This is a genomic window from Mariprofundus sp. NF (genome assembly GCF_013387455.1).
Classification (GTDB): Bacteria; Pseudomonadota; Zetaproteobacteria; order Mariprofundales; family Mariprofundaceae; genus Mariprofundus.
Map to the genome: position 1 here is coordinate 115,344 of NZ_VWNC01000002.1, position 57,671 is coordinate 173,014.

General features: G+C 51.5%; 58 protein-coding genes (1 of these 58 only partly in view). 14 read left to right on the forward strand and 44 right to left on the reverse strand.

What is annotated here, in order from left to right:
- From F3F96_RS03405 to F3F96_RS03415, 3 genes are all read left to right on the forward strand, one after another.
- On the forward strand, positions 1 to 3,198 hold the 3' portion of the coding sequence (locus tag F3F96_RS03405; protein ID WP_176961858.1) for an ABC transporter substrate-binding protein. It extends 297 nt beyond the left edge of the window; only the last 3,198 of its 3,495 coding nucleotides appear in the window; its start codon lies off the left edge, out of view; it ends in the stop codon at positions 3,196 to 3,198.
- Complete coding sequence (locus F3F96_RS03410; RefSeq protein ID WP_176961859.1) at positions 3,195 to 4,232, forward strand: NADP(H)-dependent aldo-keto reductase; 1,038 nt, start codon at positions 3,195 to 3,197, stop codon at positions 4,230 to 4,232. Before F3F96_RS03405 ends, F3F96_RS03410 begins: the two co-directional genes overlap by 4 nt.
- A gap of 73 nt (positions 4,233 to 4,305) precedes the next feature.
- Entirely contained in the window at positions 4,306 to 5,502 is a 1,197-nt protein-coding gene (locus F3F96_RS03415; RefSeq protein WP_176961860.1) for an MlaA family lipoprotein, read from the forward strand.
- A gap of 161 nt (positions 5,503 to 5,663) precedes the next feature.
- On the opposite strand, the gene aroC is transcribed toward F3F96_RS03415, so the two are convergent.
- From aroC to F3F96_RS03445, 6 genes are read right to left on the reverse strand one after another with little or no spacing between them, the layout of a single operon-like run.
- Positions 5,664 to 6,725, reverse strand: a complete 1,062-nt coding sequence (gene aroC / locus F3F96_RS03420; protein WP_176961861.1) for a chorismate synthase — start codon at positions 6,723 to 6,725, stop codon at positions 5,664 to 5,666.
- 3 nt (positions 6,726 to 6,728) lie between these two features.
- Positions 6,729 to 7,511, reverse strand: a complete 783-nt coding sequence (locus tag F3F96_RS03425; protein ID WP_176961862.1) for an SDR family oxidoreductase — start codon at positions 7,509 to 7,511, stop codon at positions 6,729 to 6,731.
- 38 nt (positions 7,512 to 7,549) lie between these two features.
- Complete coding sequence (locus F3F96_RS03430) at positions 7,550 to 9,532, reverse strand: transglutaminaseTgpA domain-containing protein (RefSeq protein WP_370465492.1); 1,983 nt, start codon at positions 9,530 to 9,532, stop codon at positions 7,550 to 7,552.
- Entirely contained in the window at positions 9,462 to 10,478 is a 1,017-nt protein-coding gene (locus tag F3F96_RS03435; protein WP_176961863.1) for a hypothetical protein, read from the reverse strand. The genes F3F96_RS03430 and F3F96_RS03435 overlap by 71 nt, the downstream gene beginning before the upstream one ends.
- A 21-nt stretch (positions 10,479 to 10,499) precedes the next feature.
- Entirely contained in the window at positions 10,500 to 11,414 is a 915-nt protein-coding gene (locus tag F3F96_RS12685; protein WP_176961864.1) for an AAA family ATPase, read from the reverse strand.
- On the reverse strand, positions 11,411 to 11,803 hold the full coding sequence (locus F3F96_RS03445; RefSeq protein WP_176961865.1) for a metallopeptidase family protein: 393 nt from the start codon (positions 11,801 to 11,803) through the stop codon (positions 11,411 to 11,413). The genes F3F96_RS12685 and F3F96_RS03445 overlap by 4 nt, the downstream gene beginning before the upstream one ends.
- Positions 11,804 to 11,922: 119 nt before the next feature.
- On the opposite strand from F3F96_RS03445, the gene F3F96_RS12515 reads away from it, so the two are divergent.
- Positions 11,923 to 12,051, forward strand: coding sequence for a hypothetical protein (locus tag F3F96_RS12515; RefSeq protein ID WP_255461178.1), 129 nt, complete (start codon positions 11,923 to 11,925; stop codon positions 12,049 to 12,051).
- Positions 12,052 to 12,147: 96 nt separating this feature from the next.
- Here F3F96_RS12515 and F3F96_RS03450 read toward each other — a convergent pair whose 3' ends face one another.
- Both F3F96_RS03450 and F3F96_RS03455 read right to left on the reverse strand, forming a co-directional pair.
- Positions 12,148 to 12,537 carry a rhodanese-like domain-containing protein gene (locus F3F96_RS03450; protein ID WP_176961866.1) on the reverse strand — a complete coding sequence of 130 codons (390 nt, stop codon included), beginning with the start codon at positions 12,535 to 12,537 and terminating at the stop codon, positions 12,148 to 12,150.
- 52 nt (positions 12,538 to 12,589) lie between these two features.
- Positions 12,590 to 13,453 carry an SDR family oxidoreductase gene (locus F3F96_RS03455; protein ID WP_370465493.1) on the reverse strand — a complete coding sequence of 288 codons (864 nt, stop codon included), beginning with the start codon at positions 13,451 to 13,453 and terminating at the stop codon, positions 12,590 to 12,592.
- A gap of 168 nt (positions 13,454 to 13,621) precedes the next feature.
- Between F3F96_RS03455 and F3F96_RS03460 the strand changes: the two genes are divergently transcribed.
- The 4 genes from F3F96_RS03460 to F3F96_RS03475 are packed head-to-tail and all read left to right on the forward strand — an operon-like array spanning position 13,622 to position 16,165.
- Positions 13,622 to 14,029: a PA2779 family protein gene (locus F3F96_RS03460; protein WP_176961868.1), complete on the forward strand. Its 408-nt coding sequence runs from the start codon at positions 13,622 to 13,624 to the stop codon at positions 14,027 to 14,029.
- On the forward strand, positions 13,995 to 15,053 hold the full coding sequence (locus tag F3F96_RS03465; RefSeq protein WP_241697638.1) for a PA2778 family cysteine peptidase: 1,059 nt from the start codon (positions 13,995 to 13,997) through the stop codon (positions 15,051 to 15,053). Before F3F96_RS03460 ends, F3F96_RS03465 begins: the two co-directional genes overlap by 35 nt.
- Positions 15,054 to 15,075: 22 nt before the next feature.
- Positions 15,076 to 15,243 carry a YqaE/Pmp3 family membrane protein gene (locus F3F96_RS03470; protein WP_176961869.1) on the forward strand — a complete coding sequence of 56 codons (168 nt, stop codon included), beginning with the start codon at positions 15,076 to 15,078 and terminating at the stop codon, positions 15,241 to 15,243.
- A 34-nt stretch (positions 15,244 to 15,277) separates the two neighbouring features.
- Positions 15,278 to 16,165, forward strand: coding sequence for a hypothetical protein (locus tag F3F96_RS03475; RefSeq protein ID WP_176961870.1), 888 nt, complete (start codon positions 15,278 to 15,280; stop codon positions 16,163 to 16,165).
- 21 nt (positions 16,166 to 16,186) lie between these two features.
- Here the strand turns inward: F3F96_RS03475 and F3F96_RS03480 are convergent, their stop codons facing one another.
- Positions 16,187 to 16,804: a response regulator transcription factor gene (locus F3F96_RS03480; RefSeq protein WP_255461179.1), complete on the reverse strand. Its 618-nt coding sequence runs from the start codon at positions 16,802 to 16,804 to the stop codon at positions 16,187 to 16,189.
- Between the two features lie 140 nt (positions 16,805 to 16,944).
- On the opposite strand from F3F96_RS03480, the gene F3F96_RS03485 reads away from it, so the two are divergent.
- From F3F96_RS03485 to F3F96_RS03500, 4 genes are all read left to right on the forward strand, one after another.
- Positions 16,945 to 17,358 carry a response regulator gene (locus F3F96_RS03485; protein ID WP_176961872.1) on the forward strand — a complete coding sequence of 138 codons (414 nt, stop codon included), beginning with the start codon at positions 16,945 to 16,947 and terminating at the stop codon, positions 17,356 to 17,358.
- Between the two features lie 98 nt (positions 17,359 to 17,456).
- On the forward strand, positions 17,457 to 17,768 hold the full coding sequence (locus tag F3F96_RS03490; protein ID WP_176961873.1) for a DUF6172 family protein: 312 nt from the start codon (positions 17,457 to 17,459) through the stop codon (positions 17,766 to 17,768).
- Positions 17,769 to 17,917: 149 nt separating this feature from the next.
- Positions 17,918 to 19,039 (forward strand): Fic family protein, encoded by a 1,122-nt coding sequence (locus tag F3F96_RS03495; protein WP_176961874.1) that lies wholly within the window; start codon positions 17,918 to 17,920, stop codon positions 19,037 to 19,039.
- 128 nt (positions 19,040 to 19,167) lie between these two features.
- Positions 19,168 to 19,794 carry a pyrimidine 5'-nucleotidase gene (locus tag F3F96_RS03500; RefSeq protein WP_176961875.1) on the forward strand — a complete coding sequence of 209 codons (627 nt, stop codon included), beginning with the start codon at positions 19,168 to 19,170 and terminating at the stop codon, positions 19,792 to 19,794.
- Between the two features lie 129 nt (positions 19,795 to 19,923).
- Here F3F96_RS03500 and rho read toward each other — a convergent pair whose 3' ends face one another.
- From rho to F3F96_RS03545, 9 genes are all read right to left on the reverse strand, one after another.
- Positions 19,924 to 21,195 carry a transcription termination factor Rho gene (rho, locus tag F3F96_RS03505; protein WP_241697661.1) on the reverse strand — a complete coding sequence of 424 codons (1,272 nt, stop codon included), beginning with the start codon at positions 21,193 to 21,195 and terminating at the stop codon, positions 19,924 to 19,926.
- 781 nt (positions 21,196 to 21,976) lie between these two features.
- Positions 21,977 to 22,342, reverse strand: a complete 366-nt coding sequence (locus tag F3F96_RS03510) for a thermonuclease family protein (RefSeq protein ID WP_176961877.1) — start codon at positions 22,340 to 22,342, stop codon at positions 21,977 to 21,979.
- A 23-nt stretch (positions 22,343 to 22,365) separates the two neighbouring features.
- A complete protein-coding gene (gene coaE / locus F3F96_RS03515) occupies positions 22,366 to 22,965 on the reverse strand; it encodes a dephospho-CoA kinase (protein WP_370465494.1) in 600 nt (199 codons plus the stop codon).
- Positions 22,962 to 23,732 carry a prepilin peptidase gene (locus tag F3F96_RS03520; RefSeq protein ID WP_176961878.1) on the reverse strand — a complete coding sequence of 257 codons (771 nt, stop codon included), beginning with the start codon at positions 23,730 to 23,732 and terminating at the stop codon, positions 22,962 to 22,964. The genes coaE and F3F96_RS03520 overlap by 4 nt, the downstream gene beginning before the upstream one ends.
- Complete coding sequence (locus F3F96_RS03525; RefSeq protein ID WP_176961879.1) at positions 23,729 to 25,099, reverse strand: sigma-54 dependent transcriptional regulator; 1,371 nt, start codon at positions 25,097 to 25,099, stop codon at positions 23,729 to 23,731. Before F3F96_RS03525 ends, F3F96_RS03520 begins: the two co-directional genes overlap by 4 nt.
- Positions 25,092 to 26,654: a nitrogen regulation protein NR(II) gene (locus tag F3F96_RS03530; RefSeq protein ID WP_176961880.1), complete on the reverse strand. Its 1,563-nt coding sequence runs from the start codon at positions 26,652 to 26,654 to the stop codon at positions 25,092 to 25,094. Before F3F96_RS03530 ends, F3F96_RS03525 begins: the two co-directional genes overlap by 8 nt.
- A gap of 75 nt (positions 26,655 to 26,729) precedes the next feature.
- Positions 26,730 to 27,923 (reverse strand): type II secretion system F family protein, encoded by a 1,194-nt coding sequence (locus F3F96_RS03535; RefSeq protein ID WP_176961881.1) that lies wholly within the window; start codon positions 27,921 to 27,923, stop codon positions 26,730 to 26,732.
- Complete coding sequence (pilB, locus tag F3F96_RS03540; protein WP_176961882.1) at positions 27,923 to 29,620, reverse strand: type IV-A pilus assembly ATPase PilB; 1,698 nt, start codon at positions 29,618 to 29,620, stop codon at positions 27,923 to 27,925. Before pilB ends, F3F96_RS03535 begins: the two co-directional genes overlap by 1 nt.
- Positions 29,620 to 30,486 (reverse strand): shikimate dehydrogenase, encoded by an 867-nt coding sequence (locus F3F96_RS03545; protein ID WP_176961883.1) that lies wholly within the window; start codon positions 30,484 to 30,486, stop codon positions 29,620 to 29,622. The genes pilB and F3F96_RS03545 overlap by 1 nt, the downstream gene beginning before the upstream one ends.
- Before the next feature lie 131 nt (positions 30,487 to 30,617).
- Here F3F96_RS03545 and F3F96_RS03550 point away from each other — a divergent pair, with 131 nt between their 5' ends.
- Positions 30,618 to 31,520: a pseudouridine synthase gene (locus F3F96_RS03550; protein ID WP_176961884.1), complete on the forward strand. Its 903-nt coding sequence runs from the start codon at positions 30,618 to 30,620 to the stop codon at positions 31,518 to 31,520.
- 44 nt (positions 31,521 to 31,564) lie between these two features.
- Positions 31,565 to 32,224, forward strand: a complete 660-nt coding sequence (locus F3F96_RS03555) for a YceH family protein (protein ID WP_176961885.1) — start codon at positions 31,565 to 31,567, stop codon at positions 32,222 to 32,224.
- A 128-nt stretch (positions 32,225 to 32,352) separates the two neighbouring features.
- Here F3F96_RS03555 and F3F96_RS03560 read toward each other — a convergent pair whose 3' ends face one another.
- From F3F96_RS03560 to ndhC, 26 genes are all read right to left on the reverse strand, one after another.
- The gene (locus F3F96_RS03560) at positions 32,353 to 32,922 is read right to left on the reverse strand and encodes a porin family protein (RefSeq protein ID WP_176961886.1); all 570 of its coding nucleotides are present in this window, start codon (positions 32,920 to 32,922) and stop codon (positions 32,353 to 32,355) included.
- A 76-nt stretch (positions 32,923 to 32,998) separates the two neighbouring features.
- The gene (glmS, locus tag F3F96_RS03565; protein ID WP_176961887.1) at positions 32,999 to 34,825 is read right to left on the reverse strand and encodes a glutamine--fructose-6-phosphate transaminase (isomerizing); all 1,827 of its coding nucleotides are present in this window, start codon (positions 34,823 to 34,825) and stop codon (positions 32,999 to 33,001) included.
- The gene (glmU, locus tag F3F96_RS03570; RefSeq protein WP_176961888.1) at positions 34,825 to 36,222 is read right to left on the reverse strand and encodes a bifunctional UDP-N-acetylglucosamine diphosphorylase/glucosamine-1-phosphate N-acetyltransferase GlmU; all 1,398 of its coding nucleotides are present in this window, start codon (positions 36,220 to 36,222) and stop codon (positions 34,825 to 34,827) included. The genes glmS and glmU overlap by 1 nt, the downstream gene beginning before the upstream one ends.
- A 139-nt stretch (positions 36,223 to 36,361) precedes the next feature.
- Positions 36,362 to 36,772 (reverse strand): F0F1 ATP synthase subunit epsilon, encoded by a 411-nt coding sequence (locus F3F96_RS03575; protein WP_176961889.1) that lies wholly within the window; start codon positions 36,770 to 36,772, stop codon positions 36,362 to 36,364.
- The gene (atpD, locus tag F3F96_RS03580; RefSeq protein WP_176961890.1) at positions 36,772 to 38,163 is read right to left on the reverse strand and encodes a F0F1 ATP synthase subunit beta; all 1,392 of its coding nucleotides are present in this window, start codon (positions 38,161 to 38,163) and stop codon (positions 36,772 to 36,774) included. The genes F3F96_RS03575 and atpD overlap by 1 nt, the downstream gene beginning before the upstream one ends.
- Before the next feature lie 29 nt (positions 38,164 to 38,192).
- Complete coding sequence (atpG, locus tag F3F96_RS03585) at positions 38,193 to 39,050, reverse strand: F0F1 ATP synthase subunit gamma (protein ID WP_176961891.1); 858 nt, start codon at positions 39,048 to 39,050, stop codon at positions 38,193 to 38,195.
- 12 nt (positions 39,051 to 39,062) lie between these two features.
- Positions 39,063 to 40,604: a F0F1 ATP synthase subunit alpha gene (gene atpA, locus F3F96_RS03590; protein WP_176961892.1), complete on the reverse strand. Its 1,542-nt coding sequence runs from the start codon at positions 40,602 to 40,604 to the stop codon at positions 39,063 to 39,065.
- A gap of 32 nt (positions 40,605 to 40,636) precedes the next feature.
- Entirely contained in the window at positions 40,637 to 41,158 is a 522-nt protein-coding gene (gene atpH / locus F3F96_RS03595; RefSeq protein ID WP_176961893.1) for an ATP synthase F1 subunit delta, read from the reverse strand.
- Entirely contained in the window at positions 41,155 to 41,637 is a 483-nt protein-coding gene (locus F3F96_RS03600; protein ID WP_176961894.1) for a F0F1 ATP synthase subunit B, read from the reverse strand. The genes atpH and F3F96_RS03600 overlap by 4 nt, the downstream gene beginning before the upstream one ends.
- Positions 41,638 to 41,671: 34 nt before the next feature.
- Positions 41,672 to 41,926 carry a F0F1 ATP synthase subunit C gene (gene atpE, locus F3F96_RS03605; protein WP_100276849.1) on the reverse strand — a complete coding sequence of 85 codons (255 nt, stop codon included), beginning with the start codon at positions 41,924 to 41,926 and terminating at the stop codon, positions 41,672 to 41,674.
- 28 nt (positions 41,927 to 41,954) lie between these two features.
- Positions 41,955 to 42,779 (reverse strand): F0F1 ATP synthase subunit A, encoded by an 825-nt coding sequence (atpB, locus tag F3F96_RS03610; RefSeq protein ID WP_176961895.1) that lies wholly within the window; start codon positions 42,777 to 42,779, stop codon positions 41,955 to 41,957.
- The gene (locus F3F96_RS03615) at positions 42,772 to 43,161 is read right to left on the reverse strand and encodes an ATP synthase subunit I (protein WP_176961896.1); all 390 of its coding nucleotides are present in this window, start codon (positions 43,159 to 43,161) and stop codon (positions 42,772 to 42,774) included. The genes atpB and F3F96_RS03615 overlap by 8 nt, the downstream gene beginning before the upstream one ends.
- A gap of 187 nt (positions 43,162 to 43,348) precedes the next feature.
- The gene (locus F3F96_RS03620; RefSeq protein ID WP_176961897.1) at positions 43,349 to 44,809 is read right to left on the reverse strand and encodes an NADH-quinone oxidoreductase subunit N; all 1,461 of its coding nucleotides are present in this window, start codon (positions 44,807 to 44,809) and stop codon (positions 43,349 to 43,351) included.
- 12 nt (positions 44,810 to 44,821) lie between these two features.
- Positions 44,822 to 46,390 carry an NADH-quinone oxidoreductase subunit M gene (locus F3F96_RS03625; RefSeq protein ID WP_176961898.1) on the reverse strand — a complete coding sequence of 523 codons (1,569 nt, stop codon included), beginning with the start codon at positions 46,388 to 46,390 and terminating at the stop codon, positions 44,822 to 44,824.
- A gap of 10 nt (positions 46,391 to 46,400) precedes the next feature.
- Positions 46,401 to 48,416, reverse strand: a complete 2,016-nt coding sequence (nuoL, locus tag F3F96_RS03630) for an NADH-quinone oxidoreductase subunit L (protein ID WP_176961899.1) — start codon at positions 48,414 to 48,416, stop codon at positions 46,401 to 46,403.
- Between the two features lie 12 nt (positions 48,417 to 48,428).
- Positions 48,429 to 48,734 carry an NADH-quinone oxidoreductase subunit NuoK gene (gene nuoK / locus F3F96_RS03635; protein ID WP_176961900.1) on the reverse strand — a complete coding sequence of 102 codons (306 nt, stop codon included), beginning with the start codon at positions 48,732 to 48,734 and terminating at the stop codon, positions 48,429 to 48,431.
- Positions 48,734 to 49,318, reverse strand: a complete 585-nt coding sequence (locus tag F3F96_RS03640) for an NADH-quinone oxidoreductase subunit J (RefSeq protein WP_176961901.1) — start codon at positions 49,316 to 49,318, stop codon at positions 48,734 to 48,736. Before F3F96_RS03640 ends, nuoK begins: the two co-directional genes overlap by 1 nt.
- A 21-nt stretch (positions 49,319 to 49,339) precedes the next feature.
- Positions 49,340 to 49,822 carry an NADH-quinone oxidoreductase subunit NuoI gene (gene nuoI / locus F3F96_RS03645; RefSeq protein WP_176961902.1) on the reverse strand — a complete coding sequence of 161 codons (483 nt, stop codon included), beginning with the start codon at positions 49,820 to 49,822 and terminating at the stop codon, positions 49,340 to 49,342.
- 4 nt (positions 49,823 to 49,826) lie between these two features.
- Entirely contained in the window at positions 49,827 to 50,888 is a 1,062-nt protein-coding gene (nuoH, locus tag F3F96_RS03650; RefSeq protein ID WP_176961903.1) for an NADH-quinone oxidoreductase subunit NuoH, read from the reverse strand.
- On the reverse strand, positions 50,885 to 53,239 hold the full coding sequence (nuoG, locus tag F3F96_RS03655; RefSeq protein ID WP_176961904.1) for an NADH-quinone oxidoreductase subunit NuoG: 2,355 nt from the start codon (positions 53,237 to 53,239) through the stop codon (positions 50,885 to 50,887). Before nuoG ends, nuoH begins: the two co-directional genes overlap by 4 nt.
- Entirely contained in the window at positions 53,236 to 54,513 is a 1,278-nt protein-coding gene (gene nuoF / locus F3F96_RS03660; RefSeq protein ID WP_176961905.1) for an NADH-quinone oxidoreductase subunit NuoF, read from the reverse strand. Before nuoF ends, nuoG begins: the two co-directional genes overlap by 4 nt.
- Positions 54,510 to 55,007 (reverse strand): NAD(P)H-dependent oxidoreductase subunit E, encoded by a 498-nt coding sequence (gene nuoE / locus F3F96_RS03665; RefSeq protein WP_176961906.1) that lies wholly within the window; start codon positions 55,005 to 55,007, stop codon positions 54,510 to 54,512. The genes nuoF and nuoE overlap by 4 nt, the downstream gene beginning before the upstream one ends.
- The gene (locus tag F3F96_RS03670) at positions 55,004 to 56,182 is read right to left on the reverse strand and encodes an NADH-quinone oxidoreductase subunit D (protein ID WP_176961907.1); all 1,179 of its coding nucleotides are present in this window, start codon (positions 56,180 to 56,182) and stop codon (positions 55,004 to 55,006) included. Before F3F96_RS03670 ends, nuoE begins: the two co-directional genes overlap by 4 nt.
- Positions 56,175 to 56,792: an NADH-quinone oxidoreductase subunit C gene (locus F3F96_RS03675; RefSeq protein ID WP_176961908.1), complete on the reverse strand. Its 618-nt coding sequence runs from the start codon at positions 56,790 to 56,792 to the stop codon at positions 56,175 to 56,177. The genes F3F96_RS03670 and F3F96_RS03675 overlap by 8 nt, the downstream gene beginning before the upstream one ends.
- Positions 56,793 to 56,798: 6 nt before the next feature.
- Positions 56,799 to 57,275 (reverse strand): NADH-quinone oxidoreductase subunit B family protein, encoded by a 477-nt coding sequence (locus F3F96_RS03680; RefSeq protein WP_176961909.1) that lies wholly within the window; start codon positions 57,273 to 57,275, stop codon positions 56,799 to 56,801.
- On the reverse strand, positions 57,266 to 57,637 hold the full coding sequence (gene ndhC, locus F3F96_RS03685; protein WP_176961910.1) for an NADH-quinone oxidoreductase subunit A: 372 nt from the start codon (positions 57,635 to 57,637) through the stop codon (positions 57,266 to 57,268). The genes F3F96_RS03680 and ndhC overlap by 10 nt, the downstream gene beginning before the upstream one ends.
- Positions 57,638 to 57,671: the final 34 nt, after the last annotated feature.

Genomic DNA, 57,671 nt, shown 5'->3' on the forward strand with positions numbered 1-57,671 from the left:
AAACCGGTGAAAGCTCTGGCCGCAATCTTTCAGCACTCACCACTGGCTCTGGCTGTGCGGGAAGATTCAGGTATCAGGACCTTTGAGGAGCTACGCGGCAAACGGATCATGATGCAGTCAGGCCATATGGATGCCGTGATTCTGGCTGCCCTGAACAAGGCAAAACTGTCAGGGAACGATTTCACCAGACAGGATAGCAGCTTTAACATCCATGACCTCATTGATGGCAATACCGATGCGTTCAGCATCTATATCACCGATCAACCCCATCAACTGCAAGAGCTTGGCGTATCCTTTCGCACCCTGCATCCGATTGAATACGGCATCGATTTTTACGGTGATGTGCTTTTCACCTCGGAAGAGGAGATTAAGAAACATCCGGAACGAACGGCTGCATTTGTTCAGGCCAGCCTGAAGGGCTGGAGTTATGCACTGGAACATATTGATGAGACCATTGAACTGATTCAGGCCAGATACAACACGCAGAAGCTCTCTCCCGGCCAGCTCTATTTTGAAGCCGAAAAAACCAGTGAGATGGTCTTGAAGGATGTCGTACAGATCGGTTATATGAGCCCTTCCCGCTGGCAGAGAATTATCGACACCTATGCCATGTTAGGGCTCATCTCTCAACGCAGCTCCGCCAGTGAACTCATCTATACCCGAGAGCCGACATTCTCAGACTTCCTCAAGCAGTATCAGTGGCATCTGCTTGTCGGCAGCCTGATTGTTCTGCTGCTGATCTTCGCACTGCAATCAACACTGCTGCGACGCATGGTGCACAACCGAACCGAAAAGCTGGAGGCCAGTGAATCACGATTCAGATCACTGGTGGGCAACATCCCCGGCGCCGTGTTCCGCTGTATGCCGGACAGTGAGTGCAGCATGGACTTTATTAGTGATGAGGTCGAAGCCATCACCGGTTACCCGGCATCCGACTTTATTCATAACCGCAACCGCTCTTACCGCGCGCTTATCCATAGCGATGAGAAAGAGCTGGTAGCCACAACCATCCGAAAAGCGCTGAAAAATGGAACACCCTATACCCTAGAATACCGCATCATCGATGCTGATGGCGTGGAGCGATGGGTCGTTGAATCAGGGCAACCTGGCCATGATAAGGGTGATCATGCGGCATGGATTGACGGCTGTATTTTTGACATCTCAAACCGCAAGCGCTCAGAAGCGCTGCAGCTATCTACTGCAGCTATTCTTGAGATGGTCGCAGGCAACCGGAGTCTGGAGACAATCTTTACCCGCATCATCAACATCTATGAGTCCCGCTATCCCGGCATGCGAGCCTCCATTCTTCTAATCAAGGAGAATCGCCTGAGAGCCGGATCTGTTGCCAGCCTTCCCGATGCCTACAATGCCGCCATTGATGGCCTTGAGATCGGCCCTTCAGTCGGTTCTTGCGGCACCGCAGCCTTCCATAAAAAACGGGTGATTGTTGAAGATATTGAACACGACCCGCTCTGGGCCGATTATGCCGAATTCACGATCGGCTTTAATCTAAGGGCCTGCTGGTCTGAGCCGATATTCAGCTCAGATGGTGAGGTTCTCGGCACCTTTGCCATGTACTACGATCATCCGCGTCTGCCTGATGCCGAGGAGATATCCGATATCGCCAATGCCGCTCGTCTGGCTGCCATCGCTATCGAGAGAAACCTCTATATGGAGAAGATGAGAAAACTCTCCAGCGCCATTGAACAGGCCAGTGAGGTGGTCACCATCACCAACAACAAGGGTGAAATAGAGTATGTAAATCCAGCCTTTACCCGCATCACCGGCTTCAGCAGCGAAGAGGCGATGGGCCAGACACCGGAGCTGTTCCGCTCTGATGAGTATAAAGCCCTGGCCATTGAAATTCGCAAAATCATTCAGCGCGGCGATGCCTGGCAGGGTAAAATCACCGAGAAGAAGAAGGATGGTACCACCTATCCGGCCATGCTTACCCTCTCCCCGATTCGCGATGAAGAGGGAACCATCACCCACTATGTCGGTGTACATGAAGATATTTCACATATTCAGGAGCTGGAAGCGCAGTTTTATCAGGCTCAGAAGATGGAGGCGATCGGCACGCTCGTCGGTGGCATTGCCCATGATTTCAACAATATGCTGGCTGGTATTACCGGCAACATCTATCTGGCCAAGAAATATGTAGTAAATCAGCCCAATGTCATCGAGAAACTCGACAATACCCAAAACCTGATCGGCAGAGCTGCTGAGATGATCAAGCAGCTGCTCACCTTTGCCAAAAAAGGGATCGTTGAAAAACGAACAGTACTGCTCACACCATTTCTGAAAGAGACCTTTAACCTGCATAAAGTCACTATCCCTGAGGATGTTGAACTGACTCTGGATATCGACATGAAAACGAACATGAAGGTGTCAGCAGATATCACCCAGCTTCAGCAGGTGCTGCTGAATCTGATGACCAATGCCCGCGATGCCGTGGAAGGAGTCAGCCACCCCGCAATTAGCATACGACTAACCGAATACCGGCCTGATAGTGATTTCCTGGCCAGCCATGAATCAGCCGAGGAGATTCCTTATGCGCATCTCTCAGTTGCCGACAACGGCCATGGCATTCCTGAAGAGAGTATCAACACTATTTTTGAACCCTTCTTCACAACCAAATCGGTCGGCAAGGGTACAGGCCTGGGGCTGTCGATGGTCTTCGGTTCGATCCAGTCCCATGATGGTATCATTGATGTCAGCAGCGAAGTTAACAGAGGATGCACATTCAACATCTATCTACCACTGATCAGCAGCGATGTGGCACAAGCCCTGACAACCACAGTAATATCAAAGGCCTCAGAAGGTGAAACCATTCTTCTGGTTGATGATGAAACGGACGTCCTGACCATTATCGGCGAAGTACTTGAGAGCCTTGGATACAATGTAATAACGGCTGAAAATGGTGAGCAGGCACTGGCCATCTACCATAGAGATCCAAAAGCTATCGATCTTATCCTCACTGATGTCGTGATGCCTAAAATGGGTGGTCTGGAACTGGCCAAAGCGATCCATCAAAGCGCCCCGGAGATCCCCATCATCTTCGCAACAGGCTATGATAAGAAACAGGAGATTGAACGTGAAAGTGGACTGCAAGGTTATGCGATCCTCAATAAACCCTTCTCCGTTGAACTGCTGGAGCAGACATTGAGCAATATGCTGGAGAGTAAACAGGAAAGATGAAGCAGAATCGACTTGGTCAAACCGATATCAAAATCAGTCAAATCGCGCTGGGCACCATGACCTGGGGCGAACAGAACAGTCGAGAGGAGGCTTTCACGCAGATGGACTGTGCCCGTGATCACGGCATCAATTTCTTCGATACCGCAGAGCTCTATGCCATCCCTCCCAAAGCTGAAAGCTATGGTGCTACCGAAACAATCATCGGTGAATGGTTCAAGAATACAGGGCGGCGTAGTGAGGTGATCCTCGCCTCCAAGGTGTGTGGCCCGACCGCCTGGTGCCCGCATATACGCGGCGGTAGAGCCAAACTGGATCGAAGCAACATAATCACCGCCTGCGATGAGTCACTGCAACGACTGCAAACAGACTATATCGATATCTACCAGACCCACTGGCCGGAACGCAGCACCAACTACTTCGGCAAACTCAATTACAAACATGAGGAGGAGTCCTTCACTGCCATTGCAGAGACACTGGAAGCGCTCTCCGGGCTCGTAGAGGCGGGCAAGGTGCGCCACATCGGCATCTCCAATGAGACACCGTGGGGAGCCATGCAGTACCTTCGCTGCGCTGAACTGATGGGGTTATCGCGTATCGTTTCGATTCAAAATCCCTACAACCTGCTCAATCGCTCTTTTGAAATCGGCCTTGCCGAGATATCCTGCCGCGAAAAAGTGGGGCTACTTGCCTATTCACCGCTCGCCTTCGGTGTACTCTCCGGTAAATACCTGAACGATGAATCTCCAAAAGAGGGGCGTCTGAGCATGTTCGGCCACTATACCCGCTACTCAAATCTCTACGGCAAACTGGCCACGGCAGCCTATGTTGAGGTTGCCCGCAAACACGGACTCAATCCCGCCCAGATGGCTCTGGCATTTATCCGGCAGCAACCGTTTGTAAGCTCTACAATCATCGGAGCGACCACTATGGCGCAATTGATTGATAATATTGCCAGCCATGAGGTTATACTATCCGATGAGTGTTGTGCCGATATTGAAACGGTATTCCAGCAATACCCCAACCCCTGCCCTTGATCATCGTGCAGAGAGCCGTCAACCGATCTCCATTTTCGTGCATTTGCCACAACAGCGGGCATAATTGGCTGCAATGAATCAAAATCCTGTCAATCTGATACTGGCCCTGTTGCTGGCCGCCCTGCTCTCAGCATGTGCGACGGCACAGAATAGCTACGATCCGATTCAGCCGGTCAACCGGGTCACCGACGGGTTCAATGACGGCGTTGACCGGGTAACACTCAAACCTGTCGCCCAGGGCTATACCGCCATAGTACCAAAACCGGCACGAACAGCCGTTTCCAACTTTTATGATAACGCGACCTACCTTAATACTGTGCTCAATGATTTCCTGCAGGGTAAAGGCGGACAGGGTTTTATGGACCTGTTTCGATTCCTGATTAACTCGACGCTCGGCATTGGCGGACTGGTTGATGTTGCCACACCGATGGGACTGGATCGGCATGAAGAGGATTTCGGGCAGACACTGGCTGTCTGGGGTGTTGATAAGGGTGCTTATCTTGTTATTCCACTTCTGGGACCGAACTCTGTTCGTGATGCGCCCGACTTTATCACCTCCACTGCAACCGATCCGCTCTTCTGGGCATCACTTGTGGTGGCCCCTGTTGTTACCATTCCAATCACCCTGCTTAAGTATATCGACAAACGGGCCCAGCTGCTTGATGCCTCGGATATGCGCGATGAGCTGGCACTTGATCCCTATATCTTCACACGTGAAGCGTGGCGTCAGAACCGTGAATATAACATCCACGATGGCAACCCGCCCAAACCTCAGCAGAGCGATGATGAGGAGTGGGAAGAGGATGAGTGGGGCAGCAATGATCAAAAGGGCGGTGGTGACGGCTGGGAAGAGGATGAGTTTGATAGCGCTCCTGATGATCCACAACCGAAAACCCGCATCAGCATGCAGGGTGCCTCAACCGATACATCTGCCATGCAGGCCACAGCAGACACATCTGATCTGATGGCTGTAGAAGTTGAAGCGGCTGCCCAAGCTGAAAAAGTGGCGGCAACAGCTACAGCGGATCAGCTGTTTATGATTAACCTCATCTCATTTGAATCCGAGGTGGGAGCAGCAGCAGAGCAGGGACGACTGTCCAGAGAGGGCGTCAACGCCCGCATCAACCGTGTGGATGTCAATGGCAGAGTCTGGTACAGGCTGGTCAGCAGTGACTATTTTAACATCAATGACGCCAGAGCAAAACTTAAAGAGATCAAACAGCATCCGGGCCTTGCAAGCGCCTGGCTGGAACCGGCCCCTTCTAAATAAGTTTCATCGAGCAAGTCTGGGAAATTTCATTCAGCACCATAGAAATACAGGATGATGAGAGTACAAACAGTCCCATTATAAACATCTCCAAACATCCTACAGTTCACTATTAAAAAGTGATTCCCAGAGTTCTGCGATGAACCGAAATAAAGGGTTTGCGTTTAAATCCTGCTGGCGCGATGGCGCAGCAGATGATCAGCCAGCACCAGTGCCAGCATCGCTTCTGCAATCGGTACGGCGCGAATACCCACGCATGGATCATGGCGACCCTTGGTGACAATATCAGTTTCATTGCCATGAATATCGATCGTTGGTCGGGATGTGAGAATGGATGAGGTCGGTTTCAGTGCCATGCGGGCACGAATGGTATCACCATTGGAGATGCCACCGAGAATGCCGCCGGCATGATTACTCTGGAAACCGTTGGCACGAATCGCATCACCAAACTCAGAACCTTTAGCTTCAATGCAGCTCATGCCATCACCAATCTCTACAGCCTTAACTGCCGGGATGTTCATTAGTGCCTTGGCAATATCGGCATCGAGCCGGTCAAACACAGGTTCGCCAAGTCCCGGAATCATACCATGCGCCTCAACGCTTACGCCTGCACCAATGGAGTCACCCGTTTTACGCAGCGCATCCATAAATGTGGCCATCTGCTCTGCCGCAGCGGCATCAGGACAGAAGAACGGATTATTGCTTATCTCGTCAGCATTAAAGTTCGCAGCATCAACCTGCACAGGGCCGATCTGGTCAACCCAGCCCAACACTGAAATACCGGACTGTTTCAGAAGCTGCTTGGCCACTGCACCTGCCGCCACACGTACTGCAGTTTCACGCGCTGATGAGCGGCCACCGCCACGATAATCGCGTCGACCATACTTCTCAAAATAGGTAAAATCAGCATGGCCCGGCCGGAACTTATCCATGATATCGGAGTAATCTTTGCTGCGCTGGTCGGTATTGCGAATCAGCAGTGCAATCGGGCAACCCGTGGTTGTGCCTTCAAATACGCCGGAGAGAATCTCCACCTCATCAGCCTCACGGCGCTGGGTGGTATATTTGGATTGGCCCGGTTTACGCCGGTCCAGATCAGGCTGGATATCAGCTTCTGAAAGCTTGATGCCTGCAGGGCACCCTTCAACAATGGCGACCAGTGCCGCCCCGTGTGATTCGCCTGCAGTAGTAACCCGGAAGATCTGACCGGTGGAGGAGCCTGACACCTTTTATTCCGCGCCTGTATCACCGGCACCGATATGGAACCCGGCATCGACATAGTGCAGCTCACCGGTCACACCCGAAGCCAGATCAGAGAGCAGGTAGACTGTGGTATTACCCACCTCATCCTGCGTCACGTTGCGTTTAAGCATGGCACCGCGTGCGCTCTTCTCCATAAGCTTGCGGAAATCGCCAACCGCAGATGCAGCCAGTGTGCGAATAGGGCCTGCTGATACAGAGTTAACACGAATGCCGTCAACACCCAGATCCTGTGCCAGATAACGCGTTGAAGCCTCCAGCGCGGCCTTGGCCACACCCATGACACCATATCCGGGCACAGCACGTTCAGCGCCCAGGTAGGTCATGGTAACGATACTGCCACCAGCTTTCATCAACGGTGCAGCACGCTGGGCACAGGCAATAAATGAGTAGGCGGAGACATCGAGAGCCAGCTGGAAATCTTCACGTGTTGTGGTTGAAAAGCGGTTCTGCAAAGCATCTTTGTTGGCAAAGGCAATCGAATGCACAATAAAATCGATCTCGCCCCACTGCTCTTTCACCTGCGCGAAAAAGGCGTCGATACTGGCTTCTTCGGATACGTTCATCGGTGCAATAATGTCGGCATCGAGACTCTCTGCCAGAGGGCGCACGCGTTTCTCCATCATCTCGCCAAGATAGTTAAATCCCAGAGTAGCACCTTCGCGTTTGGCGGCCTGGGCCACACCCCATGCTATGGATTTATTGTTGGCCACACCAAGAATCAGACCTTTTTTACCTTCAAGAATTCCCACGAACAACTACCTCTCACACTTCATTGGCCGAAATAGTATCAGTAGCTTTTCAAAAGCGCACGTAAATGGCGTTGCAGATCATGTCTGTTCCATAACTTACCCCTGCCATAACAGGCACTTTCCCACTGCTGTACAAAACCCTGCCACTGCTCGGCTGCAACCCCTTCAGGCAATGCTGTATCCCGTAGCGGCTGATATGGCCTTCTCTGCACACCACGACGGTGCAACCAGCGATCAAGCTCAGAGCACAGTAGTTCACGCTTTGGCCTGCGCAATCGTATACGCAGTTGCGCTGCAGATCGCCACATCAACAGCATCAGGCCTATGGCCAGCGCCGCTGAAAGAAGCCAGTTGCTATAGAGCCTGACACTCTGCCAGAGCGATTTGAGAAAATTTAAGCGATCTGAGTTCTGGAACTCCAGTACATAGCGGTACCAGCCGAGTTTGGCGGACTCCCAGAGCTGATCGAGGGTCGGGAAGCGGATATGCAGCAGACCATCACGAACAGATGGTGTTGCATCGATCCGCTTCCATGATCCAGCCAGCCACACCTCACTCCAGCTGTGGGCATGTAGCTCCCTGATCTGTAAAAAATTACCCACCTCATTCCAGTCACCGCCCAGATAACCATTGACCACGCGGGAAGCAAAACCGAGCTCCCGTGCCGCCAGTGCCAGCGTGGTGGCATACAGTTCACAGTGGCCGGACTTCAACTGTAAAAAAGAGGCTATCGGTCTACTGGCATCAAGCGGCGTATTCAGGTCATACTCCCAGCCGCGCAGTTCTCTGGCGATGCGCTCAAGTGCCACCTCGGGTGCTTCACCACTGGCTACAAAAGAGTCCAGCCACTGGCGCAGTTCAGTCGGGATTTTATCCCGCTCATGCTCCCGACGCAGCGGCCCTGCCATTCCATCCGCCTCAGCAGAACTGGCGACATCCATTAACAGGCGCAACCGCCGGGCTGGAGCACGGATAAACTGAACCGCTGCCGCCCCATCAATGCGAATCGCCTCGGGAAGGTCGCGAATGCCCAGCAGGCCTGACGGCAGCTGGATATAGGCGTGATCACTGGCCTCTCTATACATCGCCACCTTAAAACTTCCCCCATCCGCCACAACCAGATCTTCACCTGCAGCAATTTGAGACTGGCGGCGGGCAGAGATCTTCTGCCAGCCATGACCAGTAAAACGTGAGAGCACAGCGCCGCGCCAGTAGCGACCCATCGTCCATCTGCGAAATTGTTTGATGCCATCAGCTGAGTCATCAAGCGGTTCAACCCGCATGATGACCCTGCTATCAAGTGTGCGGGCAAAATCTCCCAACTGCACCAGATCGGAGAAACCACTGGTCTGCAGTCGTGGCTGTGTAGCCTTGAGTAGCGAATGAAATTCAAAGCGTGGCAGTGTTATAAACAACAGCGCGGTGACTGCCACCATCAGCACCATCCACCTCCCCTCCTGACGCATCGGCACTGCTGGCAGATCACCTCCCGGCCAGTTAAGGCTGTAGAGGCAGGCTGCTGCCCGCCACAGAAACCACATCATCAACAGCAGTGGAATCACATAGAGAACAGAGTCAGTCAACACAGCTGCCGCCAGCACCAGAAACAGTCCCACCAGCATGCGGTGCAGGTGATTACGTGGTGTGGCCGCTTCAACAACAATGGCAAAGGAGAGAATCAACAGAAAATCGGTAAACGCGACAATCAGCTCACGACCGAAAACAAGTTCAACAATCACCCAGCAGAAACCGAGCCAACCGACAATACTCGCCTGCAATTCACTCAGGTGCAGCGATGGCCCACGCCAGAGACGCAGGGTTGCAGCCACTGCCGAGAGCAGCCAGTAGAAGGGGGATACAAAATCAGAGAGTGCAAGGGCGGCAACACCGCACAACAGCACCGCCAGTGTCAGTCGCTCGGCACGCAGTAGTGCTGCGTCGTGGCGCAGATCAGCGATCATCGCTGACCGCCAGCAGCAGACCATCAACACCGGCTGCCGGATCTGTTTCAGCAGTGGCACCGGCAATAGCCCGCTGCAGAGCCCCAGATCGCATCGCCTCAGCCAGCTCAAAACGCTGCTGCCCCAGAATCAGGGTGCCGTTTTCACCCTGTGCCAACACCCAGAACCAGACCCGGCCAAGCAGAGCCTCAAAGGCCGCATCATCAGCATGAGCTGGCATGCGAAGATCAACGCGCAGCATTGATTCAGGTGCCTCCTGAGCATCCAGAGCAAAGCGTTTTACCCGCCAGTCAGAGATATCCCCTGATGCCTTGCGCCAGTGCACCTGCGCCAGTGCATCTCCCGGCGTATAGAGACGCAGATCATGCCACTCATCTCCACCGATACGCTGCTGACCGGAGTCAGCATGAACACTCTGCCCATCCATCTGCCAGCTGAGAGGTTCAGGCATGACCACCACCTCACCACGATCACCACGTTGCAGTTCAAGCTGAAACAGCCCCAGCGGTGCGGCACTGGCCAGCGTGAGAGATTGGCAACGGTAGAGACCCCGCCGCTCTGCTTTTATCCGCCCCTGCAGGCGAAGTCGGCCTGCTTCACAGCGGCCAGACAGAGCAAAGACACCATCACCATAGTGCCAATTGATATCTACAACGGCTGCAGCCGGAATGAGAAGTTCAGCCTCCCTGCGTACAACCGTGACACTGTTTTGCTGCAACAGCGGTAATAGCGCTGCCGGATCGGGAAAATATTTTAATATGCGTCGGGTCTGCACGATAGCGGCCAGGCTCATGGCAGTGATCATCGCACCACTGAGATAGAGCAGGTTGTTGCCGGAATAGAGTGCGGCCGCCCACAGCCCGATAAGTGCAGAGAACAAGATGATGCCCGGTCGCGTAAAGCCAAGCCTCCACCCCCAGCCAAGCGGTATGCGAATGGCAATCAGCAGATCAAGAAAGCGTAAGAGCCAGCTTGGAAGTTTCAGGTCAGCCGGATCGTAGGCCACTAAATCTCCTGTTTAGGTCGTTCAGGCCGGAACAGCTACACTTTCCAGCAGCGCGGTTAACGCCTCGCTGCTATCACCGACAGCTACAACACGATGGGCAAGACAGGGTAACCAGACAGTCTGAATATCTGCCGCAGTGACATAGGATTGACCTGCCAGCCAGGCCTGAACACGTGCTGCATTGATCAGGTCATGGCCTGCGCGAGGGCTGATCCCCTGCTTCAGCCATTCACCGTTGCGACTCTCCTGCAACAGCTTCAACAGATAATCGAGCAGCAGATCAGAAACATTGAGTTCTGCAATGGCCTGACGTGCTGCCATGATATCATCCCAGCCAGCAACCGGCTGCAAACCTGAGAGACGCCCCTGCCCCGCCTCATCCAGCAGCACTTTGCGCTCGGCTTCACTATCCGGATAACCGATGGAGATGCGCATAAAAAAGCGATCAAGCTGTGACTCGGGCAGTGGGAATGTGCCCATATGCTCACGGGGATTCTGTGTGGCGATAACAAAGAAGGGTTGCGGCAGCTGGCGGGTCTGCCGCTCAATGGTCACCTGCCCCTCTGCCATCGCCTCAAGCAGTGCCGACTGCGCCTTGGGCGTAGCACGATTAATCTCATCCGCCAGCACGATATGATTGAACACCGCGCCCGGATGAAAGACAAACTGCTGCTTGGCCGGATCAAAAATCTCCACGCCTACAATATCTGCAGGCAGCAGATCAGCAGTAAACTGGATGCGTCCAAAATCACTCTGCAGACTATTGGCCAGTGCATGCGCCAAGGTTGTTTTACCCACACCGGGAACATCTTCAATGAGCAGATGACCGCCTGCCAGCAGTGTAATCAGCAGCTGCCTGATAACATCATCCTTGCCAGCCAGTACCGATGCCAGCTGATCTTGAAGTGCTCTTATCTTCTCATCTTCAGCTTTCACATCTTCCTCCCGCCAAACTGCTCAGCTTCAATCAGTTCCATCTGCGCATCGCTGAAGCCAAAATAGTGGCCAATCTCATGAATCAGCACATCACCGATACAGACCTCAATCGACTGCCCCGTCCTCTGCTGCATAGCCAGAATAGGTGCCCGGTAGAGGTGAATAAAATCGGGCAACATGCCTGAATCAACCGCCTCACGCTCGGTGATCGGGCGCCCCTCATACAGGCCCAGAAGATGGTAGGGGGAGCTTATATCCATCGCGACAAGCTGATGTTCGGGTGCAAAATCCTCAATCACAATCACCACATTCTGCATCAGCTTGAGAAAGCTGGCTGGCAGTGCGTTGAATATATCCTCAGCCATGACTCGAAACGCTTCTTCATCCATACAGGAACTGTAGCAGAAAAGTCTATTCGCTGGCTCCACCATATTCGTGTGCCCAGTCACATCTTCAAAATAGCGCCTTCGTCAGATTAACCCCTATCTCAAGCTACCAAGGAGGAGATATGCCACATTCAACGTTTTTTGGAAAACAGGATCACTTTGAAACAAGCTCCGGTGCTATGGTCTGGTTTCTCTCCGGCATTGCCATTCTACTGTTTGTGATGTTGATCAGCCTGATCTTTATGAAGTAGAAGCATAGTTTGCCAGTTACAAAAAAAGAGGCCGGAAAACCGCCCTCTTTTTTTGTTTTCGACAGGACAACATAACCCATCACTCATTTTGCTGCTTCACCACGATTCGCCGGCAATCTCACGACCTTCGGCCTTCCAGGCTGCAAAACCACCTGTCATCGATTGTACGTTGCTAAAGCCCATCTCCTGCATGGTTGCCGCAGCAAGCAGACTACGCACGCCACTGGCGCAGTAGACGATCACTGCCTGATCCCTATCCTGCAACTGCTCTTCACGATGCGGAAAATTCAGATCGGCTTTGGCCTCCAGCAGTCCCCGCGGCACATTAATCGCGCCGGGCAGATGCCCTTCCCGTACTTCGCCCGGTTCACGCACATCCAGCAGTAGCACACTGCCTGCAGCGATACCTGCTTCAGTCTCAGCTGCCGTAATCTCTTTGACCGAAAGTCTCGCTTCGGCAGCAAAATCCATTAATCCCTTGGCCATGATTCATCTCCTGATAGGGCCTGTGAACCGGCCCTGATAAATTTAGGACAGCTTAGCAAAGCAGATCAGCCACCGCATCCCTGAATGATGGGTATTTCAATTGCGGCAACAGTTCAGCATGTAATAAGTGATTGGATACACGCTTGTTGTCGCGAAAAAATTCCAACACCATGGGCGAGAGCTGACCCTCCCCCTCCTGCTCACTTAACAGCAGAGGTGCTGGTGCGCCGATCAGTCCAGCTAACGCAGTGACATAATCGGCATGTGGCAGCGGCTCATCATCGGCCAGATTAACAATGCGCCCGGCTCTGGGTTTCTGCATCGCCACCATCACTGCTGCCACAATATCATCGACATGGATGCGACTGGAGTAGTGTGGTGGCTGCCAGGTCACAGCTTTGTAATCGCCAGCCTGCAGGCGGGCAAAGATATTGCGCTCAGGCCCGTAGATACCGGCAATTCTGAACACCTCGGCAGGTAACCCTGACTGCAGCCAGCACTGCTCGGCGACCAATCGCTGTGTGCCTCGTGCACTGGTGGGATGACACACATATTCCTCATCCACCCAGGCGCCACCTGCATCACCATAAACGCCCGTAGTCGAGAGGTAAGCCGCCCACTTCACGTTCAGCAGTTTTGCAGATGTCGCAGGCAACCACTGGGTTTGGGATGCGCTCATGCCCTGCTCACTGCGACTTAAAGGAATCGAGTCGATGACGCCATCAACCGATGCCAGCAAGTTATCAGGTAGATCTGCAGGCGTTTCAGCCACCACGGCCTTAATGCCTGAATTCTCAAGCTGGGCTGCACGATCGGCACAACGAGTCGTAGCGATCACCGCTATACCCTGCTGCAGGCAGTGCTGAGCCAGTCGCTCACCCACATAACCACAACCCAGAATCAGGAGATTTTTCACCGGTTTAATCATGGCAACCAGCTTACATCGCGACCCGTTCAGAGGCCACAGCCATAACTTGTCCGGACTAGAACTGTTTGCCAGATCACAGAAACAGTTGTGTTGAGCACCCAGCATCCACTTATGTCCTTCGCTGCAGAGCGCTAATAGGGGCAAAAGGAGTGACCCATGAATAGATTCATCCAAAAAGGCGTGATCTCACTGATGGTAATGGTGATGATCAGTTTAAACCTGCAAATCCCTCTGGCCCATGCTGCCATGGTTAGTACAGATCAGATGCTTGAGCAGCAGCAGAGCAGCCAACAGCGTGAAAAGGTCGTAGCCTTTCTTAATCGTGCCGAGGTGCAGCAGGAGCTTCAGCAGCAGGGTATTGCAGCTGAAGATGCGGTAACACGCGTGGCTCACCTGAGTGATCAGGAGGTGGAACTACTGGCCGGAAAGATTGATCAGCTACCTGCAGGTGGCATTGTCGGCGCACTGATCGGCGCAGCCCTGTTTATTTTTGTGGTACTGCTGGTTACCGATATTCTTGGATTTACAGATGTCTATCCGTTCGTGCACAGTCATGGCCATTAATAGAGCTGCTTTCGGCCGCCTGCTGGCGGCCGCTGCTTTTATCACCCTGCTGCTTGGTGGCTGCACAGCTAAACAGAGTGCAGCACTGATCGAGGAAAAACCGGCTGCGATCACTGCCACCTCCCAGCTGAACGATGTGCCGTTTTTTCCACAGCTTGATTACCAGTGTGGCCCGGCATCACTGGCCATGGTCATGAACTTCGTCGGTGTAGAGGTCGCACCTGATGCGCTGAGGCGTCAACTGTTTATTCCCGGCAGGCAGGGCTCCCTGCAGGTAGAGATGCAGGCGCTTCCGCGTCGATTCGGACTTCTCGCCTACCCCCTTGCGCCACGGCTGATCGATATTTTCAAAGAGATCAAAGCTGGCCACCCTGTGATCGTATTACAGAATCTTGGCCTGAAGGTAGCACCTCAGTGGCACTATGCTGTGGTAACCGGATATGATCTGAATCTGCAGCAGGTCACCCTGCACTCGGGCGATACCCAGAACTACCGGATGCCGCTATCCACCTTTGAACGCACCTGGGTAAGAGGCGGTTCATGGGCTATCGTCGTATCGATGGCGGGCAGTGTGCCTGCCGGTGCCCGGGAGCAATCCTACCTGCGCTCTGCCGTAAACCTTGAGCAGGAGGGTCAGGCAGATGCTGCTCTCAAAGCCTATGAGGCAGCCAGCAAACGTTGGCCGAACTCTCTGGCGGCATGGATGGGACTGGGCAATATGCGTTATGCAAAAATTGATCTGGATGGCGCCGCGGCTGCTTTTGATCAAGCTGCCAAAACACACCCTGATGCTGCCGAACCTCTGAATAACCTTGCTCAGGTGCGCCTGGAGCAGAAGCAATATGATGCTGCCATGCAGGCCATTGAGCAGGCTGTGCAACTTGATGGCAACAGCCAGCTTTACCAGCAGACCCGATCAGAGGTAATTCGCATACGTGCAGCAGTTACAGAGAGGCCGCTCTCTTCACCTGCAAATGTCACTGTCGACAATGAGAGGGTTAATCAGGATAATGCGCTATTATAATTCTGAACTACCGGAGTAACACATGAGCATCCTGAACCTGATTCTCTCTATTATCCTGCCACCAGTCGGCGCTTTTTTGCAGGTTGGCGCGACTAAACATTTTTTCATTAACATTATCCTGACCCTGCTCGGTTTCCTGCCCGGTGTAGCTCACGCTATCTGGCTGGTTGCAACCAACCAGAAGGGATAAGTATTCCCTTTCTCCACCCTTCGGCGCTAAAGCCATGAATGGTTCCAGCCAGAAACTGAGAACCGCGCTGCTTCTGCTTCTGGCCAGCGCCCTGTTTTACGGCTTCTCATTCGTAAAACTTCCCGGCATTGACCGCATTGCTGATGATTATTTCAGCGAATCGATTAAAGCCGCCACTATCGCCTATGCCACCACACGCGGTGTGAATGCCGTGGTTTCAGTGGTCAAAGAGTCACATCTGGAGCTTGCCCCGGCAGGAGTCGGCGTCACCATCGCCGCAGGCCAGATCCTTGACCCCATTGATGATATGACCGAGCGCCTCTCATCGGTGCTGGTTGCAGCGATCGCCTCGCTCGGCATCCAGAAGCTCGGCTTTGAGATCAGTGAAGCGATCTCGTTTAAAACCATCGCTATTCTGTTACTGCTGAGCATCCCACTGCTCTGGATAGGCAGCGCCAGCATGACACCCCTACTGCAGCTGGCGATAAAGTTCAGTCTAATCCTGCTGTTGCTCCGTTTTATGCTGCCCGCATCAGCCATGATAAGTGATTCGCTGTATAGCAACTGGTTACAGCCGGGCATGGATGAATCGATGCAGAAACTCTCTGTCGTTTCGCAAAACTATGATGATATGAGCAGCATGGCGCCTGAACAGAACCAGAGTTTTCTCTCTTCGATGACGGCCGGTGCCACAGATAAAGTAGAGAAAACCCGGCAGGCATTTCTGAATATGGTAGAGAATGCTGAAAACATCGTCGCTTCCCTGCTCAGTCTGATGACTGCCTATCTAACCATCTTTATCGTACAGATTCTATTGTTACCCCTGTTTATGCTCTGGCTGCTTATCGCCCTGTTTAAAAGCAGAACAGTGGATGAGATGACAATATCCCTGAGCAACAGGCTCAGACCCGTTCTACAATAGTCTTTGAATAAATTAGCGGTGTTATTTCTTATCCAGTAACTGCGTACGCGATGAAACACCCTGTGATCTCAAAACCATAGTAACATGAGCTTTGACCGTTGCCTCTGAGATTTCCAGCTCTCTGGCTATCTCTTTATTGGAATATCCGATACGCAACAATGCCAGCACTTCAAGTTGTCGTTGCGTCAGATGACTTCCCCCTGCTGTGGATGAAGAGGTATATCGGCCCTTTGGCATATGCTCTAACAGGTGTGGTGGAATGTAGGTGCCGCCAGCCAGAACCAGTTGGATCGCACCCACCATCACTGCAGGCGTTGTGCTTTTGGGAATATAACCCGATGCGCCCAGCTCCAGCGACTGCTGCATAAGCTCATGATCTTCCCAGGAAGATAACATGGCGACATTGAGATGAGGGTACTGCGACCCCACCTCCTCCAGCAGCATAAGCCCCTCTCCGTCGGGAAGCTCATGATCGAGAAGTACGAGATCAAAAGTGTTGTGAAACTCATGGATAAGCCTGCCTGCACTCTCCAGAGAATCAGCCTCGACAATGGTTGTCTTCACTTGCAGAAAATCTTGCAGCAAATACACCAACATTTGCCTGAATATGTCATTATCATCCACTACGAGAAGGTGCATTATCCAATTTCACATCGTAGAGAGTCTCAATGCAATACATCATAGGTCGTACGACCTGACGCGCATTTATCAATTCAATCAATTCCCCTAAGCTGCAGCTAAGGGGCAAGGAAAGCCCTTTAAGAATAAAGGATATAAAAATGCCGATACATATTGTCGATGATGAAGCGCTCATCACTGAATTTCTATCCAAAGCTCTCAGACAGCACAGCAACCAAATCTCCTGCTTTCAGAGTGGGATCGACTACCTCTCACATCTCCATTCAGACGACTATGTTGAACCGCGATTAATCATCACGGATGTCAGAATGCCCGGCATAGATGGCTTTGAGCTGATAAAAAGAATTCGCGCCAGCCAATCAAACGTGAAGATTATCGTCATGAGTGGCTACCACAATCTTCCTGAAAGTCCGCAGGAAACCACCTGCCATACGTTCGAAAAACCGCTGAATGTAAAAAACCTTCTTGCGATCGTATCTCAAACTCTCTCCTGTGACCGCTGCCCTCTCGTGTGTGAGAAGCAGTGCAACTCGGCCAGCGCTATACAAGGCTGAGCGACAGGTTTTCAGCCGCAAAAGAATTAACTTCCCAGCCACTGCCATGAACAGTCAGGATTGCAGACTTGAAAGTTTTGCAGCCATCGTGAGGAACCATGAAAAAAGTATTCAAACTGACACACCCGAAAATTAAATATGCCCGGCTCATCGACAATGTCAGGCGCGATATCAAAAAATACATCAAACGGGAACGCTTCAAAGAGCTGCCTGAAGGTTTTGATCAGTGGGATTTCGACTGCAAATTCGGCCCAACACCAGAAGCCGCAGAGGCCATTCAACTGGCAGATATTGGTCAATGCATCACCAGCGCTGAGACCGATCAGCTGGAGTCATTCTACATAGAGATTCTAGCCAAACCCACTCACAGAACTGATGGCCTCTACTCCGCATCAACGGATAACAACTAAAACCCGTCCCAACCGGTAGACTCATTCAAGTAAAACACTCTAAGAGAGAAGAGCAAGAGAGGGTCTTGTGTCTTAGTGATTAATAAATCCGCCATTTATTAATCACCAATCATTGCATCAATGATTAATACCGGTACTATTTACTCATCATGACCTGGAACTGGCAGAAAAAAAACTGGCCTGAATTCATCTACTCCTCTTCAGCTCTCAATGCATATGAGGAGCTGTTTATGTTTGAAGCCGGAAAGCTTCTGGGTGCATTTTCACATGTCGATGAAAACAATCAGAAAGAACTTGTTGTAGAATTCATCAGTGAAGAAGCGATAAAAACCTCGAAAATCGAGGGTGAGCTTCTTGACCGTGAAAGCCTTGCTATCTCCTTGCGGAGAAACTTCGGCCTGATAGCAGATGGTCAGAGGATTCCGCCTAGAGAAAGAGGAATAACTGAAATGATGGTGGATGCATACCATCACTTCGACACCCCGCTTACCCATGAAACGATGTTTAACTGGCATAGCAGCCTCATGCAGAGCCACACCCACTTAAAGGATATCGGCAATTACAGAACCCACGAAGATCCTATGCAGGTTGTTTCCGGTCGGCCTGGAAAATGGAAGATTCATTATGAGGCACCACCATCGTCTTCAGTGCCTAAAGAGATGTCCGCTTTTGTCGATTGGTTTAATGACTCCTCTCCAGCAGGAAGCAACCCACTTCCAGCGCTTACACGTGCAGGGATCGCCCATCTTTACTTTGTCTCGATCCATCCATTTGAAGACGGCAATGGCCGCATTGGTCGGGCGCTCAGTGAAAAAGCGCTCTCACAGAGTTTAAATCAGCCTGCTTTAGTCGCGCTTTCGCATGTAATCGAAGGCACCAAAAAAGAGTACTACAATCAGCTTGAGGCCAATCAGAGCGGCCTGGCAATCAATCCCTGGCTTCATTACTTTTCCAGGACCACGTTGGAAGCCGTCAACCACTCGCAGAGATTGACAGCTTTTCTGATCAAAAAGACAAAACTTTATGACCGGATCCATGGTCAGATCAACGCGCGTCAGGCAAAGGTTTTAGATTGCATGTTGAAGAAGGGCATTGAAGGTTGGGATGGCGGCATGAGTGCCAAGAAGTATATGTCGATAAGTGGAGCCCCGATTGCAACAACGACAAGGGATCTGAAGCAGCTTGTCGAACTTGGCGTGTTCACCAAAACCGGCAAGCTCAAAACCACGCGTTACTGGATCCCTTTCCAGAATCCGGATTATGAATCCTGAACACAAAGTTAAATGGACTGGCCAAGCTGAATTCATCTAATCATTCGTAAGTCTGAAAAAGAAAGATCATCAAACCGTTCCTGGATTCTTGTTAGGTGAACTTATCCCGTAACTGATAGCATGCAGACATGCCATTCGACTTAGCTGTAATTGACCTCGATAACACATTATATGCCGCTGATAGCGGGGTGTTTGCGCGCATGGACAAACGCATGACCGCCTTTGTGGCAAAAGAGCTTGAGGTTGATCCCCAAGAGGCTGATCGCTTGCGGGTAAAATACTGGAAAGAGTACGGCACCACGCTGCGTGGCATGATGTTACATCACGGCATGGAGGCCGAAGCTTTCCTGCACGATGTACATGACATTGATGCCCATGAAATACTTAAAGCCGATGATGAGTTGGATGATGCGCTGGCGAGACTTCCTGGACGCAAGGTGATCCACACCAACGGCATCCTTGAACATGCTGAGCGTATTCTGGGAGTCTTAGGTATCGCCCACCATTTTGAGGCGATCTACGATATCCGCTTTAACAACTACATCCCCAAACCCTGCAAAGAGACACTGGCCATGCTAATCAATGCTGAAGGGGCTTCACCTGAGCGCACGCTGGTGGTGGATGATATGGCGGATAATCTCAAGGTCGCCCGCGCACTGGGCTGCAAAACCGTCTGGATCACCCACGAACCCGATGGTCACTGGGATTTTCATATTCCCAGGTTCCACCATCTTCCTGATTCCCTCGGTCTATAAATAAAAAAATCCCCCGGCGCGAACCGGAGGCTTTAGAAATGCAAGTCGTTAGGAGTGAGATGAAAAGAGTAACGGGTTAGGCGTGAGGATACTATACCTTACCCCTCTCGCCTCACTCCTCACAATTCCCTACTGATTCATGCGATCGAAGAACTCAGCATTGTTTTTCGTGGTACCCAATTTATCGAGCAGGAACTCCATCGCATCGATTGAACCCATGGGCGAGAGAATCTTGCGCAGGATCCATACCTTCTGAAGATCTTCACGCGGTGTAAGCAGCTCCTCTTTACGGGTACCGGATGGGGCAATATCAATCGATGGGAATACACGCTTATCGGTAAGCTTGCGCTCCAGCTTGATCTCCATATTACCGGTGCCTTTGAACTCCTCAAAGATCACTTCATCCATCTTCGAGCCGGTATCAACCAGCGCAGTTGCGATAATGGTCAGAGAACCACCACCTTCGATATTTCGTGCTGCACCGAAGAAACGTTTCGGCCTGTGCAGTGCATTGGCGTCCACACCACCGGTAAGAATCTTACCTGAGGATGGAACCACTGTATTATAAGCACGTGCCAGACGGGTAATTGAGTCGAGCAGGATCACCACATCCTTACCGGTTTCAACCAGTCGTTTGGCTTTCTCAATCACCATCTCGGAGACCTGAACATGGCGCTGAGCCGGTTCATCGAAGGTAGAGGATACAACCTCACCCTTCACCGAGCGTTTCATATCGGTCACCTCTTCAGGGCGCTCATCAATGAGCAGAACAATCAGCTCCACGTCAGGATGGTTGGCGGCGATAGAGTGAGCAATCGACTGCATCATCACTGTTTTACCGGTACGTGGTGGTGCTACCAGCAGGGCACGCTGGCCTTTACCAATCGGTGATACGATATCGATAATACGACCGGTAATATCCTTACGCGTCGGATTCTCGACCTCCATGGTCAGACGCTCTTCCGGATAGAGCGGGGTCAGGTTATCAAACAGCACCTTGGTACGAGCCTGTTCAGGTGACTGGCCGTTGGTGGTATCGACAGTTTTCAGCGCAAAGTATTTCTCACCACGGCGCGGGGCACGGATTTCACCGGCAACGGTATCACCCTTGCGCAGGAAGAAGCGGCGAATCTGATGGGTGGATACATACACATCATCAGGGCCTGAAAGGTAGTTAGCATCAGGTGAACGCAGGAAGCCAAAACCGTCCGGCAGAATCTCCAGTACACCCTCACTGTAAATGGTGCCCGAACGCAGGCCGTGAGCACGCAGAATGGCAGAGACCTGCTCCTGTTTACGCATACCTGCGGCATTATCGATATCATACTGGTCGGCAAGCTCCAGCAGCTCAGTCGGCGATTTGGCTGAAACCTCTTTCAGATTAATTGTAACGCCATCCATCTCATCGGAGATCTTCTCTTCAGCCTCATCACGACGGGGACGTTTGTTGCTATTGTTACTGTTGTTATTGCGGTCGCCCTTCTTCCAGCGCGGGCGTTTGCCATGATCATTCTGCTGCTGCTCTTCTCTGGGGTTCTCTGCCGGTTTGGCTGCCGATGACTCTTCTGCCTTCGCTTCAGCAGGTTTGCCTTCAACTTTGCGCGGCCTGCCACGACGGTGAGATTTCACTTCCGGTGCAGCTTCACTCTTTGCAGGTGCGGCCTCAGTTTTGGCCGGTTCAGCTTTTACTGGCGCGGACTCAGCAGGTGCTGCTTCAGCTTTTACCACTGCAGCCTTCGCTTTAGCAGGTTTTGCTTTAGCAGGTTTCGCTTTGGCCACTTTAGGTTCAGGAGCATTCGCTTGATCGGCGACCTCAACTACAACCTTGCGTGGTCTGCCACGACGGCGAGGTTTCTCCTCTGAGGCTTTTACCTCAGAAGTTACCACTTCCTGTGGTGTATCGATTTCATTAGACATGAGTTACTCCAGATGAAGAGACGGGTCAAACACTGGGCTGAGACGTCTTCATTGAATTGCTGATTGGTGACAAATCGTTTCAGATAACCGGAACGCCGGAGAAGACCGGCAACGGATGCATTGCTAAATGCGCATGCTTCCTGTGTCAACCCTGAGAGCCTACCTTATATAAACAAACTGCAACAGCCCCTTTTAAGGCAGAAGTTGTAAACAACGGTTTCGCTGTGGGCGCCGCTGCTACAAAGAAGCGCTATCGTTTTAGTTCCTAATAGCTTTTGTACTCAGCCAGTCCTTCCAGTACCAGTTGATCATTGATGTTCTTCCACGAGCCATCTTCTGTGGCAAGCCAGATCTCGGCCAGGTAGCGACCATATTTGCCTTTTTTATCTTTTACAGTTTCAAGCAGGATCACTTTGCCATCAATCAGTTCACGCAGGCGGTCTCTGGAGATCAAACCTTCTGCCCGTTCATCACCGCGCAACTCCGGCGTGTTGATGCGATACAGGCGCACCTTCTCACCATATTTCCAGACACCAAGCCCAAGATCGATATCGACTGTGCAGGTATCACCGTCATATACGGAGCTTACTCTGGCATGGTAGTGAAAGGGTGTGGGTCTGATCTGTGACATGGCAATCTCCTGCACGGCTTTGTTTACAGTGTAGCAGATATCTCTCGGTGCAGTACGGTCACCTGCTGCTGTAGCGCTTCAATAGAGCCGTTATTGTCGATCAGCCAGTTCGCCTCTGCTCTACGCGTCTCGTCACTGCACTGGCGCGCCACAATCGCGGCAAAAGCCTTCGCATCGCGATCACCCCGAGCCAGCACCCGCTGCAGACGAAGGGACTCATCAGCAAGCAGAACAATCACACCATACATGCGCCCGGCGCCTCCCGACTCAAGCAGCACCGAAGCCTCGATTATCACATAAGGAGTCTGCTGTTTCTCCAGCCAGAGTGCCTCCGCCTGCCAGATCAGCGGGTGCATCAATGCGTTCAATCGCGCTGTCTCCTCAGCACTACCAAAGCAGTGGGCGGCGAGTGCGCCGCGATTCAGAGAGCCATCACTATTGAGCATGCTTTGACCAAAGGTCTGAATAAGCTGGTTCAGCCCATCAGAACCGGGGGCAACCACCTCATGCCCAACCCGATCCAGATCCAGCACAGGCACACCAAGGCTCTGGAACATCGTTGCAGCACTGCTTTTACCGCTACCGATGCCACCGGTGAGTCCAATAGGCAGAGGCCCTGTCACAGGCTCATACCAATCAGATCCGCATACCAGTTAAGAATATCGGAACCGGCAACAAACCAGATCATGCCCGCTACAGCCAGATAGGGGCCGAAAGGAATCTCAGCGCGCATGCCACGCCTGGAGAGCAGTAGAAAGATCGAACCGATCACTACTCCGGTCACTGATGATGTGAGAATAATAAATGGCAGTGCCTGCCAACCCATAAAAGCCCCCAGCATAGCCAACAGCTTGAAATCACCATAACCCATGCCCTCGCGCCCGGTGATCAGCAGAAACAGGCGCGCCACCAGCCAGAACACCGCGTAACCGGCCACAGTTCCAATCAGAGCCGCCTGCCAGTCACCGATCCACCATGAAAAAATAAGCCCAAGTGCGATACCGGGAAAGGTGAGTGCATTGGGCAAAAGCCCTGTCTCCATATCTATGAGGGTCAGAATCCAGAGCAGGAAAAACAGCGTGATGGCTACGAGCAGTATGGGCGTGGGGCCATAGAGCCATGCCAGGCCACCCCAGCTGAGCCCCATCAGCAACTCCAACAGCGGATAGCGCCATGAGATGGGTGAAGCGCAGTGGCGACAGGCACCTTTGAGCAGAAGCCATGAGAGCAGTGGAACATTATCGCTTAAAGCGATGGCATGACTGCAGGTTGGGCAGTGGCTACCCGGAAATGCAATCGACTCCCGGCGCGGAATCCGATGTACGCAGACATTGGCAAAGCTGCCAAAGATCAGTCCTAATAGAGAAGCAGTAACAACAAACAGCGTCACTCATCGGCTCCGGAGAGACCCAGCTTTTTCAACCTGTAACGCATCGAGCGGAAGCTGATGCCAAGTTGCTCGGCTGCGCGGGTAATATTACCACCGGTTTTGCTCAGCGCCTCATCAATCAACTGCCGCTCTATCTGCTCCAGCCAGCTATCGAGATCTTTTTCCTGCTCCTGAAGGCGCGACAGTGAGACCTCGGCTTCAGGCTGTTTAACGGCATAAAGTTCATTGAGCAGGGCTGTGTCCAGCTCCCCACTTTCAGAGAGGGCGAGCATGCGCTGCAGCAGATTCTCCAGCTCGCGCACATTGCCCATAAAGGGGAGCTCACAGAGTCTGCTCAGGCAACTCTTACTCAGTCTGGAGCGGCCACCACTCCACTGACGCACAATAGCTGTTGCCAGTTCAGGGATATCCTCACTGCGCTGGCGCAGTGGCGGCATATGCACCGGCACCACATTCAGGCGGAAGAAGAGATCCTCCCGGAACGCGCCCTTGCGTACCTCGGCTTCCAGATCGCGATTGGTCGCTGCAATGATACGAAGATCAACGTCGTGCTCATGATCATCACCAACGCGGCGTACAGAGCGCTCCTGCAGAACACGCAGCAGTTTAACCTGCACCGCAAGCGGCATCTCACCCACCTCATCGAGAAACAGCGTACCACCATTGGCAGCTTCAATGAGTCCATTGCGATCATAATCGGCACCGGTAAATGCACCTTTACGGTGGCCGAACAGCTCAGACTCAAATAGTCCTTCAGGAATAGCACCGCAATGCACAGGAACAAAAGCCTCTCTGGCCCGCTTTGATGAAGCATGTACATACCTTGCGGCAAGCTCTTTACCTGTCCCTGACTCCCCGCTGATCAGCACCGTGAAATCCGACTGTGCAGCCCGCCCAAGCCTTGAGCGCACCCTCTTCATCGCCTCAGAGACACCTATCAGCATCTCATGCTTGCTGCTGGAGCTTTCATCTTTCTGCTCAGCAGTCACAGTTTCAGCTGCAGCGCTATCAGCCAGTGCCCTCTCTACAGCCGCTGCCAGCTCTTCCGCTGAGACCGGTTTGGTCAGATAATCGAATGCACCCTCTTTCATCGCAGCAACAGCGGTGTCGGCACTGGCATAAGCGGTAAGCAGCAAAATGCGGGCATCCGGCTGCAGCTCTCGCCCCATACGAATCACCTCAAGCCCTGCATCACGCCCGTCCATGCGCAGATCCGTCAGCACCACATCAAACTCCTGACTCTGCATCAGGTTTTGTGCCTCTTCCGCAGAGCCACAGCCACTCACCTGATGACCCTGAAGATTCAACCCCAGCGTAAGTATCTGTCTGGCGTTGGCTTCATCTTCAACCAGCAGAATATCAGCCATCACTCTCCTCCACACTTATCTGCTTCTGAGCTTCACTATCTCCGGATTCACGCTCTGGCACAACAAAATCACTACTTAAACAGGTGACATTAAAACAGGTAATCCCATCTCTGCAAATTACATCAATCAGCCAGCCATTGGCCCGGCACACCTGCTGAACCGTTGCTAATCCCAAACCAACACCGCGAGAACGACCACTGACAAACGGCTCGAAAAGCCTGCTTTTCAGCTCATCGGCAACCAACCCGGGGTTGCAGACCTTCAGGTTCCATCTCAAACCACTGGCATGCATCTCTATGCGAACCTCACCATTCTCATCCCTGTTGGCCAGCGCGTTGGATAGCAGGTTATCCAGCAGCAATCGAAAATGGTCAGGGTCCAGATGCAGACGATCAGCATCACACTGCCACTGCACATGCTTTGCCCCGCCCATCTCAACCTGCTTCACAGCAGCATCTATCAACTCGGCAACAGCAGCTGAAACAGGCCGAGGCCGCAGCGGTTTGGAGTACTCCAGCATCGTAGAGACCAGCCTGTTCAGACGCAGCATCTCATCGTGCATGATTCCTTTAATGTTGATATCCCTCTCTGCATCCATACCGATAAATTCAAGCCCCTGCGCCATGGTCTGAATCGGATTACGAATCTCATGTGCCAGCATCGCCGCCATCTGACCCAGTGCCGCCATCTTCTCCTGCTGCAGCAGCTCTCCCTCCAGCTTGCGCACCTCACTGATATCAACCAACGTCAACAGCCATGTCGCATCCTCTCCCGCCTCCAGACGGGTGACCCGCACCAGCAGCACTTTATCATCAAAGACATAGTCACACTGAAATGAACTATGCCTTGGTTGCTCAAAATAGGCCTGCAGTTCAGGCGCAGATAACAGGGCATCCAGTTTCAGGGAACCGAGCAACCTGCCTGCCGCACCATTCATATCTGAGAGTTGCAGGTTCTCATCAAGCACCACCATACCCTCATGCATCGACTGCATCACTCGATCATAGAGGTCCTTAAGTTGTCTGTGCCGGCGCACCGCATGATCACTGGTTGCACTGAGTGCGGCATGGCGTCGAGAGATATAAGCCATCACACCACCAACCAGTAGCAGGGCGGAGACCTGCAGCAGTGCGTGTAGCGCCTGCTGAACATCAAGCAACTGCTGGTTCCGCAGCCAGAGATCACCATTGGCTGCCGCCAGATAGAAGATACAGGCAAACACAGCAATCAACTGCGGCAGCAGCCGCATGGCATGCAGGCCGGAGGCGATAATGATCAGCCCCAGCAGAAAGGCGAACGGGCTGGTCACACCACCAGTGACAAAGATCAGCAGCCCTGCAAGCAGGGCATCAGAGCCATAACCGATCAGATACTGACTGCGTAGCGCCACCTTGCTGTAGGTAAGAACTGTCTGAACGACCAGCAGAAACAGAAACAGCACACCGCTGAACAGCAGCATCTGTTTGTGAAAGGCACCGGCATCACCATAAAACCAGGTGGCGATAATCAGCGAGATGATGGCACCTGCCAACACTCTGAAATAGATCAGTGACATAGAAAGATCAGCAGCCGTTTCTCATGCTGCCAGATTATTGTGGGATGGATGAAACCAGCGCATGGCCTTAATGGGTTAGACGATGGAGGCCATCTGGAAGATGGGCAGATACATCGCAATCACCAGTCCACCAATCACTACACCGAGGAAGGCCATAATCAGGGGCTCCATCAACTGCTGCATATTCTCTACAGCAACATCAACCTCCTCCTCATAGAAATCAGCAATCTTGCCCAGCATCTCTTCAAGGCTACCGGTCTGCTCACCAATCGATATCATCTGAGTCACCATGACGGGAAATACACCACTGGCTTCCAGCGGTGCGGTAAGCGTTTGCCCCTGTGAAATCGACTCTTTGGAGGCGAGAATCACCTCTTCGATCACCACGTTACCGGAGGTCTCGGCCACCGTGTCCAGTGCATCAAGAATAGGTACACCGGCAGCAGCCAGCGTAGAAAATGTGCGACAGAAACGCGCTACAGATGCCTTGCGCAATACATCGCCCAAAATGGGCAGTGAGAGCAGAAGCTTGTCCATCTGATAATGGCCTGCCGGCGTTTTATATATCGATTTAATGACAAACAACAGCACAAATGGCGCGAACAGAATCACATACCAGAACTCGACAAAGATATCTGATATCGCCATGGCAATCTGTGTCGGTGCCGGCAGCTCCGCACCAAAGTCGGCAAACATCTCACTAAAAATCGGGATCACAAAGATCATCAGAATCGAAGTTACAATAAACGAAACAACCAGAATGGCGACAGGATAAACCATCGCCGACTTGATTTTTCTTTTCAGACTCAGTGCCTTCTCTTTGTAGCTGCAGAGCCTGAGCAGGATAGAGTCGAGAATACCGCCCTGCTCACCCGCTTCAATCAAAGCGCAGGTCAGGCGATCAAACTCCTTGGGGAATTTACGCATCGTTTCACCGAGAGGGTTACCACCCTCAAGGTTCTGACGCACATCTCTAAGCAGTTTGTTCAGAGCCTTTTTTTCAGAACCCTTCTCAGCCATCTCAAAACACTGCACCAGTGGCAAGCCTGCATTGATCATAGTGGAGAGCTGGCGAAAGAAGATGGAGATATCCTTCTCATCCACCTTCTCGGGAAACAGGTTGATCTCAATCGGTTTTTTCTTGACCTTGATAGCACTCAAGCCCTGCCGTCGCAGCGTTGCTGAGACGATTTCACGGTTGTTCGCCTCCATCTCACCACTCTGAGGAGTGCCCTGCCTGTTTTTTCCCTGCCAAACAAATACCGCCATCAGTCTGCCACCGTCACCCTGAGACACTCCTCAAGGGAGATCTCTCCGGCCTTCACTTTGTCCAGTGCCTCCATACGCAACGTTTTCACGCCTTTGGCCACTGCAATCTCATTAATCTGGTTCGAATTCTGACCAGCATACACCGCCTCGCGAATTTCATCAAAAATCGGCATCACCTGATAGATACCGGTTCGCCCTTTGTAGCCGGTACCACTACAGGTCGGACAGCCTGCACCATGCATCGGATGGAAGGATGCGACATCCGCCTGGCTCACACCTGCTTCCAGCAAGGCTGATGCCGGAATAATCTCTTCGGTTTTGCAATCGGGACAGATGCGACGGGCAAGTCGTTGCGCGGATACCAGATTCACAGCAGAGCCAACCAGAAATGACTCCACCCCCATATTCACCAGTCGTGTCATGGTCGAGGGAGCATCATTGGTATGCAGTGTGGCCAGTACCAGATGGCCGGTCAGTGCCGCTTTGATACCAATAGCAGCGGTCTCGTAATCACGGATCTCACCAATAAGAATAATATCGGGATCCTGACGCAGAAACGAGCGCAGGGCCGCCGGAAAGTCGAGGCCGATATCGGCATTCACATTCACCTGATTGATACCCATGAAGTTGAACTCCACCGGATCTTCAGCCGTGGAGATATTGACACCCGGCTGATTCAGTTCGGCAACCGCAGAATAGAGGCTCACTGTTTTACCTGAACCGGTTGGCCCGGTCACCAGCACCATGCCGTAGGGACGGCCGATGGTCTCTTTCAGCCAGCCCAGCGCCTGTGCTCCATAACCCAGCTTGGTCATATCCAGCTGCAAACTGGAAGGGTCGAGCAGACGCAGCACCACCTTCTCACCAAACAGGGTGGGTAGAACAGAGACACGGAAATCGACTGTTTTGGCGCGTGAGAGGCGTAATTTAATACGCCCGTCCTGCGGCAGACGACGTTCGGAGATATCGAGCCGGGCAAGAATCTTCAGGCGTGAAATCATTGCATCGCGCATATTCATGCGTGGGCGCATTATCTCGTGCAGCACACCATCAATGCGATAGCGCACCCGCAGTACCTTCTCATAAGGCTCCAGATGAATATCCGATGCACCACGTTTAATTGCGTCTAGCAGCACCAGATTAATCAGTCGTACAACGGGTGCTGCCTCTGTCTGAGCAGAGAGGCTCAGCGTATCGACATCCTCATCAATGGCCTCGACAACCTCGACATCCATGGCGCCCAGATCAGCCATGACATCCTGAAGATGAGAATCAGAATCACCCATCTCATCGAGTTTCTTGATCAGATCACTTTCGGCAGCAATAACCAGATCAATCTGTTTACCACTGACAAAGGCGATCTCATCCAGGGCATTGATATCGTAGGGATCAGCCACGGCCAGCCTGAGCATATTGCCCTCATGTTTGAGCGGCAGAGCCATATTTTTACGCAGAATATCCAGCGGAACTTTGGAAGCCTCGGGATCAAGTTCCACCTTGCTCAGATCAACCACCGGACAGCCGAATGAACGGGCCACGAAAGCGACCAGCTCCTCTTCAGTGAATATCTCCTGTTTCACCAGCTGCAGGGTAAGCGTATCACCGTTGAGCTTAGCCTCACGCAGCACCTGATCAAGCTGATCACGCGTGATACGCTGCTGGCGCAGCAGAATATCGCCTAGACGGGAGCGACTCATCAGTGACCTTGCCAGCCGGGCAGATGCACGGCACTTCTGCCAAGCTGCTGCTCGATATTTTTCAGTGCACTACTACAATCAGGGCGTGCGCAGCCATGCCACCAGGCAAAGGATTCAGCCCCCTGCGCAATCAGCATCGGCAGGCCATCAACAGCACTTCGGGTTGCCGCTGCAGCCCTGCAGAAGGCGGTATTTCCATCGGGTTTGTAGACAGCATCGATAGCTGCTCCTGCTCCGGAGAGTTCAAATGGGAATGGCTGATCTGACGCCAGGCCTACCGTCGTGGTATTCACCAGGAGAGCCGCCTCTGCACAGGCATCAGATACTTCATCCTGCTGCCAGCTCACTGACTCACAATTCAGCGACGGATAACTGGAGCGGGCAAAAGCAACAAAAGCTGCCCGCCGTTCAGGGTTTCGATTACAGATATAAACAGTCTCCAGCCCAAGTGCTGACAAGGCATGCAGAACAGCACGTGCGGTACCACCGGCACCAAACAGCAGCGCCTTTTTTCCTGCCACAGCAATTGCAAGCCCTTCAACCACCGCTTTAAAGCCGCGCCAGTCGGTATTGGTCGCTTGCCAACCCTCACTGCTACGACGCACCGTATTCACCGCACCAATCAGCCTGGCATCATCATCAGCCGATACCATCTGAAACACCGACTCTTTATGCGGAACTGTCACATTAAAGCCCTCAACACCCAGAGCCAACATGCCCTGCATCGCCTGCTGGAGCTGTTCAGGTGCCACTGCAAAAGGGAGGTATGCCGCATTGATCTGCTGCTGCTCAAGAAAAGTGGACTGAAAAACCGGTGAAAGCGAATGTTTCACTGGCCAGCCGATGATGCCATAAATCTTTGTCATTGCGTCAGTTTTCATGCTTCGTCAGCTTATGAATAGTAACCGAGTGTGTCAAAGGGAACCTGCGAGTTGCTGTGGCCTTCACCCTCTAATTTCTGGCGCTTTGTTCCCCGCTTTTGCATGATTCACCTCTTATGTCCGACAACAATCAGCAGAGCACCTCACCCACGCCATCATTTGTCACGCTTCCGAAAATAGCTGAGCCACTCCCCTGCCTGCTCGATTTTTTTGATCAACGTTTCCCGCGTGTTGGCCGGGATGTCTGGCGGCATCGACTGCAGAACGGAAAAATATGCGATGATTCCGGGCAACCTGTCAACGAAACCACCCCATACAGGGTCAACACACGACTACGTTATTTTCGCGAAGTGGCCTCTGAACACCCGATCCCGTTCCACGAATCGATACTGTTTCGCAATGAACACATTCTGGTTGCTGACAAACCTCACTTCCTGCCAGTCACCCCTGGTGGATCATACGTCAATGAATGCCTGCTGCACCGACTTAAGCGCAGCACCGGTCTGCAACACCTTGTGCCTGTGCACCGCTTGGATCGCGAAACTGCCGGAGTGGTTCTATTTACTGTCGATGAGAAACAGCGTGGCCCCTACTTTGATCTCTTCCGCCTCGGCAACATAGATAAATCCTACGAGGCGATTGCCACCATGCCCGATCACCCTGAGCAGGGTCCCTGGCAGATAAAGAGCCGCATTGAACGGGGAGAGCCGTGGTTACGTTTCAAAAATGTGGAGGGCGAGATCAATGCCCGCTCTGAGATTCGACTGCTGGAGAGAAGAGATAAACTGGCTCGTTTCGAACTCAAACCAATCACTGGCAAAACCCATCAGCTGCGACTGCATCTGGGGCTGATCGGTTCAGTTATTGTCGGTGACCGTCTCTATCCGGAATTTCACCCGCCCTCTGACCCGCCCTGTTACGACAATCCACTGCAACTACTGGCCAAAAGGCTCTCATTCACCGATCCATTAAGCGGCAAAGAACTCAGCTTCGAAAGCAAATTTGAATTACAGTGGTAGAGAGAGCGGTTAGTCTTGAATCAACCGAAATCAGAGGTGATGCCATGAGTGAACAGGAAGAGACCATGTTGAACGCTTTACAGGCTCGCGTGCTGGGCAGTCTGATGGAAAAACAGATGACCACGCCCGATTACTATCCACTCACCCTTAATGCACTGGTTGCAGCATGCAATCAGAAAAGCAGCCGCAACCCGGTGATGAACCTGACGCAGCAGCAAGTCGGTAGCGTGATCAGCGAACTGCGCCATGAAGGGCTGATTACTGCCAACACACTGGCCCGCGCCGATCGCTACGAGCAATTTCTCTCCCGCAAACTACAGCTCTCATCAAAAGAGCGCGCCATTATCTGTGTGATGCTGCTACGTGGTTCACACACCCTCAACGAGATCAAGGTCAACACCAATCGCATGACCGAATTCGCCGATCACGAAGATATTCAACATGCCCTACTTGCATTGATGGCTAGAGATGAGCCCCTTGTCATTAAAATCCCCAAAGCCCCGGGTCAGCGCGAGGATCGTTATACACATCTGCTCTGCGGCACCCCTGATATCGAAACCCAACCTGTCCGATCAGCCGCTCCGGCATCACCCTCACTTTCCGATGATACCCTGGCACGCATCTCCCGCCTCGAAGAGACCGTCGCCCGCTTAGAGGAGGAGATTAGAGCACTGAAAGGGGACAACAGATCCGCTTTTTTGTAAGCTGGCAACCATAGAGCAGCATTAAAAGAGGTCGTCACTTATTCCGATCCGGAATTAATCCGGCTGATATCAAAAAAAAGCCGCTACCCTGTTTGGGGCGACGGCTGATTCAGTTCAACTTTTACTAATTAGAAATGGTAGGCAAAGGTACCAGTAAAACCGTTCACATCCAGACCGTTAAAGTTCGCACCATTCTTTGTCGCAGCATCGGCATTGGATGAGTAGCGCACCCACTCAGCTCCAACACTCATGTTATCCGTAATAAAGTAGGTGCCGCCCAGGCCAAAGGTGAGAGCTGTTTTGGTTACTGATCTCTCAATGACGGAGTTAAGCGGTGTAATGCTGGTACTGATACTGGTGACGCCCAGCAGCCCGTAAAATTCCAGACCATCAGCAACCTCAATCTTCGGTTTGGCGAGGGCTGAAACAAACCAGTTCACCTGAAAGGTTTCTGTCAAAGGCCCTACCTCTTCACGCTCATGAGGCCCGGTAAGACCGGCACGGAACTCGGCAGCAAAGTATTCATGGAAGCTTGCACCAGCATAACCAAAACCACCAAAAACGGCTTTCTTGTTCTGACCCGGATCAAGCTCAAACAGCCCCAGTCCAACACCTGCGTATGGTTTTATGTCTGCTGCAGTAGCCGTTGCTACCTGCATCGAGAGTAGTGCTGCAGCTATCAAAACAATCTTCTTCATGATTACACCTCCAAAATTTGAAGCGCACTCTATGGGCAAAAAGATGTTTGTATAGCTTAAGAAAGAAGGGTTATAACTACTCGACTGTTACCGATTTAGCGAGATTGCGGGGCTGATCTACATCGGTGCCTTTAAGGACAGCAACGTGATAGGCTAATAGCTGCAGTGGAATACTGTAGACAATCGGTGCAGTACCGGGGTAGATGTCTGAGAGTGTGAGATTCTGGTAGTGATCCAGCCCAATATCGACTTTATGATCAGAGAAGAGGAACAGCTCACCACCACGAGCACGCACCTCCTGCAGATTTGAGAGCACCTTCTCCAGTAGCGGATCATCAGGCAGTGCACAGACGACAGGCATACTCTCATCAACAAGTGCGAGCGGACCATGCTTCAGCTCTCCGGCAGGATAGGCCTCGGCATGGATGTAGGAGATCTCTTTAAGCTTAAGCGCCCCCTCCATGGCGACCGGATAGAAGGCACCACGCCCAAGAAACAGTGCGTTATGCTTATCGGCAAAACCCTCTGCCATCGCTTTAATCGCGTCGCCCAACTGCAGAACCACCTCAATCTGCCTAGGCAAGGAGTGAAGCTCATTGACCATCACCTCTTCAGCATCAGGTGACAACCCCTTGCGACGGGCAAGCGCTATCATCAGCAGGCGCAGTGCTACCAGCTGAGTGGTAAAGGCTTTGGTTGAGGCGACACCAATCTCAGTGCCGGCACGGGTCATAAAACAGACATCTGATTCACGCACCAGCGAGCTTTCCGGCACATTGCAGACAGTAAGACTGCCGATATATCCCTTTGAACGACTGTCGCGAAGAGCCGCAAGCGTGTCGGCCGTTTCGCCTGATTGGGAGATGGTGATTAAAAGAGAGTTCTCGGGCACGACCACCTTGCGATAGCGGTATTCACTGGCCACCTCAACACTGCAGGGAATACCAGCCTCTTCGAGCCAGTAACGTGCAACCAGCCCAGCGTGATAACTGGTACCACAGGCAACAATCTGAACATGTTTGGTTCTGTCGAGTAGAGCAGTGGTTTCATGTCCGAAACTCGCCTCAAGCAGACGGCCCTTATGAATTCTGCCCTCCAGCGTCTCAGAGACCACGCCGGGCTGCTCATAGATCTCCTTGAGCATATAATGCGCATACGGCCCCTTATCCACGCTCTCGCTGGAAAGTTCAGACACTTTCACCGGACGGGTTACCTGCTCACCATCTGCATTAAAGATGGTAACACCATCGCGACGCACCTCAGCCACATCACCCTCTTCAAGAAAGATAAAACTGCGCGTCACCGGCAGCAGTGCCGCAACATCAGAGGCGATGAAATGCTCGCCATCGCCGACACCAATCACCAAGGGGCTTCCTTCGCGGGCCACAACAATGCGATCACCATCCTCTGGACTGGCTACTGCAAGGGCATAAGCACCATCCAGTTCTGCTGTAGCCTCTACAACCGCTGCAAACAGATCTCTGCCCGAGTCAAGTTTATCGGCCATCAGATGGGCAATAACTTCAGTATCGGTTTCGGATGTGAAGCTGTAACCTTTGCTTACAAGAGCGTCACGCAAGGCTGCGTGGTTTTCAATAATGCCATTGTGAACGACTGCCACCCTGACACCACTCATATGCGGATGAGCATTTCTCTCTGCCGGTGCACCATGGGTCGCCCAGCGGGTATGGGCAATACCGAGATCGCCGGTGATATCTGACCGGTCAACCAGCGTTTTAAGCTCTTTTACCTTGCCAAGCGATCGGAATCGCTTCAGCTCTCCAGTATCATCCCTGACAGCAACACCGGCGGAGTCATAACCACGATACTCCAGCCTTTGCAATCCATCCATGAGGATGGGAAGAACATCTCTCTCAGCAATAGCGCCAACAATGCCGCACATCAGCTACGATCTTTCTGCGGACGTTTCCAGCCAGCGGCATATTTCTGGGTATTACGTTCAGAGAGGGTAAGACCACCGGCAGCCACATTGCGTGTGATCGTGCTGCCAGCACCAATCGTGGCATCATCAGCAACCTTAACCGGTGCAACAAGCTGGGTATCTGAACCAATAAAGACATTATCACCAATCTCAGTGGTAAATTTATTGGCACCATCATAGTTGCAGGTAATTGTGCCGGCTCCGACATTACACGCCGAACCCATCACTGTATCACCAATATAGCTGAGATGGTTGACCTTACTGCCACGGCCAATCACAGATTTTTTCACTTCCACAAAATTGCCAATGTGTACCTCTTCATCAAGCTGCGCTTCTGGCCGCAAACGAGCATAAGGACCGATAAAAGAATCAGCACCAACACTGGCACCATGGATATGACTGAAGGCAAAAACATTCACCCGGTCATCGAGCCATGCATTCACCAGAACAGCATTAGGGCCAACCCGACACTCGTCACCAACATGAGTGGTGCCGATCAGATAGCAACCAGCCTGAATCACTGTATCCAAACCAATCTTCACACCCGCCTCAATACGCACGGTATCGGGCTTCTCGATCGTCACACCTCTACGCTGCCACTCTTCAATAATCTGCTTCTGCATCAGCCCTTCAACATGAGCCAGATCAACGCGATCATTCACACCAACCATCTCATCAGAATCGTTCATAGCAATCGCAGCAACAGACTGTCCCGCATTAAGTGCCAGCGGCACGATATCAGGAAGGTAGTACTCCTCCTGAGCATTACTGTTGCCAATGGCATGAAGGAGATCAAACAGCACTTCATGGCGAACGCAGTAGATGCCACTACTTACCTCACCGATCAACAACTGCTCATCAGAAGCATCCTTCTGCTCGACAATACTGGTCACACTGCCATCACCATCACGCACAATACGCCCATAACCAAATGGATTCTCAGGTTTAGCAGTTAACACAGTCACATCGGTATTGGCTGCTCTGTGCTCATCGACCAGTCGGGCCAGTGTATCCACACTCAACAGTGGTGTATCACCACAGACAATAAGCACATCACGCACATCGCGGATCACCTTTTCACACTGCTTGACTGCATGGCCGGTACCCAACTGCTTGTCCTGAATCACCCAATCAAGGTTGATCGGCTGACCAACATGCTCACGCACCTTTTCTGAGGCATGGCCGGTAACCATAGCGATGGCTTTAGGACGCAGTGCTTCAACCGTATGCAGCACATGATCAATCATCGCCCTGCCCAGCACCTTGTGCAGCACCTTAGGCAGATTGGAGCGCATGCGCTTGCCTTTACCTGCAGCCAGTACACAAACCTGCAAATCCGGGTAGTGGAGTTTGCTCATAGATATCCTCCGATGAAATAGTGGCAGCTAACGATAAGCCAGCAGCGATTATAGATCAAAATAAAAGGTGTAAGGTTAATCGGTTGAACAAAAAAAGGGCCGCACATCGTGCAGCCCTTTCAAATTAATCAATGTACTATTATTTCTTTTTCTTTCTCAGCCAGATCAGACGTGCAGTCATCATAGAAAGTTCAGCTTCAGCGGCAGCATAATCGATATCATCTTTCTGCATATCGAGAATCTCTTTCGCCTTGCGCTCTGCTTCAATTGCACCTGCTTCATCAATATCTGAAGCACGCTCTGCAGAGTCAGAAAGGATAGTAATCATATCAGGCTGCACTTCCATGTAGCCGCCTGAAACGAACACCTCATCAACATGATCACCATTGGTGATGCGGAGTTCACCGGTGGTCAGAGCACTGAGCAGCGGGCTATGCTTTGGCAAAATACCGAGTTCACCAGCTGCACCGGGTGCAACAAGAAACTCAGCTTCGCCGCGATAAACCTCACGCTCGGCCGTAGCGACCAGCACTTGCATGGTAGAAGCCATTAGCCCTTAGCCGCCATCTTCTCAGCTTTAGCAACAGCCTCTTCAATACCACCAACCATGTAGAAAGCCTGCTCTGGAAGATGATCATACTCACCAGCCAGGATGCCTTTAAAGCCTTTAATTGCCTCATCTTTCTTAGCGTACACACCTGGAGAACCGGTGAATACTTCAGCAACATGGAATGGCTGAGACAGGAAGCGCTGAATCTTACGAGCACGTGTTACAGCAGTTTTATCTTCGTCTGAAAGCTCATCCATACCCAGGATCGCGATGATGTCCTGCAGCTCTTTATAGCGCTGCAGAGTCTTCTGAACGCCCTGAGCTACTTCATAGTGCTCAATACCGATGATCTTAGGATCAAGCTGACGTGATGTAGAATCAAGTGGATCAACCGCAGGGTAGATACCAAGCTCAGCAATCTGACGTGACAGTACAATCGTAGAGTCCAGATGTGCGAAGGTGGTAGCAGGTGCCGGATCGGTCAAGTCATCCGCGGGTACGTAAACGGCCTGAACAGATGTAATAGAACCAGTCTTGGTAGAAGCAATACGCTCCTGCAAGCGACCCATCTCTTCAGCCAGGTTAGGCTGATAACCCACAGCAGATGGCATACGACCAAGCAGTGCGGAAACCTCAACACCAGCAAGTGAGTAGCGGTAGATGTTATCGATGAAGATCAGTACGTCGAGGCCTTCATCACGGAAATACTCAGCCATAGTCAGGCCAGTCAGTGCAACACGAAGACGGTTACCTGGAGGTTCATTCATCTGACCATAAACAAGTGCAACCTTGTCCAGTACGTTAGACTCTTTCATCTCGTAATAGAAGTCGTTGCCTTCACGAGTACGCTCACCAACACCTGCGAACACGGAGAAACCACCGTGTGCTTTCGCAATGTTATTGATCAGCTCCATCATGTTAACGGTTTTACCAACACCAGCACCACCGAACAGGCCAACTTTACCGCCCTTGGCGATTGGAGCCATCAGGTCGATAACCTTAATGCCGGTTTCAAGAATTTCCTGAGCTGGTGAGAGCTCTTCAAAGGTTGGAGCCGCGCGATGAATTTCCCAGCGATCTTCAGAATCTACCTCTTCGCCTTCGAAGTCGATGCCTTCGCCGAGTACGTTCATGATACGGCCGAGGGTTGCCTTACCAACAGGAACCTTAATCGCCGCACCGGTATCATCTGCAGTCATGCCGCGTTTGAGACCATCTGTGGTGCCCAGAGCAATCGTACGCACGGTGTTATCACCGAGATGCTGCTGAACTTCCAGTGTCAGTTTTGGATCTGACATCTTCAGAGCGTTATAAATTTTTGGTAGTTCACCAGCGTTAAAGCGGATGTCCACTACCGGACCGATCACCTGGACAATAGTTCCTGTACTCATTTTCTGACCTCTCCTAAAAATCTAAACTGTTAACCAGCAGCAGCAGCACCGGCACAAATCTCAGCCAGTTCCTGTGTAATGGCGGCCTGACGGGCCTTGTTGTATGTGATTTTAAGATCACTAACAATATCTTTCGAGTTATCTGTTGCAGCTTTCATAGCCACCATACGTGCAGATTGCTCACATGCTTTGTTTTCCAGCACAGCGTGATAAACCAGAGACTCTACGTAGCGACGCAGAACGCCTTCGAGAACATCTTTAGCCTCAGGCTCATAGAGATAATCCCAGTAACCTGATTTCTCTTCACTTTCCGGAAGCGGGCAAGGCATCAAACGCATTGAAGTCGGGCTCTGAGTCATCGTATTAACGAACTCACTGTAAACCAGATGAATTTCATCAAGTTCGCCAGAGATATACTTCTCGATAGCCAGTGTTACCACACCGAGAATATCGGCAAGCTCAGGGGTATCTGAAATGTTTTCAGCCACACCATGAATCTTGGCACCGATGCGACGCATAAACAGACCAGCGCGTTTACCGATAGTGAATACTTCGACTTCAGCTTCCTGTGCCTTCATCAGGCCAAGCGCTTCTTTCAGAGCATTGGTATTGAGACCACCACAGAGACCTTTGTCGGTGGTAACAACAATGATACCCACCTTCTTGATCTGTTCACGCTCAACCAGAAACGGATGCTGGTACTCAGCATGCGCGCTCATCATGTTAGCTACCACGCGCCTGACACCTTCAGCGTAAGAACGAGCAGCAACTACGCGATCCTGTGCCTTACGCATCTTGGATGCGGCAACCATCTCCATAGCCTTGGTAATTTTACCAGTGTTCTGGATCGCACCAATCTGAGTCCGAATTTCCTTAGCTGAAGCCACAGTCGTCTCCTATCAGTATGTGCCGGTTGACTTAAAGTCAGCGACAGCTTTCTGCAGGCCTTCTTCAACCTGTTCATTCAGTGCAGGTGTAGCATTCAACCCTTCAACAAGAGATGTACACTGAGAATTCAGGTAAGCAAGGTATGCTTTCTGGAATGCGACAACCTTGGTTACTTCAACATCATCCAGATCGCCGTTGTTAAGTGCGTACAATACTGCAGTCATCTCTGCTACAGATTGCGGGTTATTTTCATCCTGCTTGAGGATTTCCATACCGCGTTTACCACGCTCAATCTGCTGACGTGTTGCTTCATCCAGATCAGATGCAAACTGTGCAAATGCAGCCAACTCACGATACTGAGCCAGATCCAGTCGCAGACCGCCACCAACTTTCTTCATCGCTTTGGTCTGAGCAGCACCGCCAACACGTGATACAGAGAGACCTGCGTTGATCGCCGGACGCTGACCTGCGTTAAACAGGCTGGTTTCCAGGAAGATCTGGCCATCAGTAATAGAGATCACGTTGGTAGGGATGAATGCAGATACATCGCCTTCCTGAGTCTCAATGATCGGCAGTGCAGTCAGCGAACCAGTCTTGCCAGTCACTTCACCATTGGTGAATTTCTCAACATAGTTGTGATCAACACGGGAAGCACGCTCCAACAGACGGGAGTGTAGATAGAATACATCACCAGGATAAGCTTCACGACCCGGAGGACGACGCAGGATCAGAGAAACCTGACGGTAGGCCCAGGCCTGCTTGGTCAGATCATCATATACGATCAGTGCATCTTCACCGCGATCACGGAAGTACTCACCCATGGTGCAACCTGAGTAAGGTGCGATAAACTGCAGTGCTGCAGACTCGGAAGCCGATGCTGCAACGATAATGGTGTTATCAAGAGCGCCATGCTCTTTCAAGGTGCGAACTACAGATGCAACCGTAGATGCCTTCTGGCCAATCGCAACATATACACATGTAACGCCTTCATGCTTCTGATTGATAATGGTATCGATTGCGATCGCAGTCTTACCAGTCTGACGGTCACCAATGATAAGCTCACGCTGGCCACGACCTACAGGAACCATGGAGTCGATTGCTTTAATACCGGTCTGAAGCGGCTGATCTACAGATTTACGTTCGATAACGCCGGGTGCGATCTTCTCAACAGCATCATAGCCAGTTGGGTTGATCGGGCCCTTACCATCAATGGGCTGACCAAGTGCGTTAACAACGCGACCTTTCAGCTCAGGGCCAACCGGAACCTCAAAGATCTTGCCAGTACATTTAACTTCGTCGCCTTCACCAAGTGTAGTGAACTCACCGAAGATCACAGCACCAACACTGTCCTCTTCAAGGTTGAGCACCATTCCCATGATGCCACCCGGGAATTCCAGCATTTCGCCAGCCATGGCTCCGGAGAGACCATGAATAAGCGCAACGCCATCACCAACGGAGATGATCTGACCAACATTGGCATCAGCAGCAGCTGCTTCAAAACCCTTGATCTGTTCTTTAATGATCGAACTAATTTCTGCGGTATCGAGCTTCATACGTATATTCCTCTAATACTCAATCTGTTTGCTTACGATGCCAGTTCACGGCGCAGGCCGCTCAACTTCGTACGCAACGAATAATCAATTTTACGGTCGCCAATTCGAACAACCAGGCCGCCAAGAATAGACTTATCCTCGGAGACTTTAATGCGAACTTTCTTACCAGTAGATGCTGTCAGAGCAGCAGTCAGCTTCTCCTGCAGAGCAGGATCAATGGAAGTCGCAACAACCACATCAGCTTCGAGTTCACTCTCAGCCAGATGCAGCATCTCTTCTACCAATGCGTGAATCTCAGGAAGCAGAGACTCCTTGCCGCGTGCGGTAAGCATGCCAACAAGAGAATCAATTTCGCCAGAGATGTCACCGGCTACTTTCACAATAACCTGCTTCTTAAGATCAGCAGGATATTCCGGTGAAGCCAGAAGCACTGCTACCTCGTCAGCAGAGGCAGCTGCAGCAACCTTCTCCAGGTCACCACGGAGGTCCGTGCCCTCCTGAATCAGATCGAACAGTGCGCGTGCGTATCGACGAGATATCTGTGATGTGCTCATGCGTTACCAAACCCGCGGCTTACAATGCCTTCTACCAGAGTAGCGTGACGACTTGCATCCAACTCGGATTCTACAACACGCTCTGCAGCCAGCATGGCAATGTCGGCAACTTCAGCACGTAGTGTCTGACGGGCACGATTCAACTCGGCGCCGACTTCGTCACGTGCTGAGTCAACAATCTGCCCAGCCTCTTCACGAGCCTTAACGACAGCTTCTTCGTTGATTTCAGCAGAGCGCTTCTCTGCAGAAGCAATGATCTCAACTGCTTTAGTGCGAGCCTCTTTCAGTTGCTCAGCAATTTCAGCTTCGGCCTTGGCCTTGGCTTCGTTACCAGCATCTGCTGCGGCAAGACCATCAGCGATCTTCTGGGAGCGAGCTTCCATCAGATCAATCATTGGTCCGTACAGGTACTTCCTCATCAGGAATACCAGCGTCAGGAAAATAACAATCTGACCGATAAATGTCAGGTCTAAACTCATACGACCTCCTTTTTAAATTCCAATGTTCTTTCTATTAACCCAGGAATGGGTTTGCGAACAGGAACCACAGTGCGAAAGCCATGACGATGAATGGGAAAGACTCCATCAAACCTGCAAAGATGAACATGTTGAACATCAACTGTGGGCGCATTTCTGGCTGACGAGAGATTCCTTCGAGAGCCTTCGAGCAGATGAGACCCCAGCCAATTGCAGAACCCATGCCTGCAGCAGCTAAGATAATGCCGACCGAAATTGCGGTTGCAGCTGTGATGATTGTTGTTGCGTCCATATTTATATACTCCTATCGTTATAAATAATTAGTGCTCTACCGGTTGGTGCGCAATAGACAGATACACCACCGTAAGAATCATGAAGATAAATGCCTGCAGAAGACCGATAAACAGATGGAATATCGTCCATGCCAGACCAACGAAGAAACCTGCCGCCATGCCTACAGCGCCGCCACCCAGTAGCAGGAACGCGATCAGCAGGAAGATAACCTCTCCGGCAAACATATTACCAAAGAGTCGGAAGGAGAGTGACAATGGCTTAGCCAGCTCTTCAACAAGTTTCAAAATAAGATTAATTGGCATCACAACAGGCTTCAGGAATCCGGGAACCAGATTTGTGAATGGCTCCATAAGAAGCTCTTTGCAGAAGTGAACAGGCTTGAGCTTAAACTCATAGTAGAGAACCAGCGCAAAGACAGAGACAGCCATAGCAGCAGGCAAGTTCAAATCATTGGTTGGAACCGGACGGAAGTGCTCAACACCGAAGAGATGCGCGATATTTCCCAGCAGGAACGCTGGTAGGATATCAAGGGTATTGATCAGCGCGATAAAGACAAACACGGTAAATGCCAGCGGCGCAATCAATGGATTATGTACAGGGAAGTTGTCTTTTACAGTCTGATCAACAAAACCGACAACAGATTCAACAGCATTCTGAGCACCAGTCGGCGCCCCGCTCACAAGCTTGCCCTTCAACCAGAGCGCGAAACCAAACATAAGTCCGGCAACAACCAGTGAAACAAGCATAGTATCTAAATGGATCTGCATGAATGGATTGGATTCATCAATCTTTAGCGTCCAATACTGCAGATGGCCGGCAATTCCGCCGTCACCGTGACTCTGATCAGCCAAGTCCCCCTCCTTTGTACTCTTTTCTTATTCCTATCAGCGCAGAGATAAAAACAACCACCTGCGCCAAAAAAACTCCAGCAGCCACCACCAAAAGGTGAAGCCCCAACTGATAAGCCAGCATCAACCCGGCAATCAGCGCGATAAACCTAAGCACAGCCCCAACATAGAGCGAGCGCTTGCCAGCATCAGCATCCAACCCTTGAGTCCTGTCCAGTCGCCTGGCAAGCCAGATTGAATTCACAACCATCATGGCTACGCCATACAGAAGTGATAGTGCCGAACCAGCTTGATCATACAGCATCAAACCAGCAAAACCAAGAATCCCGACCACGATCTGCAAGCGAACCATTAGGCCAATTGCAGATTCTTTTAACAAAGACATGGATGCCTCATTTGATCAGTCGAGTACAGAGAACGTGCAAACCCTCTCCCTCGATTCGTGCGGTGGCGCATTGTAGCTAAATGGCCACCTCTGATCAAGTTAAAAATCCGTACAGGGAAGTTGTTACCTATAACCCTTACGCAAACTAAAATGATACAACAACCTACCACTGCAGAAGTTTGCAGGCTTAAACTAAACCACCAAGCGCCTGTCGGCAAAGCTCAAATAGCGCATCCGGAAACAGCCCTAAAAACACAATGGTTACAGCAGTGACAAACACAGTTGCCTGCATTGGTTTGCTCTCAATAAAATTAAATGCCACACGCTCTTCATCAAAGTAGATATATTTCACGACACGCAGGTAGTAGAACGCACCTACAGCCGAGAATAGCAGCGCATAGAGAACCAGATAGAGATGCCCGGCCTCAACTGCGGCCATAAACACTGCATACTTGGCCCAGAAGCCGCCCAAAAATGGAATGCCGGCCATGGAGAACATAAATAGCCCCATTGCCAGCGCATAACCCGGCCTCACCTTGGAGAGCCCTGCAAAATCATCCAGCAACTCACCCTGGATACCTTCACGGCGCATCAGGATAATAACCGCAAACACACCCATGGTCATTACCAGATAGATCGAGAGATAGACCAGGATTGCTGAGAATCCTTCCGGTGTACCTGCAATGAGGCCCATCATGATGAAACCAACATGGCCAACCGTTGAGTAGGCAAGCATACGTTTAATATTGCGCTGAGCGATCGCCGCCAGATTACCGATAGCGATGGTCAGCACTGCCATACCGATCAGAATTGATTGATACTCGCTCTGAAGCGACGGCAGAAGATCGGCAACGATGCGCATAAAGATCACAAAACCTGCCACCTTAGGCGCTACAGACATAAATGCGGTGACCGGTGTTGGCGCACCTTCGTAGGCATCAGGTGTCCACATATGAAACGGTGCCATAGAGACCTTAAAGCCAAGACCGGCAATCAGGAACACCATACCAAGCAGCACAGCCGCTGTCGCATTGCCCTCACTATGAGCAAGTTTCTCACCCATAACCGCGAAATCGAAACTACCGGTTACACCGTAGAGGAAGGTGATGCCATACAGCAGCATACCTGAAGAGAGCGCGCCGAGAATGAAATATTTAAGCGCCGCTTCGTTAGCTCGCAGCACGTCACGCTGATAAGCAACCAGCACATAGATCGATAGCGCCATCAGCTCCAAACCAAGATACATGGTGACGAAGTTGTTAGAGGAGACCATCAGCATCATACCGAGCATGGCAAACAGCATCAGCACATAATATTCACCGATATGTCGCTCATCTTTCATATATTCAAGTGAGAGAATCATACCCAGACCGGTTGCGATATAGATAAGGATTTTACTGAACACCGCAAATGAGTCGAAAACAAAGAAGCCGTAGAAGGCAACCAGAGGATCGGGCCCTTGCAACATCCAGGTAGCAACAGCGGCAACCGCAGTGGTAAGGATAGCCAGATAAGCCGTTGTCTTGCTGCCCTTGGCAATAAAGACATCAAACAGCAGCAGGAACATCGCCATGATCGCAACGATCATTTCAGGCAGCAGCGTGATCAGATGATCAGGAAACGGGAACGGGAAAGTCACATTAGCCATGATTTAAATTCCTCAATGATGCACAGCATCTAGCGCAGGCATCGCCTGAACCAGTGCGGCAGCTGCATCCAGCTTGCTTGTTGTGGCTTGAGCAATCAGATGCTCAACTGACACATGTAAAATATCCAGGAACGGCAGAGGATAGAAACCCATCCAGAGGGTCAGCAGCATCAGCGGTACAAAGTAACCGAACTCACGTGCTGTCATATCCTTCATCGATTTAACCGAATCCTTAACCAGTGAACCCATCACGACGCGCTTGTACATCCAGAGCGTATAACAGGCTGAGAGCACCACGCTACTGGTTGCAGCAATAGCAACCCACTTGGTTGATACATCCATATAGACCGGGTTGGCTTCAAAGGTACCGATCAGAACCATGATCTCACCAACGAATGCAGATGCACCGGGCAGAGCCACATTGGCCATACAGAAGAAGAGCATGACTGCAGCAAATACCGGCATCACATTGACCACACCACCATAATCACCAATCTCTCGCGTATGCAGTCGATCATACATCACACCGACACAGAGGAAGAGTGCAGCAGCTACAAAGCCATGACTGATCATGCCGATCACCGCGCCTTCAACAGCTGCCTGCGTAAACATGAAGGTACCCAGCGTTACAAAGCCCATATGAGCAATCGATGAGTAGGCAATCAGACGCTTCATATCTGTCTGCATCATCGCTACCAACGAGATATAGACGATGGCCACCAGACTCAATGCCACCATAAACGGTACAAAATATTGTGAGGCATCGGGCAGCATCGGCAGTGAGAAGCGCAGGAAGCCGTAGGCACCCATCTTCAGCAGAATACCCGCCAGAATTACCGAACCGGCTGTTGGTGCTTCAGTATGGGCATCAGGCAGCCATGTATGTACTGGCCACATTGGCACCTTCACAGCAAAGGCGATAAAGAAGGCGATAAAGATCCATATCTGCCACTCAAGATTGAACGGGTAATCCATAAAGGCCAGCAGACTGAAAGTTTTACCTGCCTCAAAATACATGGCCAATAGCGCAATCAGCATCAGAACCGAACCAGCCAGCGTATAGAGGAAGAATTTAAGTGTGGCATACACACGGTTTTTGCCACCCCAGATACCGATAATCAGGTACATCGGAATCAGCAGTGCCTCCCAGAAGAAGTAGAACAGCACCGCATCCATGGAAGCGAACACACCAATCAGCGTGGTCTCCAATACCAGGAAAGCGATCATATACTCTTTAACACGACTCTGAATGCAGCGCCATGCCGAGATGATACATATAACCGTCAGGAAGCTGGTCAGTACAATGAACGGCATGGAGATACCATCCACGCCCAACTGGTAGTTGATATTAAATGTTGATATCCACGGAGCAAACTCCTCAAACTGCATGTGAGATGTAGTCTCATCAAACATAAATGCCAGAGGCAGCGTGACGATAAAGGCAGCGATCGATACAGCCAGGCTGGCCCAGCGTACAGCATCATCACCTTTAACGAATAGCCAGATCACCAGTGCACCTGCAAGCGGTAGGAAGATGCTCAGTGAGAGAATCGGAAAGTCCAGAACGTTATGCAACTCCATTTCTCTCCCCTTAAGCCTTCAGCAACAGATAGGTCAGCAGCACAAACACGCCACTCACCATCGCAAATGCGTAGTGATATACAAATCCGGTCTGCATGGCCCGCATACGTGCCGCACCAGCGATAATGTTATCAATAATACCTTTGTGAATCGCACCCTTGTCGATCACTCCAAGGTCACCCTTCTGCCACAGGAAGGTACCAAGTGCGCGAGCTGGTCGAATAAAGATCTTCTCGTAGAGCTCATCCCAGTACCATTTGTTAAGCAGGAAGGTGTAAATCGGACCGGAAGCTGCAGCAATCTTGGCAGGCATCGTGGTCTCTTTGAAATACATAAAGTAAGCCAGCCCTATGCCACTCAGTGCAAGCCAGAATGGCATCGTAAATGGCGCATGCAGCATCATGCCCAGAGCGCCGTGAGCGCCCCCCTCTGCGGCCATGGTCATCAGCGGATTATGTGCATCCATAACAAAAATCGCATCGCCGAAGTAACCATTGAGCACTTCAGGGTTGGCAATATCCAATACAGCCACACCCCAGAGACCGGAACCGACTGCACCAACTGCGAGAATAATCAGCGGAATCGTAATCACCTTAGGCGACTCGTGCAGATGGCTTTTGGTCTGAGGATCAACACGATCCGAGTTATGGAAGGTGAGGAAGAACATACGGAAGGTGTAGAAGGCAGTCATAAACACACCGGTCAGCACGGCGAAGGTTGCAAAGCTGCCAACCCAACCATACTCGGTGAATTCACGTGCCATCGTTGCTTCAATAATCAGATCCTTGGAGAAGAAACCTGCAAATGGCGGCACTCCGGCCAGGGCGAGTGCTGCCAGGAACATGGTGATATAGGTAACCGGCATATATTTGCGCAGCTGTCCCATCTTGCGAATGTCCTGTTCAGCCATAACAGCATGGATCACAGAACCTGCCGCCAGAAAGAGCAGTGCTTTAAAATAGGCGTGTGTCATCAGATGAAAGATCGACGCTGAGTATGCAGAGACACCCAGACCAACAAACATATAACCGAGCTGAGAACAGGTGGAGTATGCAATCACACGTTTAATATCATTCTGCACCAGACCGATGGTTGCACACATCCAGGCGGTAATCGCACCCACCAGTGTTACGACAACCAAGGCAGTCTCTGAGAACTCAAACATTGGTGACAGGCGTGCCACCATAAATACACCGGCAGTTACCATCGTTGCCGCATGGATCAGTGCGGAGATCGGGGTTGGACCTTCCATGGAGTCAGGCAGCCATACATGCAGCGGCACCTGACCCGATTTACCCATGGCACCGACAAACAGCGCTAGGCAGATAAAGGTGATAGCAGCGATATCCCAACCCATAAAGCCGAGTGTAATATTCTGCGCCACAAAATCAGGTGTCATGGCAAATACAGTCTTATATTCAACCGAACCGTAGTAGTACCAGACAGCCAGGATACCGACAGCAAAGCCGAAGTCGCCGACACGGTTAACGATAAAGGCCTTCATGGCAGCGTAGTTGGCACTCTCACGCTTGAACCAGAAACCGATCAGCAGGTAGGAGAAGAGACCTACAGCCTCCCAACCGAAGAACAGTGTGAAGAAGTTATTACCCATCACCAGCACCAGCATCGAGAAGGTAAAGGCTGAGATGTAGGCGAAGAAACGCGGATAACCGGGATCTCCGTGCATATAACCGATGGTGTAGATATGCACACAAGCTGAAACAACGGTCACAGTGACCATCATGATGGTTGTCAGGCGATCAATAAGTAGCCCGACAGGCACCACGAAATCACCTGCAATCATCCAGGTCCAGAGGTTGCCGTGGAATGAGGCGCCAGCCATAACCTGTGTAAAGACATGGATTGAGAGCAGCGCGGATAGAATAACAAAGCCGGATGTGATCGTGTGAGCCATTCTCTCTTTCATGGCCCAGCCGAACAGGCCGGCAATCAGCGCACCGATCAGCGGCAGCGCGGGAATAGCGAGCAGCTCAGTCGTACTCAGTGTTAATGCGGTCTCTTGCACTGGAACTCCCCCTTATCCCTGCAACGTGTTGATATCTTCGATATCGATCGAACGACGCAGTCGATAGAACGAAACGAGAATCGCAAGGCCCACTGCCACTTCACAGGCAGCAACTGTCAACACGAAAAATACAAATATCTGACCCGAGAGGTCATTCAGGTAGTGTGAAAATGCTACGAAATTGATATTCACAGCCAACAACATCAGTTCGATACACATCAGAATCGTAATCACATTCTTCCGATTCAGAAACAGGCCGATAATGCCGAGCGAAAACAGTGCGGCACTTACTATTAGGTATTGAGATAGTCCAATCATCACATACTCACCTTACGCACACGATCTTCTCTGCGCACCTTCACCTGTGCAGTCATATTCTGATACTTGGCATCCTTACGCTCACGAATGGTCAATACGACCGCACCGATCAGCGCCACCAGTAGAATAATCGCAGCAATTTCGAAACCGAGCAGATACCGGGTATAGAGAATCTGACCAATCTCTTTGGTATTGTTCACTTCCTGACCCATATGTGTCACGGTAGCCATAGCACCATCAGTAAACACACCGGAACTTGAGGCTGCGATAAACTCCACCATCAGAATCACAGCGATCATGCCACCCAATGGCAGATACTGCAGGAAACCTTCACGCAGCTTTGCAGCATTCACTTCCAGCATCATGATCACGAACATAAACAGCACCATCACCGCACCAACGTAGATCAGGATCAGAATGATACCGAGGAACTCCGCATCAAGCAGGAAGAACAGGCCTGAAGCGTTGAAGAAGCAGAAAATAAGGAACATCACCGAATGCATGGTGTTGCGCGCCAGCACCACCCCCATACCGGAGAGCACAGACATGCCGCCAAACATGTAAAAAAACGCGGTTTCGAGCATCTTTCCTCCTAATTCCCGCGCTTAACTGTAGCGCGCATCAGCAGCGAGATTCGCTGCGATCTGTTTCTCATAACGGTCACCATTGGCAAGGAGCATCTTCTTATCGTAGTAGAGCTCTGCACGTGTTTCACATGCATACTCAAACTCCTGCGTTTCAACAATTGCATCCACCGGGCACGCTTCCTGACAGAAACCGCAGTAGATGCATTTTGAAAAATCGATGTCGTAACGGGTGGTTCGGCGTGAACCATCATCCCGCTCTTCGGATTCAATCCAGATTGCAGTTGCAGGACATACCACTTCACACAATTTACATGCGATACAGCGCTCTTCACCGGACTCATAACGACGCAGCGCATGCAGACCACGGAAACGTGGAGAGAGTGGCGTTTTCTGCTCCGGATACTCGATCGTAATCTTCTTCTTGAACAGGTAGCGACCCGTAACAGAGAGACCAATCAGAAGCTCCCAAAGGAACCATGTCTTAAAAGCTCGTTTCAGCATGCCATTACCTCCACGCCAGCCAGAAGTCGATAATACCATCCAGACCCGGAGTATAGATGAACATACCCATTACAAAGATCCAGCCCAGTGTCCATGGCAGGAAGATTTTCCAGCCCAGACGCATCATCTGATCATAGCGGTAGCGCGGGAAGGTTGCGCGGAACCAGATGAAGACAAAGATCAGGAATGCGGATTTACCCAGCAGCCAAACTGTGCCCGGAATAACATCCAGCGCAGGGATCGGCGCATACCAGCCACCCAGGAACAAAATCGAGGTCATCAGGCTAATCAGAATCATGGCGCCATACTCAGCCAGTGAGAATGTGGCGAACCACATGCCTGAATACTCGGTGTGATAACCGGAAACCAGCTCTTCGGTTTCAGTCAGATCAAACGGGGTACGTCCAACTTCTGCACAGCCTGAGATAAAGTAAACAATCAGCATCGGGAAGAGAGGAATCATATACCAGTGTAGGATACCGCCAGCCTGAGCATGTACGATATCAGAGAGATTCAGAGAGCCGGCCAGCATCATCACTGTTACAAGGCCGAAACCCATAGAGATTTCGTAGGAGATCATCTGACAAGTCGAGCGGATCGAGCCGATAATCGGATACTTGGAGTTCGAGGCCCAGCCCGCCATCAGTATGCCATAGATAGAGAGCGAAGAGATCGCCATCACATAGAGTAGCCCCATATTGAGATTAGAGATCGCCATCACATGAGGTGTATCCCAGATGCCAAACAGCGAAGTCTCACCAAAGGGAACAACCGCAAAAGCGATCAGTGCAGGAACCAGTGACATCAGCGGCGCACCGACAAACAGTAGCTTATTGGCACGAGCTGGAATAATCGTCTCTTTCAGGAACAGCTTCAGACCATCAGCAAGCGGCTGCAGCAATCCTGCAGGACCTACGCGGTTACAGCCCTGACGAACCTGTACCCAGCCGATAATGCGGCGTTCAAAATAGGTAATATAGGCAACGGAGAGCGCAACAGGAGCTGCGATCGCCAGAATTTCCAGCGCCCAGATACCGGCCTGAATGGCCATATCAACTACACTCATTCGGCACCCCCACCAATAGAAGCCGCCGTGACATCAGAGAGATCACCGGCAACGCCACGCTTGGCTATAAACAGTACGCCCGGTGCCACATCTTCACGAACACCCACGTTAAAGTTCTGCTCACCCAGGAAAGAGCTGACCTTAAGATCACCGGCACTCAAACCCCTGGCCGCCAATGTATCCGGATGTACCAGCACATCATCCAGAGCATTACGTACACCCGCCTCAGAGAGAAGCGCGGAAGCGCGGGCCCACATGCCTTCGCGGTACATCGAATAACGGCTGACCACATCCAGCTCGAAACTATCTGTTCTTGCCGCTGGCAACGCAGCTGCATCACGATTACGGGCCGGAGCAATCAACTCACCATCACCACTATCGCACCAGGCATCAGAGAGTGATGACATACGTGCACAAACTTCTTTACGCAGCTCATCCAGACTCACAACAGGAACTTCGCCACCCATCACCTGAATAAGGCGCATCATCACCTTCCAGAGCGGACGCTCCTGACCCAGTGATTTAATGGGATTGGTTGCCACACGAACGCGGCCTTCCATATTTACAAAGGTACCTTCAATTTCGGAGTAAGCGGCAGCAGGAAGCTGAACTTCCGCATATTCACCCATCTCACCAGAAATCGCACCCACCTGAACCAGTGGCACATTCTTCAACGCTGCCTTGGCAGCTGATGGGAACAGCCCGTCACCAACCGGATCACTTCCAACAAGAATCAGTGCATCAAGTTCACCTGCAGTTGCTGCAGCAAAAATCTCACCGGCACTCACACGTGCATCACCAAACACAGCAGATAACGTCTGCGCATTCACACCCTCAGGAATAAGGTTGCGACCATCATTACCAGCCTCGGCATGACCACAGGCGCGCATCAGAAGATCAAGACCGTGAATCAGAGCCGCTGCATCTTCATGGGAGCGAATCTCTTCACCCACCAGCAGTGCACAGCTTTCAGACATCAACGCATCAGCAAGAATTTTACCTGCTTCGTGACGATCAGAGACCGCACCCAGCCAGGCATCAAAACCGGCCGCTGATTTACCCAGTTCGGCAACCTGTTCCATGGCGCGTGCAATTACAGCATGCCAGTCACGAGGACGAATCAATGCATCGCTGCTGATATCCATATTGGTACGATAATTCATAGCGCCTATGCGTGATACAGGCTTGCCTGCACGGCCACGCTTATTCAGTCGCTGCTTAAGAAGCGGCAGACGCTGACGCAGATCTGAACCGAGAATAACAACCTGATCGGCATCTTCGATCTGGCTGGTCGTCATGGCCAGCCCCTCTTCAAATGCAAACGGGCGCATATCGCGGCGATGCAGATCAAAAGCAACCTTGGCATCAGGGAAAAGTGCCTCACGCATCAGCCTGATCGCCACATGCCCTTCAACACTCCACTGCGATGAGAAGAGAATGCCCACTTTCTTATCTTTAAGCAGATCAATAGTACGATCAAATGCATCATTCCAGTCAACCGATTGCAGCACGCCTTCCTGACGAACCATAGGTGAGAGGATGCGGTTGTCGGAACGGAAGGCGTCATAAACATAACGACCACGATCACAGATCCACGGCTCAGGACTGCCATCGACAGAACGAATCCGCATCACTTCATCGCCACGCGACTCAATAGAGATATCACAACCATTTGGGCACTCGGTACAGGTACTTTTATGACGGGTCATCTCCCATGGACGGGAAACATCATGCGATGGTTTATCCAGCAGTGCTCCAACAGGACAGAGATCCGGCAGGTTGCCGGAGAGTTCTGAGGTGAGCGCACCTTCAACAATACCGTTAATGGTCATATGATCGGAACGATTCAGGACTCCGATATCGCCAGTGCCAGCCACTTCATCGGCAAAACGGACGCAACGGGTACAGTGAATGCAGCGGGTCATGCAGGTATTAACAAACGGACCCAACTCATAATTGACGGCAGCACGCTTGGGCTCTGTGTAACGCCCCTTGGAAGAACCATGCTCAACAGCATAATCCTGCAGCTTGCAGCTACCACCCTGATCACAGACAGGACAATCAAGTGGATGATGAATGAGCAGATACTCCATCATCATCTCACGATCTTTTTCCAGAGACTCACTCTCGGTTTTTACTTTCATGCCTTCGGAAACAGGTGTGCAGCAGGAAGCGGTAGGTTTACCCCAGCCCTCAACCTCAACCAGACACATGCGGCAGTTGGCTGCTACGGAAAGTTCCGGGTGGTAACAGAAGTATGGAACATCAACATCATTCTCGCGGCACGCTTCCAGAATACTGGTGCCCGGTGTTACTTCGACTTCTTTGTCATTAATAAATAGCGCAGTCATTCTGCATTCTCCGCCAGTCGGGATTGCACATCTTCAGGAAAAAACTTGAGCAGGGAGAGAACAGGTGCAGCAGCGCCCTCTGCCAGTGCACAGATCGTGCGTCCGGACATATGCACGGAAGCATCATTCAATACGGTGACATCATCTGCACAGCCTTTACCATTCTCAACACGCGTCATAATACGCTCAAGCCAGCCTGTACCTTCACGGCACGGCGTACACTGACCGCAGGACTCATGCGCATAGAAATGGGTCAACCGACGGGTAACGGCAACAAGATCAGCCGTCTCATCCATCACGATGATGGCTCCGGAACCAAGGAACGAACCCGCTTCCATCATGGCATCATAGGTCAATGGTGTGTCGTAGTGCTCAGCAGTCAGCCACGGCGTGGATGAACCACCCGGAATAATCACCTTAGGTACCGTACCGTGCTGCAGACCACCGCACTGCTCTTCAATCAAGCTCTTCAGTGATGTGCCCATGGGTACTTCGTAGTTGCCCGGTTTGTTAACATGGCCGGAAACCGAGAAAATCTTGCAGCCGGTATTGTTAGGAATACCGATCGATGCATGCCACTCGCCACCAAACTTCAAAATGGCAGGGATCGTAGCCAGTGTTTCCACATTGTTCACTACGGTCGGACAACGGTAGAAGCCTTCAACAGCAGGAAATGGAGGCTTGAAACGCGGACGACCGGGCTTGCCTTCCAGAGACTCAATCAGTGCGGTCTCTTCACCACAGACATAGGCACCGGCACCGCGATGAACTGTCAGGTTCATGGAATAACCGCTACCGAGAATATTCTCGCCCAGCAGGTTGGCCGCATACGCCTCAGCAATCGCCTCATTGAGCACATTCGCTTCGTGCAGGAACTCACCACGGATATAGATATAGGCATCGTGCACATCAAGTGCAAAGCCGGCCATGATCATGCCCTCAATCAGCAGATGCGGATCAAAACGCATAATATCGCGATCTTTATATGTGCCCGGCTCACCCTCATCAGCATTGCAGAGCAGATAGGTTGGTTTGCCTGTATTGCGCGGCACAAAGGACCATTTCAGACCAGTTGGGAATCCGGCACCACCACGGCCACGGATACCTGAAGTTTTTACTTCACCGATAATTTTCGCCGAGTCGAACTCTTTGAAGACTGTCGGCAGGAACTCATAAGCGCCGTTCTCGCGCGCCACTGAAAGTTTGTTCTGGTTGGGAATATTAATGCGGTCAAAGCAGATCTGGGTGACCTGTTTAGGATCGGAGGAGATCATGCGTCACCTCCTGCGCGAACCTGAGTAATCAGGGCATCCATCGATTCAGGTGTAGCCTTCTCATGATAGATATTATTCACCTGCACCACAGGCGCACCACCACAAGCTCCGGCGCACTCCACCTCAGCGATGGTAAACAGTCCGTCTGGCGTAGTTTCACCCATTTTGATGCCGAGACTGTCACACATGTGATCAGCCAACTCATAAGCACCATTGAGCATGCAGCCTGCATTGGTACAGACCTCAAGCAGATATTTACCGGTAGGCTGCTCTTTGAACATGGTATAAAAGGTCACCACTTCACGCACCTGCATCAGACGTACGCCCAACACTTCGGCGATCATCTTCTGCGCATCCATCGAGATATAACCAAAATCTTCCTGCGCCATATACAGCACAGGCATCAGAGCAGAGAGCGGCCCCGGATAACGTTTCACCAACTCGGCGATTTCGGCCAGACGGTCGTCACTGAAGCGAACTGTATCCGCACTCATCGGTCAACCTCCCCAAATACAATATCCTGTGTACCAAGGATCGCCACCACATCGGCAATCATGTGGCCACGACACATGTAATCCAGCGCTTCAAGATGGGCAAAGCCCGGCGCGCGAACCTTCATTCTGTACGGCTTATTGGAACCATCGGAAACAATATAGACCGCGAACTCACCCTTCGGATGCTCAACGGCCTGATAGACATCACCAGCAGGCACATGGAAACCCTCCTGGAAATATTTAAAGTGATGAATCAGCGCTTCCATATCACTCTTCATCTCAGCACGCTTCGGATTGGTCAGCTTATAATCATCAATTTTCACAGGACCCGGGTTATTGGCCAGCCACTCAACACACTGTGCGATGATGCGATTGGATTCGCGCATCTCTTCAACACGCACAAGATAACGGTCATAACAGTCACCGGTCGCACCAATCGGAATATCAAAATCCATCTTGTCGTAGACATCATACGGCTGCGTCTTACGCAGATCCCATTCGATGCCGGAGCCTCGGATCATCGGGCCGGTAAAACCCATGCCCAGCGCGGTCTCCTGATCAACAACTGCAATATCAACATTGCGCTGCTTCCAGATACGGTTTTCAGTCAGCAGGGTCTCATACTCATCAACATAGGTCGGGAAGCGTTCAGTGAAACCTTTGATCTTCTCCAGTAACCCTTCAGGAAGATCCTTGGATACACCACCGGGACGGAAGTAGGCCGCGTGCATGCGCGCGCCACTCACCTCTTCGTAATAATCGAACAGATCTTCACGTTCACGGAAGCAGTAGAGGAACACGGTCATCGCACCGATATCAAGTGCAACCGCGCCCAGCCACATGCAGTGATTAAGAATACGGGTGATCTCGGCATACATCACACGGATATACTGGGCACGCTCAGGCGCCTCAATACCAAGCATCTTCTCAACAGCCAGTGCATAGGCATGCTCATTGGCCATCATCGAGACGTAATCAAAACGGTCAAAATAGGGAACATTCTGCAGATAGGTTTTGTATTCGAACAACTTCTCGGTACCGCGATGCAGCAATCCGACATGCGGATCAGCCTTCTCGACCACCTCGCCATCAAGCTCAAGCACCAGACGCAACACGCCATGTGCAGCAGGATGCTGGGGACCAAAGTTAAGGGTATAGTTTTTAATCTCAGCCACGATCAACCCCCGGCCATGTCCGCTCAATCAGCACACGTTCCTCAAGCTGATTCGGACGATAGACACAGCGCCACTGCGCATCATCAAAGAACATCTCAACACGCCCCATCATCGGGAAATCCTTACGCAGCGGATAACCTTCAAAACCGTAGTCGGTCAGCAGACGACGCAGATCCGGATGATTGTTAAAGATAATGCCGTACATATCGAACGCTTCACGCTCGAACCAGTTGGCGGTCGGCCAAACTTCAGTCACAGAATCCACCAGATCGCGCTCATTAGCACCAACCTTCAGGCGGATACGACAATTTCTGGAGATTGAAAGCAGATTATAGACCACTTCAAAACGAGGGTTCGCATCACTCCAGCCCGGAAGCTCACTATTATCCACACCACAGAGATCCATCATCTGCTCATAACCCTGTTCATTTTTCAGGTAGTGACAGGCATCTACAATTGACTCACGCGCCAGTGTCACCACTTCGCAATCAAGGGCTGCAACAACGCTGAGCACCTGATCGCCAAACTTCTCGCGCAGGCCTTTGACCTCTTGCGAAACATCGGTGGCCGCTGCCACCCCGATATCATCCTGTAACTTTTCGTCTGTCATCTTAACCTACCGCGCAATCGTGTTGGTACGTTTGATTTTTTCCTGCAGCTGAATGAAGCCGTAGAGAAGCGCCTCGGCAGTCGGAGGACAGCCCGGCACATAAATATCCACCGGCACGATGCGGTCACAGCCCCGCGTTACCGAATAGGAGTAGTGGTAATAGCCGCCACCATTGGCACAGGTGCCCATCGAGATCACCCAGCGAGGCTCGGACATCTGATCGTAAACTTTACGCAGCGCAGGTGCCATCTTGTTGCAGAGCGTGCCTGCCACCACCATCACATCAGCCTGACGTGGGCTTGGGCGGAACACGATACCAAAACGGTCAAGGTCATAACGGGATGCGCCAGCGTGCATCATCTCCACCGCGCAGCAGGCCAGGCCAAAGGTCATGGGCCAAAGTGATCCACAACGGGCACCGTTGATGAGTTTATCAGCCGTAGTGGTGATAAAACCCTTTTCGAGAATGCCTTCTATTCCCATTGCAAGGCTCCTTTCTTCCACGCATAGATATATCCAACCAGAAGCACCAGCAGGAACAGAACCATTTCGACAAAGCCGAACAGGCCAATCTGATCCAGCACGATGGCCCACGGAAAGAGGAATGCGCATTCAAGGTCAAACACAACAAAAAGAATTGCTAACAGATAGAAACGAACATCAAACTGAAGCCGCGCATCTTCGAATGCTTCAAAGCCACACTCATAAGCCGAGAGCTTCTCGGCATTTGGCTTCTGCTCCGCCAGGAAAAGCGTAAGCACAAGCGGAGCTGCCCCCATAGCAATGGCGACCAAAATAAAAATAAAGATCGGTGCGTATTCGTTCGCGAGATAAGCCGCGCCCATGGAATCCCCTCCTCTCTAAACTAAAACCCCTGCC

Coding starts and splice junctions, on each gene's coding strand:
- F3F96_RS03460 (WP_176961868.1), top strand. CDS start 13,622: ATGAATAGATTCATCCAAAAAGGCGTGATCTCACTGATGGTAATGGTG.
- F3F96_RS03555 (WP_176961885.1), top strand. CDS start 31,565: ATGAGTGAACAGGAAGAGACCATGTTGAACGCTTTACAGGCTCGCGTG.
- nuoH (WP_176961903.1), bottom strand. CDS start 50,888: ATGAGTGTAGTTGATATGGCCATTCAGGCCGGTATCTGGGCGCTGGAA.
- F3F96_RS12515 (WP_255461178.1), top strand. CDS start 11,923: ATGCCACATTCAACGTTTTTTGGAAAACAGGATCACTTTGAAACAAGC.
- F3F96_RS03625 (WP_176961898.1), bottom strand. CDS start 46,390: ATGGAGTTGCATAACGTTCTGGACTTTCCGATTCTCTCACTGAGCATC.
- F3F96_RS03615 (WP_176961896.1), bottom strand. CDS start 43,161: ATGTCTTTGTTAAAAGAATCTGCAATTGGCCTAATGGTTCGCTTGCAG.
- F3F96_RS03480 (WP_255461179.1), bottom strand. CDS start 16,804: ATGCACCTTCTCGTAGTGGATGATAATGACATATTCAGGCAAATGTTG.
- F3F96_RS03475 (WP_176961870.1), top strand. CDS start 15,278: ATGAATGGTTCCAGCCAGAAACTGAGAACCGCGCTGCTTCTGCTTCTG.
- F3F96_RS03600 (WP_176961894.1), bottom strand. CDS start 41,637: ATGAGTTTAGACCTGACATTTATCGGTCAGATTGTTATTTTCCTGACG.
- F3F96_RS03640 (WP_176961901.1), bottom strand. CDS start 49,318: ATGCTCGAAACCGCGTTTTTTTACATGTTTGGCGGCATGTCTGTGCTC.
- atpH (WP_176961893.1), bottom strand. CDS start 41,158: ATGAGCACATCACAGATATCTCGTCGATACGCACGCGCACTGTTCGAT.
- atpA (WP_176961892.1), bottom strand. CDS start 40,604: ATGAAGCTCGATACCGCAGAAATTAGTTCGATCATTAAAGAACAGATC.
- F3F96_RS03550 (WP_176961884.1), top strand. CDS start 30,618: ATGTCCGACAACAATCAGCAGAGCACCTCACCCACGCCATCATTTGTC.
- F3F96_RS03485 (WP_176961872.1), top strand. CDS start 16,945: ATGCCGATACATATTGTCGATGATGAAGCGCTCATCACTGAATTTCTA.
- glmU (WP_176961888.1), bottom strand. CDS start 36,222: ATGAGCAAACTCCACTACCCGGATTTGCAGGTTTGTGTACTGGCTGCA.
- F3F96_RS03560 (WP_176961886.1), bottom strand. CDS start 32,922: ATGAAGAAGATTGTTTTGATAGCTGCAGCACTACTCTCGATGCAGGTA.
- F3F96_RS03470 (WP_176961869.1), top strand. CDS start 15,076: ATGAGCATCCTGAACCTGATTCTCTCTATTATCCTGCCACCAGTCGGC.
- nuoG (WP_176961904.1), bottom strand. CDS start 53,239: ATGACTGCGCTATTTATTAATGACAAAGAAGTCGAAGTAACACCGGGC.
- F3F96_RS03620 (WP_176961897.1), bottom strand. CDS start 44,809: ATGGCTAATGTGACTTTCCCGTTCCCGTTTCCTGATCATCTGATCACG.
- F3F96_RS03535 (WP_176961881.1), bottom strand. CDS start 27,923: ATGGCGGTATTTGTTTGGCAGGGAAAAAACAGGCAGGGCACTCCTCAG.
- atpD (WP_176961890.1), bottom strand. CDS start 38,163: ATGAGTACAGGAACTATTGTCCAGGTGATCGGTCCGGTAGTGGACATC.
- nuoI (WP_176961902.1), bottom strand. CDS start 49,822: ATGCTGAAACGAGCTTTTAAGACATGGTTCCTTTGGGAGCTTCTGATT.
- ndhC (WP_176961910.1), bottom strand. CDS start 57,637: ATGGGCGCGGCTTATCTCGCGAACGAATACGCACCGATCTTTATTTTT.
- F3F96_RS03465 (WP_241697638.1), top strand. CDS start 13,995: ATGTCTATCCGTTCGTGCACAGTCATGGCCATTAATAGAGCTGCTTTC.
- F3F96_RS03445 (WP_176961865.1), bottom strand. CDS start 11,803: ATGGATGAAGAAGCGTTTCGAGTCATGGCTGAGGATATATTCAACGCA.
- F3F96_RS03450 (WP_176961866.1), bottom strand. CDS start 12,537: ATGGCCAAGGGATTAATGGATTTTGCTGCCGAAGCGAGACTTTCGGTC.
- F3F96_RS03545 (WP_176961883.1), bottom strand. CDS start 30,486: ATGACAAAGATTTATGGCATCATCGGCTGGCCAGTGAAACATTCGCTT.
- F3F96_RS03410 (WP_176961859.1), top strand. CDS start 3,195: ATGAAGCAGAATCGACTTGGTCAAACCGATATCAAAATCAGTCAAATC.
- F3F96_RS03500 (WP_176961875.1), top strand. CDS start 19,168: ATGCCATTCGACTTAGCTGTAATTGACCTCGATAACACATTATATGCC.
- F3F96_RS03680 (WP_176961909.1), bottom strand. CDS start 57,275: ATGGGAATAGAAGGCATTCTCGAAAAGGGTTTTATCACCACTACGGCT.
- F3F96_RS03510 (WP_176961877.1), bottom strand. CDS start 22,342: ATGTCACAGATCAGACCCACACCCTTTCACTACCATGCCAGAGTAAGC.
- F3F96_RS03675 (WP_176961908.1), bottom strand. CDS start 56,792: ATGACAGACGAAAAGTTACAGGATGATATCGGGGTGGCAGCGGCCACC.
- F3F96_RS03575 (WP_176961889.1), bottom strand. CDS start 36,772: ATGGCTTCTACCATGCAAGTGCTGGTCGCTACGGCCGAGCGTGAGGTT.
- nuoE (WP_176961906.1), bottom strand. CDS start 55,007: ATGAGTGCGGATACAGTTCGCTTCAGTGACGACCGTCTGGCCGAAATC.
- F3F96_RS03490 (WP_176961873.1), top strand. CDS start 17,457: ATGAAAAAAGTATTCAAACTGACACACCCGAAAATTAAATATGCCCGG.
- F3F96_RS03525 (WP_176961879.1), bottom strand. CDS start 25,099: ATGGCTGATATTCTGCTGGTTGAAGATGAAGCCAACGCCAGACAGATA.
- F3F96_RS03530 (WP_176961880.1), bottom strand. CDS start 26,654: ATGTCACTGATCTATTTCAGAGTGTTGGCAGGTGCCATCATCTCGCTG.
- nuoF (WP_176961905.1), bottom strand. CDS start 54,513: ATGATCTCCTCCGATCCTAAACAGGTCACCCAGATCTGCTTTGACCGC.
- nuoK (WP_176961900.1), bottom strand. CDS start 48,734: ATGATTGGACTATCTCAATACCTAATAGTAAGTGCCGCACTGTTTTCG.
- rho (WP_241697661.1), bottom strand. CDS start 21,195: ATGGATGGCGTTACAATTAATCTGAAAGAGGTTTCAGCCAAATCGCCG.
- pilB (WP_176961882.1), bottom strand. CDS start 29,620: ATGAGTCGCTCCCGTCTAGGCGATATTCTGCTGCGCCAGCAGCGTATC.
- glmS (WP_176961887.1), bottom strand. CDS start 34,825: ATGTGCGGCATTGTTGGCGCTATTGCTGAGAGAGATGTTCTTCCCATC.
- atpE (WP_100276849.1), bottom strand. CDS start 41,926: ATGGACGCAACAACAATCATCACAGCTGCAACCGCAATTTCGGTCGGC.
- F3F96_RS03495 (WP_176961874.1), top strand. CDS start 17,918: ATGACCTGGAACTGGCAGAAAAAAAACTGGCCTGAATTCATCTACTCC.
- F3F96_RS03415 (WP_176961860.1), top strand. CDS start 4,306: ATGAATCAAAATCCTGTCAATCTGATACTGGCCCTGTTGCTGGCCGCC.